Source organism: Anaerosporobacter sp. (assembly GCF_031551385.1).
GTDB lineage: Bacteria > Bacillota > Clostridia > Lachnospirales > Lachnospiraceae > Anaerosporobacter.
Map to the genome: position 1 here is coordinate 1 of NZ_JAVBNS010000161.1, position 50,404 is coordinate 50,404.

General features: G+C 34.8%; 40 protein-coding genes and 2 tRNA genes. 9 read left to right on the forward strand and 33 right to left on the reverse strand.

Annotated features, from left to right (window positions below; all coding sequences use genetic code 11):
* Nucleotides 1–111: 111 nt before the first annotated feature.
* Nucleotides 112–195, reverse strand: a tRNA-Leu gene (locus tag RMR19_RS13045).
* Between the two features lie 199 nt (nucleotides 196–394).
* On the opposite strand from RMR19_RS13045, the gene RMR19_RS13050 reads away from it, so the two are divergent.
* Both RMR19_RS13050 and RMR19_RS13055 read left to right on the forward strand, forming a co-directional pair.
* Complete coding sequence (locus RMR19_RS13050; RefSeq protein WP_310603931.1) at nucleotides 395–1,495, forward strand: PfkB family carbohydrate kinase; 1,101 nt, start codon at nucleotides 395–397, stop codon at nucleotides 1,493–1,495.
* 120 nt (nucleotides 1,496–1,615) lie between these two features.
* On the forward strand, nucleotides 1,616–2,536 hold the full coding sequence (locus RMR19_RS13055) for a pseudouridine-5'-phosphate glycosidase (protein ID WP_310603932.1): 921 nt from the start codon (nucleotides 1,616–1,618) through the stop codon (nucleotides 2,534–2,536).
* 508 nt (nucleotides 2,537–3,044) lie between these two features.
* Here the strand turns inward: RMR19_RS13055 and RMR19_RS13060 are convergent.
* Nucleotides 3,045–3,473, reverse strand: coding sequence for a DUF523 domain-containing protein (locus RMR19_RS13060; RefSeq protein ID WP_310603933.1), 429 nt, complete (start codon nucleotides 3,471–3,473; stop codon nucleotides 3,045–3,047).
* Between the two features lie 581 nt (nucleotides 3,474–4,054).
* Between RMR19_RS13060 and RMR19_RS13065 the strand changes: the two genes are divergently transcribed.
* Both RMR19_RS13065 and RMR19_RS13070 read left to right on the forward strand, forming a co-directional pair.
* A complete protein-coding gene (locus tag RMR19_RS13065) occupies nucleotides 4,055–6,133 on the forward strand; it encodes an LTA synthase family protein (RefSeq protein WP_310603934.1) in 2,079 nt (692 codons plus the stop codon).
* 430 nt (nucleotides 6,134–6,563) lie between these two features.
* Nucleotides 6,564–7,457 (forward strand): AraC family transcriptional regulator, encoded by an 894-nt coding sequence (locus RMR19_RS13070; protein ID WP_310603935.1) that lies wholly within the window; start codon nucleotides 6,564–6,566, stop codon nucleotides 7,455–7,457.
* Between the two features lie 61 nt (nucleotides 7,458–7,518).
* On the opposite strand, the gene RMR19_RS13075 is transcribed toward RMR19_RS13070, so the two are convergent.
* The 19 genes from RMR19_RS13075 to RMR19_RS13165 form a co-directional block, all read right to left on the reverse strand.
* Nucleotides 7,519–8,007, reverse strand: a complete 489-nt coding sequence (locus RMR19_RS13075; protein WP_310603936.1) for a restriction endonuclease — start codon at nucleotides 8,005–8,007, stop codon at nucleotides 7,519–7,521.
* Between the two features lie 43 nt (nucleotides 8,008–8,050).
* Nucleotides 8,051–10,345: a bifunctional glycosyltransferase/CDP-glycerol:glycerophosphate glycerophosphotransferase gene (locus RMR19_RS13080; RefSeq protein WP_310603937.1), complete on the reverse strand. Its 2,295-nt coding sequence runs from the start codon at nucleotides 10,343–10,345 to the stop codon at nucleotides 8,051–8,053.
* 38 nt (nucleotides 10,346–10,383) lie between these two features.
* Nucleotides 10,384–11,868, reverse strand: coding sequence for a TRM11 family SAM-dependent methyltransferase (locus tag RMR19_RS13085; RefSeq protein ID WP_310603938.1), 1,485 nt, complete (start codon nucleotides 11,866–11,868; stop codon nucleotides 10,384–10,386).
* 132 nt (nucleotides 11,869–12,000) lie between these two features.
* A complete protein-coding gene (locus RMR19_RS13090) occupies nucleotides 12,001–13,128 on the reverse strand; it encodes an aldo/keto reductase (RefSeq protein WP_310603939.1) in 1,128 nt (375 codons plus the stop codon).
* A gap of 221 nt (nucleotides 13,129–13,349) precedes the next feature.
* Nucleotides 13,350–13,550, reverse strand: coding sequence for a hypothetical protein (locus tag RMR19_RS13095; RefSeq protein WP_310603940.1), 201 nt, complete (start codon nucleotides 13,548–13,550; stop codon nucleotides 13,350–13,352).
* A gap of 333 nt (nucleotides 13,551–13,883) precedes the next feature.
* Complete coding sequence (locus tag RMR19_RS13100) at nucleotides 13,884–14,615, reverse strand: HAD family hydrolase (RefSeq protein ID WP_310603941.1); 732 nt, start codon at nucleotides 14,613–14,615, stop codon at nucleotides 13,884–13,886.
* Nucleotides 14,605–16,122, reverse strand: a complete 1,518-nt coding sequence (locus RMR19_RS13105) for a CehA/McbA family metallohydrolase (RefSeq protein WP_310603942.1) — start codon at nucleotides 16,120–16,122, stop codon at nucleotides 14,605–14,607. Before RMR19_RS13105 ends, RMR19_RS13100 begins: the two co-directional genes overlap by 11 nt.
* Before the next feature lies 1 nt (nucleotide 16,123).
* Nucleotides 16,124–17,443 carry an extracellular solute-binding protein gene (locus RMR19_RS13110; protein WP_310603943.1) on the reverse strand — a complete coding sequence of 440 codons (1,320 nt, stop codon included), beginning with the start codon at nucleotides 17,441–17,443 and terminating at the stop codon, nucleotides 16,124–16,126.
* Nucleotides 17,444–17,954: 511 nt separating this feature from the next.
* Nucleotides 17,955–18,806, reverse strand: coding sequence for a carbohydrate ABC transporter permease (locus RMR19_RS13115; protein WP_310603944.1), 852 nt, complete (start codon nucleotides 18,804–18,806; stop codon nucleotides 17,955–17,957).
* A gap of 16 nt (nucleotides 18,807–18,822) precedes the next feature.
* A complete protein-coding gene (locus RMR19_RS13120) occupies nucleotides 18,823–19,677 on the reverse strand; it encodes a carbohydrate ABC transporter permease (RefSeq protein WP_310603969.1) in 855 nt (284 codons plus the stop codon).
* 65 nt (nucleotides 19,678–19,742) lie between these two features.
* Complete coding sequence (locus tag RMR19_RS13125; protein ID WP_310603945.1) at nucleotides 19,743–21,011, reverse strand: MATE family efflux transporter; 1,269 nt, start codon at nucleotides 21,009–21,011, stop codon at nucleotides 19,743–19,745.
* A gap of 230 nt (nucleotides 21,012–21,241) precedes the next feature.
* Nucleotides 21,242–22,108 (reverse strand): MurR/RpiR family transcriptional regulator, encoded by an 867-nt coding sequence (locus RMR19_RS13130; RefSeq protein WP_310603946.1) that lies wholly within the window; start codon nucleotides 22,106–22,108, stop codon nucleotides 21,242–21,244.
* Between the two features lie 101 nt (nucleotides 22,109–22,209).
* A complete protein-coding gene (locus RMR19_RS13135) occupies nucleotides 22,210–23,583 on the reverse strand; it encodes an AraC family transcriptional regulator (protein ID WP_310603947.1) in 1,374 nt (457 codons plus the stop codon).
* Between the two features lie 80 nt (nucleotides 23,584–23,663).
* Nucleotides 23,664–24,314, reverse strand: coding sequence for a response regulator transcription factor (locus RMR19_RS13140; protein WP_310603948.1), 651 nt, complete (start codon nucleotides 24,312–24,314; stop codon nucleotides 23,664–23,666).
* A 40-nt stretch (nucleotides 24,315–24,354) separates the two neighbouring features.
* Nucleotides 24,355–25,485 (reverse strand): sensor histidine kinase, encoded by a 1,131-nt coding sequence (locus RMR19_RS13145; protein WP_310603949.1) that lies wholly within the window; start codon nucleotides 25,483–25,485, stop codon nucleotides 24,355–24,357.
* Between the two features lie 53 nt (nucleotides 25,486–25,538).
* Nucleotides 25,539–26,777 (reverse strand): ABC transporter permease, encoded by a 1,239-nt coding sequence (locus RMR19_RS13150; protein WP_310603950.1) that lies wholly within the window; start codon nucleotides 26,775–26,777, stop codon nucleotides 25,539–25,541.
* Nucleotides 26,778–26,800: 23 nt separating this feature from the next.
* Nucleotides 26,801–27,889: an ABC transporter permease gene (locus RMR19_RS13155; RefSeq protein WP_310603951.1), complete on the reverse strand. Its 1,089-nt coding sequence runs from the start codon at nucleotides 27,887–27,889 to the stop codon at nucleotides 26,801–26,803.
* Between the two features lie 128 nt (nucleotides 27,890–28,017).
* On the reverse strand, nucleotides 28,018–28,779 hold the full coding sequence (locus RMR19_RS13160) for an ABC transporter ATP-binding protein (RefSeq protein ID WP_310603952.1): 762 nt from the start codon (nucleotides 28,777–28,779) through the stop codon (nucleotides 28,018–28,020).
* A gap of 226 nt (nucleotides 28,780–29,005) precedes the next feature.
* Complete coding sequence (locus RMR19_RS13165) at nucleotides 29,006–29,323, reverse strand: DUF5684 domain-containing protein (protein WP_310603953.1); 318 nt, start codon at nucleotides 29,321–29,323, stop codon at nucleotides 29,006–29,008.
* Between the two features lie 147 nt (nucleotides 29,324–29,470).
* Between RMR19_RS13165 and RMR19_RS13170 the strand changes: the two genes are divergently transcribed.
* Both RMR19_RS13170 and RMR19_RS13175 read left to right on the forward strand, forming a co-directional pair.
* The gene (locus tag RMR19_RS13170; RefSeq protein ID WP_310603954.1) at nucleotides 29,471–29,806 is read left to right on the forward strand and encodes a PadR family transcriptional regulator; all 336 of its coding nucleotides are present in this window, start codon (nucleotides 29,471–29,473) and stop codon (nucleotides 29,804–29,806) included.
* A 1-nt stretch (nucleotide 29,807) separates the two neighbouring features.
* Nucleotides 29,808–30,368 (forward strand): DUF1700 domain-containing protein, encoded by a 561-nt coding sequence (locus tag RMR19_RS13175; protein ID WP_310603955.1) that lies wholly within the window; start codon nucleotides 29,808–29,810, stop codon nucleotides 30,366–30,368.
* 126 nt (nucleotides 30,369–30,494) lie between these two features.
* Here the strand turns inward: RMR19_RS13175 and RMR19_RS13180 are convergent, their stop codons facing one another.
* A complete protein-coding gene (locus tag RMR19_RS13180) occupies nucleotides 30,495–32,906 on the reverse strand; it encodes an Ig-like domain-containing protein (protein ID WP_310603956.1) in 2,412 nt (803 codons plus the stop codon).
* Nucleotides 32,907–33,198: 292 nt separating this feature from the next.
* On the reverse strand, nucleotides 33,199–35,670 hold the full coding sequence (locus RMR19_RS13185; protein WP_310603957.1) for a methyl-accepting chemotaxis protein: 2,472 nt from the start codon (nucleotides 35,668–35,670) through the stop codon (nucleotides 33,199–33,201).
* Nucleotides 35,671–35,986: 316 nt separating this feature from the next.
* Between RMR19_RS13185 and RMR19_RS13190 the strand changes: the two genes are divergently transcribed.
* Nucleotides 35,987–36,068, forward strand: a tRNA-Leu gene (locus RMR19_RS13190).
* Nucleotides 36,069–36,199: 131 nt separating this feature from the next.
* On the opposite strand, the gene RMR19_RS13195 is transcribed toward RMR19_RS13190, so the two are convergent.
* The 3 genes from RMR19_RS13195 to RMR19_RS13205 form a co-directional block, all read right to left on the reverse strand.
* On the reverse strand, nucleotides 36,200–38,551 hold the full coding sequence (locus tag RMR19_RS13195; protein WP_310603958.1) for a SpoIID/LytB domain-containing protein: 2,352 nt from the start codon (nucleotides 38,549–38,551) through the stop codon (nucleotides 36,200–36,202).
* A gap of 262 nt (nucleotides 38,552–38,813) precedes the next feature.
* Nucleotides 38,814–39,305 (reverse strand): cob(I)yrinic acid a,c-diamide adenosyltransferase, encoded by a 492-nt coding sequence (locus RMR19_RS13200; RefSeq protein ID WP_310603959.1) that lies wholly within the window; start codon nucleotides 39,303–39,305, stop codon nucleotides 38,814–38,816.
* Nucleotides 39,306–39,483: 178 nt separating this feature from the next.
* Entirely contained in the window at nucleotides 39,484–40,116 is a 633-nt protein-coding gene (locus RMR19_RS13205) for a single-stranded DNA-binding protein (protein ID WP_310603960.1), read from the reverse strand.
* A gap of 552 nt (nucleotides 40,117–40,668) precedes the next feature.
* Between RMR19_RS13205 and typA the strand changes: the two genes are divergently transcribed.
* Nucleotides 40,669–42,501 (forward strand): translational GTPase TypA, encoded by a 1,833-nt coding sequence (gene typA / locus RMR19_RS13210; RefSeq protein ID WP_310603961.1) that lies wholly within the window; start codon nucleotides 40,669–40,671, stop codon nucleotides 42,499–42,501.
* Between the two features lie 75 nt (nucleotides 42,502–42,576).
* Here typA and RMR19_RS13215 read toward each other — a convergent pair whose 3' ends face one another.
* The 7 genes from RMR19_RS13215 to clpX all read right to left on the reverse strand — a co-directional run bounded on the left by RMR19_RS13215 (nucleotide 42,577) and on the right by clpX (nucleotide 49,833).
* Nucleotides 42,577–43,377 carry a type II toxin-antitoxin system antitoxin SocA domain-containing protein gene (locus RMR19_RS13215; RefSeq protein WP_310603962.1) on the reverse strand — a complete coding sequence of 267 codons (801 nt, stop codon included), beginning with the start codon at nucleotides 43,375–43,377 and terminating at the stop codon, nucleotides 42,577–42,579.
* Nucleotides 43,378–43,566: 189 nt separating this feature from the next.
* A complete protein-coding gene (gene ytvI, locus RMR19_RS13220) occupies nucleotides 43,567–44,715 on the reverse strand; it encodes a sporulation integral membrane protein YtvI (protein ID WP_310603963.1) in 1,149 nt (382 codons plus the stop codon).
* A 90-nt stretch (nucleotides 44,716–44,805) separates the two neighbouring features.
* The gene (gene hisC / locus RMR19_RS13225) at nucleotides 44,806–45,864 is read right to left on the reverse strand and encodes a histidinol-phosphate transaminase (protein WP_310603964.1); all 1,059 of its coding nucleotides are present in this window, start codon (nucleotides 45,862–45,864) and stop codon (nucleotides 44,806–44,808) included.
* 13 nt (nucleotides 45,865–45,877) lie between these two features.
* Nucleotides 45,878–47,062: a pyridoxal phosphate-dependent aminotransferase gene (locus tag RMR19_RS13230; RefSeq protein WP_310603965.1), complete on the reverse strand. Its 1,185-nt coding sequence runs from the start codon at nucleotides 47,060–47,062 to the stop codon at nucleotides 45,878–45,880.
* Nucleotides 47,063–47,250: 188 nt separating this feature from the next.
* A complete protein-coding gene (locus tag RMR19_RS13235; protein WP_310603966.1) occupies nucleotides 47,251–47,514 on the reverse strand; it encodes a hypothetical protein in 264 nt (87 codons plus the stop codon).
* Nucleotides 47,515–47,540: 26 nt separating this feature from the next.
* Complete coding sequence (locus tag RMR19_RS13240; protein ID WP_310603967.1) at nucleotides 47,541–48,218, reverse strand: hydrolase; 678 nt, start codon at nucleotides 48,216–48,218, stop codon at nucleotides 47,541–47,543.
* 172 nt (nucleotides 48,219–48,390) lie between these two features.
* On the reverse strand, nucleotides 48,391–49,833 hold the full coding sequence (gene clpX, locus RMR19_RS13245) for an ATP-dependent Clp protease ATP-binding subunit ClpX (protein WP_310603970.1): 1,443 nt from the start codon (nucleotides 49,831–49,833) through the stop codon (nucleotides 48,391–48,393).
* 332 nt (nucleotides 49,834–50,165) lie between these two features.
* Here clpX and RMR19_RS13250 point away from each other — a divergent pair.
* Nucleotides 50,166–50,404, forward strand: a 239-nt coding sequence (locus tag RMR19_RS13250; protein ID WP_310603968.1) for a MarR family transcriptional regulator, incomplete at its 3' end; no start/stop codon positions are given.

Genomic DNA, 50,404 nt, shown 5'->3' on the forward strand with positions numbered 1-50,404 from the left:
ATTTCATATGAATAATTTTCCTTTCAATAAAAAAAAGCGTGAAGAGAGTACATCATCTCTTCTCACTTTTTTTACTTATACTAAATAATTGCGAAACTCTCAATATACTTATGCAGTTGATGGGACTTGAACCCACACTCAGTAACCTGAACTAGAATCTGAATCTAGCGCGTATGCCAATTCCGCCACAGCTGCAAACTAGAACAATACTATTATAGCATACCAAATGCAAAAATCAATATTTTACCTTTCTTTTTTTCACATTTATTGCTATTTCCACGGAAATTGGTTATAATTATTTTTTGGGAATTTTTATTGACAATTGGATAAACGAGCCTTATAATATAAACATAAGATTATCCGAATAAACATTTATTTAGGAGGTATTACTTACATGACTCGCAGAGAGAAACAATTATTAGAATGGATCGAAGAAAACCCCTTAATCTCCCAGCAAGAACTAGCTACTCGCGCAGGTATCACTCGCTCTTCCGTTGCCGTTCATATATCAAATCTAATGAAAAAGGGTATGATACTTGGTAAAGGATATATTGTTCATAAAAGTAATTATGTCGTTGTTATTGGCGGCGTTAACATGGACATATTTGGACGACCTTATAATCCACTTATAAAAAATGATTCCAATCCCGGACAAGTACGAATGACCTTTGGTGGAGTTGCTAGAAATATCGCGCACAACTTACGTTTACTTGGGGTCAACATCAAGTTAATCACTGCATTTGGTGAAGATGTAAATGCTCAAAAGATAATTAAAAATTGTGCTGATTTAGGAATCGATACGACTAGCTCTTTAGTCGTTCCAAGTGGAGTAACTTCTAGTTATCTCTTCATAACTTCAAGCGAAGGTGATATGGAATTAGCCGTATCTGACATGGAGATATATCGTTACTTAACTCCTGACTATATTGCTAGTAAAATGGACATTATAAACAATGCATCTCTTTGTATCATAGATGCCAACTTATCCGAAGGAACGATTAACTACTTAGCAGAACATTGTACTGTTCCAATATTCGCAGACCCAGTTTCTTCAACAAAGGCTAAAAAGCTAATCCCTTCTTTGTCTCGAATTCATTCCTTTAAGCCAAATCTTATTGAAGCTGAGCTATTAACAGGAATTAAAATAACAGATGAAGAAAGCATGAAACAATCTGCTAAATATTTCTTAGATCAGGGTGTAAAGCAAATATATCTATCACTTGGTAAAGATGGCGTATACTGTGCCAGCAAACATGAATCTGCTCACCTTCCTTGCTTAAAGACCAATCTTATCAATGCTACAGGTGGTGGTGATAGTTTTATGGCTGCTATCGTATGGGCTTATCTAAATGGTCTTTCATTAATCGAAAGCACCAAGTTAGGCCTCGCTGCTTCTAGTATATGCTGCGAAGGAAAGGGTACTATTAATGATGCCCTTACAATCGATGCAGCTCTTAAAAGAGCTAGACTTGACATTACAACATCAGAATTGTAAAAACTAGTATTCTCACAGAACCATTATCCAGCTTAATGCTGAAATAACGCTACTGTTCACATAAAACGTTCACAGTAACGAAATAACACATAATCAGATAAAAATTAGGAGGTTATTCACATGAATCAATTAAATAAATATCTTGACGTTGCACCAGAAGTTCAACAAGCACTTGCAGAGGGTAAACCAGTTGTTGCCCTTGAATCTACAATTATTTCTCATGGTATGCCATATCCTCAAAACGTAGAAACTGCACTTGCCGTAGAACAAATTGTTCGTGACAATGGTGCAATCCCGGCCACAACAGCTATTATCAAAGGACGATTAAAAGTTGGTATCTCGAAAGAAGAAATTGATTACCTAGGTAAAAAAGGACTAGCTGTTAATAAAACTAGTAGACGTGATATCCCTATTCTTGTAGCACGAGGTGAAGACGGTGCTTCTACTGTAGCCACTACTATGATTCTTGCTTCTTTAGCAGGCGTTAAAATCTTCGCTACAGGTGGTGTTGGTGGTGTTCACCGTGGTGCGGAAACTACAATGGATATCTCTGCTGACCTTGAAGAGCTTGGCATGACTGATGTTATGGTTGTTTGTGCTGGTGCTAAATCGATCCTAGACCTTGGTCTTACACTAGAGTACTTAGAAACAAAAGGTGTTCCTGTTCTTGGATACCAAACAGAAGAACTACCTGCTTTCTACACTAGAAAGAGTGGCTTCAAAGTTGATTACCAAATGGATACACCAAAAGAATTAGCTGATGCATTCACAGCTAAATTAGACTTAGGATTACGCGGTGGTATGTTAGTAGCAAATCCAATTCCAGAAGAGTACGCAATGGACTCTGATGTAATCAACAAAGCAATTAATGATGCCATTGATAAGATGAATTCATTGGGCATTAAAGGAAAAGAAACTACTCCTTTCCTACTAAATGAAATCCAATTAATCACTGGTGGTAACAGTCTACAATCTAATATCCAACTTGTATACAACAATGCTAAACTTGCTGCACAAGTTGCTTGTGAGATGTGTAAATAAACTATAACTTGAGCGTCAAAAGGTTTCTCGTTTTTCAGATGAATACTAGAAAATATTTATTCCTTTGAACAGAATCGATGTACTTGTGTAATATATATCTAATGCAAAACTTTGATACTTTATTCAAAATGTATTTGCTGGTGTTCTCTAACCAAAAACACGCTTCACCCCTAAGTACTTCTAAGTGTGTACAGGTCGATATTGAAAAGTTGCGGAAACGCCTTCGATTCGGCATCCTGCCTCAGCTCAGGCTGGCTCGGCGTCCATGCCGAGCCTTCCTAGGTTACGAATGTACACACTAAGAAGTACTATAGGGGTTTCGCTATCGTTTTTTTGTTAGAGTACACCAGCAAATACACATGGATAGGTAACGAAGTTTTGCATTACTACTTTATTGATACACAAGTACAGATAACGTTCATAATGAATAAATATTATCTAGTATTCATTATGAACGTTTTTCTTAACCTTTTGACGCTCAAATTCAATCAATTCTACAAAATGGTTTTTACAAACCTTCCGCATAATTATCTTCATTCAATACAAGCACCCCATGTTGACTTAGCAATTCTGCAGCAACTCCATCTCCTGACACTTTATTCCCTGTGAATGTACCATCATAGATTATTCCAAATCCACATGATGGACTGTTTTTCTTGAGAATTGCGGTTTCACATTCGTATAATTGACATAGATACAGTGCCTGCTCTGCTCCTTTTTGGAATTCTTCTGTCACATCTGTTCCATCTTTACCAACCACAAGTTCCCCCTTTCTCTCTGAAGGAACTCTAGGTGTAGGCAATCCCCCTAATTGCTCTGGACATACGGGAATCAAATTATGTTTATCCTTTAAGTTCAAAATCCCTTCATTCCTACAGCTATCTCCACAATATCTACAATCTACCCCAAGTAAACATGCACTCACTAAAATATTCATTCTTATTATTCCTCCTTTTAATTTTCACATAACTAAACCAATTTCATATCTAAAGTATAGTAATGATTATTCTGCTTGTCAATTTTATCAACTTCTCTCACTTTTTCTGATAAATGTCCATTACTTTTTACACACAATGTTCAAAGCAACGAATTTCTACCCTCCTCTATTGTTAAGCTCCAACGTGCTTATTTTAAGGTTTTTAATCAATTTCCTCTTTATTAACTCCATCTTCATTAAATGGATATATTTCATTTTTTAGCTTTACTTATTTTATCAACAACATAAACCATGCAAAACTTCATAACCTTCCCTGCTTCTTCGTTGCTGTCATAGAATTAAGAAACGGTAGCGAAGTACTTAGGTGCGTAGCGTGTTTCGTATTATATGACAGCAACAAAGAAGCCTCGAAAACCTCCCAAGTTTTGCATCTCAATAAAGATGCCAATAAACATGCCAAAAAAGGGCCAAAATTTACGAAAAGTTTATCTGTTTTTTACATTGAAAAACATTCCAAAATGTTATATTATAAAACGGCGAAAACTTTGATTTATAACTTAGATTACTGGAGGAGGATAATAATGTTAAAAAAATTAAAGAATCTGTTTTCAAAAGAAGATATTAAGAGTCTCCTTCAATTCGTTTATTTGTCCTTAATTATAAACCTATTGATAGAAATTCTAAACAGGAGCTCTCTGTTAGAAGCATTAAAACATGTATTTACGAATCCACTTGTATTTTTATATAACACATTAATCGTATTACTAACATTTTCAGTTGCCTTTCTAGTAAAACGAAGATTTTTTGTTACAATTATTGTATCCATTGTTTGGATTGGATTTGCAATAACGAATGCAGTTCTACTTGTTTTCCGAGTAACACCATTTACAGCGGTTGATCTATCACTTATGGATGAAGCAATACCGATGATTAATTTATATTTAGCAAAATGGCAAATTGTACTTATTTTTGTGGCTGTCATTGTAGTAGTTATTGCTGTTGTATTATTGTTTCTATTTGCTCCAAAATTCAAGCAACGTGTAGCACGTATTCGTAATGCCGTTCTTATCGCACTATTGTTTGGTTCAATCTTACTTTTCACTAGCCTTGGTATTAGTACTAACGTATTAGCCAAAAACTTTGGTAACCTTGCAGATGCCTATAAAGATTATGGATTTGTATATTGCTTTACAAACAGTCTTGTTAATACAGGTATTGATAAACCAAAAGATTACTCAGAACAAAAGATGGAAGAACTTGCAGAAGAAACATTAACTACGCCACCAGAAATCGAAGAAGACAATAAGCAAACACCTAATATTATTATGATTCAGCTTGAATCTTTATATGATGTAACGCTTATGAATGACTATACGTATTCGGAAGATCCTTTACCAAACTATCATGCACTACAAGAAAAATACAGTCATGGATTCCTTGATGTTCCTTCTGTAGGAGCTGGTACTGCTAATACAGAATTCGAGATCATATCTGGTATGAACCTTGATTTCTTCGGTCCTGGCGAATATCCATATAAAACAATACTAAAAGAAAAAACTTGCGAAAGTATCGCATTCGATTTAAAGGAACTTGATTATTCTACTCATGCAATTCATAATAATGATGGTACATTCTATGGACGTAATCAAGTATTTAGCAATCTAGGCTTTGATACATTTACTTCTATTGAATATATGCACAATGTTGAGCTAAATCCAATGGGTTGGGCAAAAGATAATGTTTTAATTGAAGAAATCATGAAAACATTGCGTTCTACGAAAGAACAGGATTTTATATATACAATCTCCGTTCAAGGACATGGTAAATATCCTGGTAGCGAGAATGATTTTTCTGTTCAAGACAGTACAACACTTTCAAGTTCAAGTCAAACTTTGGGTGCAGCGGAACTTGCACAACGCGAATATACATTAACAGAAGGTTACACACCATCTGCAGGTGCTATTACTGTTGATGGTATCGCAGAAGACAAACGCTGTGCCTTCGAATATTATGTAAACCAAATTCATGAGATGGATACTTTCATTGGTAATTTAATTGATGAATTAGAAAAAATAGATGAAGATGTTGTATTAGTATTCTATGGCGATCATCTACCTAGTTTAGGCATTAATGCCACTGACTTAGCAAATGGGAACATCTATCAGAATTCCTATGTAATTTGGGATAATATGAACTTACCTAAGATTGATATGGATATGGAAGCATATCAAATTACTGCTTCTATTCTAAAACGTCTTAACATCGACAATGGATATGTTACAAAGCTTCACCAAAACAAGATAAACGCAGATAATTATCTTGAAGAACTTAATTTACTTCAATATGATATGCTGTATGGCGATCAAGCTATCTTTAATGGAACAAGTCCATATATTGCAACTAATCTTCACATGGGTATTGACGAAATTGAAATTAACGGTATCCGATCTGCTAGTGATGGTATGTATATCAAAGGTGAAAACTTCACAGAATACAGTAAGGTTTTCTTAAATGATACAGAAATAGAGACAACATACGTGGATGAAAAGACATTACTAATCAGTACTACCACCCTAAACTCTGGTGATTCCATTAAAGTTGGCCAAAAGGGTGACGATAAAGCAATATTAAGTTATACTGAACCATATACATTTCAATAAAATGATACAAATTTCAAAAGGTCATACGCTTCATGCAAGCATGGAACGTATGACCTTTTGACTCGTAAAACACGAGCAATCCTTGTATCAGTTAATATATAACAAGAGAGGAAGCCTAGTAACATTCGTCACTAGGCTTTTTTGGGGATTAATTACTTTGGTATGAAGATATATCTGCAGTGCAAATGTCAGGGATACACTTGCAATTTCAAATGATATCTTTATAATAAATATAGAGGCTATTCCGCTTCATTTTTGTAGTGACATCAGGGAATATCACTAACGGAATAACCATATTATAACGCCGCAAAAGAACAAATTCTTCAATCAAAAAGGCTTTTTCTAATAGAATACTGCTCTGTTGTTTTGCGAGAAAGGGAAAAATAAGTAGTATCACAATTTTTTATTTATGATACTACAATGGGGCACAATGAATTTACAAGAATATCTAAATTTACATGAAAACAAAAACCATGGTAATCATTTATTACCAATTATACTATATCAGATCAAAGTACCAGATTACTTTACTGATGTTCATATGCATTGGCATGAGGAGCTTGAAATAGTATTTGTAAAAAAAGGAAGAGGAATTTTTCACATAGATTTAAAACCATATATTGTTAATGAAGGTGATTTTGTAATATTAAACCCTTATGTACTACATTCTTGCTCACAGTACAAGCAAGAGGAACATGAAGCGGATACTTTCGTTCTCAATTTATCTATGTTAAATACAAGCCATGATAGCTGCTCTATCAAATTTATTACTCCTATTGCTGAAAACAAAGTAGTCTTTCCGTTCATAATCAAACCAGATACTCCCGGTTATGCTCAACTAAAAGAATATTTTATACGCGCACGAGATTCCTACTTAAGTAAAAACAAAGCATTTGAACTAGAGTTAAAGGCATATCTCTACCTTTTTTTACACACTCTTTTTGCAAATATTCCTGTTGAGACACCCGATCCTATTGCTGTTGATGATGCCGTCACAGATAAAATCAAGATTATAGTAAAATATATCGAGGACAATTACACGGAGCAAATAACTGTGAAGGATATGGCAGAGCAATTAAACTTTAGTGAATATCATTTTATGCGTTTCTTTAAGAAGCATCTAAGTGTTACTTGTATTGAGTATATTAATAACTATCGACTTGATATCGCTGCCAAAAGGCTATGTATGACAAACCATTCCATAATGGAAGTTGCACTAGAAACAGGATTTAATAACATCTCTTATTTTAACAAATTATTTAAAGAGAAATTCAAGTTAACACCAAAAGAATTTCGTAATTCTACTACAAAAGCTACAAATTAGAAAACACTCCTTATATGGTAAAAGTAACATCATGTACTCTTATCCCTATAAGGAGTGTTTTTTACGGTAATAGTACCGTATCTTCATTAATCATACGTATCAATGCATTTCGTCCAATTAACGTAATTCCATTGGATTTTGCAAGCACGTATGCACTTTGCGTATAGTAACTGTTCGTTATAACCATTCCTTGTTTTGCCTTGTAGTATGCCATAGAACCTATCACTTCTTGAACTGCCTTAATTCCAACTCTTTCTTTATAACGCTTTGCTTGTACTACAATTCGCTTACCATGAGCTTTAATAACCAAATCTGCTCCAAAATCATGTGTCAGCGGAGTTAACTTTACTCGATATCCATGTTTCCTATAATAATAAAAAAGAAATAATTCAAAATCCTCTCCTGAAAGCATATCGATATCGTAAATGTTACTTCGTAGCAATCTCTTTTTCTTACGATACTTCATTATAACTTTCAGCAAGAAGATTATTACAACAGCAGTTACTAACAACAAAATAAATTGTTCCACTTGTTGTATATCAAACTGCATTCTACACTACTAATTCCTTTCTAAACCACTTGTTCACACTTGATTAATTCACATCAGACTCACTAAGTCCAAACACTTTCTCAACAATTCTCTTTGAAGCATATCCGTCACCAACATGACAGAAACGATTATAGAATTCATCATATTTGTCTTGATACTCTACTTCTACATTCTTGATATCCTTAATTGCCGTTATCACTTCTTCCTCTGTAAATAGTAATGGGCCAGGCATCTCTTTCTCTATATCAAGATAGAAACCACGTAACATATCTCGGTACTTCTCTAGGTCATATGTGAAAAAGAGAATTGGTCGTCTAAGATTTCCATAATCAAAAAATACAGAAGAATAATCCGTAATAAGCAAGTCCGATATGAGATACAATTCTGATATATCATTGTATTTGCTTACGTTAAATGCAAAGTCTTCAATTCCTGTTATATCAATGGAATCTGCGATATAGTAATGAGTTCTAAGCAACAGTACATATTCATTACCTAACTGTCTCTTTAACTCATGTAAATTAAGCTTCAATGCGAATTTATATTCGCCCTTACCATAATACTCATCATCTCTCCATGTTGGCGCATAGAGGATTGTTTTCTTATCTTTTGGTATTCCTAGCTTATCCTTTAAACGATCCATTCTAGCGTCTTTATCTGGCGCATAGAGGATATCATTTCTTGGGTAACCACACTCTACAATCTCATTATGGAAAAGGAATGCCCTCTTAAATGTCTCTGTTGAAAATCCGTTGTCAGATACCAAGTAATCCCAATCTCTAGATTGACGATAAAATTGTTGTTTGTGAAGTGGTGATGCACCACATACTTCTTCTTGGTCAAAAACCAATCGTTTGAGTGGTGTTCCATGCCAAGTCTCAAGAAATACATTTCCTTTACGCTTACGTATCCAATTTGGCTGTCTAACATTCAGTACATCGTATTTGCAGCGCGCAAAATAATATGCATATCGAATGCTAAAACGCTTTACCTTAATTGCTCCGTATGGAATCTGTGTTTTCTTATCGTTGATAACCCAGATACATTTGAATTGATTTGGATATGCTTTATTAAGATATTCATAGATATACTTTGGACTATCTGAATAACTCTTTCCAAAGAAACTCTCAAACAATACCCAGTTATCCTTCATCTTCATCTTTGTAAACAGATGAAAATACAGATAGCACGCAAATGCTCTTGGATTAGATTTAATCTTTCGAACTTTCTTAAATCCAAGATGTAGATTAACAGCACGCTTTGTTGCTGACAAATCACCCTTTTGTAATCGTTTCACTAACTTCTTCTTATAGCTCGATAAGTTATTAGTAATCTCCGTAGGAAGTTTCATCGCTAACTTTTGAACAGAAGTAAACCGTTCTCCTCGCCAGTATGACTTCTCACTTCTTCTAATTTTCGTTGCATGATAATTCGTATAGTAATTAACTAACTTAAACGCCAACAGATAAGAGATAACATCTTGTTCTCCCATTGTATTCACTGTTACTTCATAGGCATGAAGCATATGAGCAAACTTGTCTTCTGCCTTTATCTGAATTAGTGCTGGATAATGAATTGGATCATTATGCTTACGCTTCACATATTTAGCCATCTCAACAGAAACGGTATTCTTTACCTGCTTCAATACATTCGCTACAAACGATATATCCGCATAGAACAAAATCCGTTCATCAAATGTAATAGCATTTTCTATCAACAAATCTCGTTTAATCAAAAGATTCAGTGCAGATATCGCTACAAAACCACGTTTCTTTCCAATCAAATCTACTACAGCTTCTGAAGGTTTCTGCATCTGAATAATCTCTTTACGATAATCCTCTTCATCATCACCTTCTGCTGCATTCATAGCCGCTTCCTCTGATGTTGTATTCACTTGCTGTGTTTCCTCATAGGAATCAAAGAATACAAGCCGCTTAAACCATGTATCAACAATCGTTCCATAGGTTACGTCAACTTGTCCCTCATCTGCTGCCGTCACTAATTTCGCTAATGTATCATGAAACAGATAGTCATCCGAATCCAAGAAATAGATATACTCACCCGTAGCATGTTCAATTCCAATATTACGGGCTGCACTTACGCCCTGTACATCTGTTGTTGAATATACACGGATAGGGAAAAAATCTTTGTAGTTATCCACAACCTTCGTAGAATCTTCCACTTCATTCACATTCTCTATTTCCGTTAGATACTTACTTGGTTTATCTTGTATCAACAATACCTCGAAATCTTTCCATGTTTGATCCTTCAAGCTTTCCATACAATCCTCTAGAAAATGTGGACCATTAACATAAGGTATTACTACACTTACCTTCACGATACTCTACCTCACTTCATAATTTACTGTTTTATCACCTAATTCGATAAAACCATAACATACGTTCCTTCTTTTCTTGATATCTCGAAATGCTCTCGAATCTGGTATCTTGCTGCCTTACCGTATTTCAAAACATGTTCACGATTATGTGTAAATAAAATGATTACCCCATCCTCTTTTAAATGTTCTCCCACTTTTCTAAAGAAACTCTGATACAACTCTTCTATTTCCTGTTCACGATTTGTTGAATTCGAAAATGGCATATTCGTTATAACTTCATCGAATAGATATTCATGTTTAAAGTCAAAGAAATTACGATTAATATAATGTATTACTTGTCTTGCCGCTTGTGTATTCTCTCTTGCTAATTCAATCGCATCTGCGAAGATATCAATACCATATGTGGAATATGCTTTCACTTGCTTATGACGCTCAATTAACATCGTTCCAACTCCACAGAATGGATCAAGAACTTGTGCATCTTCCTTCATATACTCTTTCGCTAACGCTACAGTAAGTGCTGCATTCACAGGACGAATACTAGAGGCAACGACATTCTTTCTATACGTAAATCGACTGTCCTTTATCGTATATAGTTTTAATAATATATTAAAGTTTTGATCTTTATTCTCTATAAAACGAATCTCAAATTCATAGTGATTTGTTGAATTAATCACCTGTCTCTTTGTTAATCGCTCCAGTTCACTAGAGAACTTCTTAGCAAATTCACTCTTCTTACTTAGTTCCATCTTACTCTTAACTTCTACTCTAAAGTAAAATGGTGCATCGCCACCATGTCTTTCACTAAAAAATCCAATTAAATCACCTGCGCACAGTAATTTCGCTGCTTGTATTGGATTCATGTTACAAACTTGTGCTCCATCAAGTGCAAACAAAAGCTCCTGATAAGTTCTTATTGGAAGAATCTCATCCAATGCCTCTGTTCTTACCATAACACCTGCATTGAATTCCTTCGCTGTTGGTGTAATCATCTGCACTTGCTTTAATGTCACAGGAATATGATTACGATTTGTTAATAACAATACTTTCGATGATTTATGAAAACCAGTAAATGTGTGCTTCTTAACACCTTCCATCGAAACAATCAATGCTGTCAATTCTCTGATTTCTTCTTCGGTATGCTTCTTATTCTCCTCTGTTAGTGTTGCTGCTAACAGCGTATCCAAACATTCCTTTAAAAATGAGAGGTGTTCACGATAATCAAAGTTTTTAAGTGCTACTAAATAAGAGCTTTTAACAAACCGTTGCTCTTCCTTTTCATAACCATTTATGATAGAAGGAAGATATTCCTCTAAAGCAAGATCACCCATTAATAGTGCCGCATTCTTTCTTGTCTTTGCATCTTCACTTTCTAATAATAGAGGAATTATGTTTTTCTTCTCTCCCATATAGTATAGCAATGCATACTTATTCGATTCTTCTTTAATCTCTTGCCTTAATTTACTAAGATTTTGTCTAACATCGATATTATTGACAATCGCATCAAATGTATCACGTACCATTCTATTCTCCTATAAGCACCAGCTCAAATAGACGCTGGTGCTTCTTCTTGTTACTTATAATATTTTTTAATTATAACTTTTTCTTCCACAAAAGTAAATAAACATACTATTTATTTAATCGTATTAAAAGGGTTATTTTATATGATCCATATCAGATGCAACACGAGCTAAATCCTCGCGAATTGCGATTTTTTGTGGACAGACTTTTTCACACTTTCCACATTTGATACAATTATTTGCATGTTCTTTTTCATTAAAGTTAGAAAAGTAATCCCATCTCGCATGTCCATCATTCTCATACATTGCATGTTGGTTCCATATAGAAAAGCATCTAGGTATATCAACACCTGCTGGACATGGCATACAATATCTGCAACCAGTACAGCCATTCTTAACTCGACTTTTAATCGTCTCTGCCACTTTCTCTATAACAACCTCTTCCTCTGCTGTTAATGGCTTAAATTCTGCGAATGTATCTAAATTATCCAGTACTTGCTCATAAGTTGACATACCACTAAGTATTGTTTTAACATTCTTATGATTTGCCACGAAACGAAGTGCCCAAGATGCTACAGAAGCATTCGAATCTGATTCTTTGAATATTGCTGTGATATCATCTGGAAGTACTGCTAACGAACCACCCTTAATTGGCTCCATAACAATAACCGGAATACCAAGCTTTTCTGTTAATTCATATCCCTTGTCTCCTGCTTGCTCTTCTGTATCCATATAGTTATATTGAATCTGGCAGAAATCCCAATCCCTATCTGTAACAATTTCTTCGAATGCGTCATAATCATCATGGAATGAGAAACCAAAATAGCGAATCTTTCCTTCCTCTTTTAACTGCTCACAGAATTCAACAATCCCTAAATCCTTCATTTCATGAAAACGTTCTTTATTAAGTGCATGTAATAGATAGAAATCAACATACTCTTGTCCTAAACGCTCTAACTGCGCTTCAAAGATACGTTTCGCATCTGCTACTGATTTAATCTCCCAGCAAGGAAGTTTTGTTGCAAGATAATACTTTGAACGATCATACTTGTTTAAAACTTTCCCTACAAATGGTTCACTATCTCCATTATGATATGGATAAGCAGTGTCTATATAATTCACACCTTCTGCCATTGCTTTATCAATCATCTTCTCAGCTTCTACTTCATCAATACTACCATTCTCTAGAAGCGGAAATCTCATACAACCAAATCCAAGTAAAGAAACATCGATTCCTAGTTTATCCAATTTTCTATATTCCATAATCATAACCTTACCTTTCTTATAGCCTACTCTTTCGTTTCTTCTTTTTATTCCTATAAATATATACTATCAGTTCTATCCTTTAAGTCAAGAAAAAAATGTGTATCCAAAGTTACTGTGAACGTTTTGTGTGAACAGTAACTATAACAAAAGAAACTGCTACACTCAGACAATTTCTTCAAATGTCTTAATGTAACAGTTTCTACAGCCCAACGCTATAATTATACATCATAAAAATCTATATCCCTCTCATAATTGTTAATTTGATTTTCCAAACTCTTCTTACAGGATACAAGAAACTTCATCGAATCAAAATCAACAATTCCTTTCTCTGATAGTGATTGAATTGAATTTAATACATCATTGTACTCTCCGATAAGATTTTTCTTCCATTCATCTAGTTGTCTTGCTGATATACCCATACTACCACTCCTACTCTAGTCAGATAATTCTTATTGATTTCTACTAATATTATAACACAATTCTCAAGAAAATCAAACATATTTCCGAATATTCTACTTCTTTTTCTTCTGTTATTGAATAATTGTTAGATAACTTGCACAATTACCCAATTTATTGGCAGATAATTCACACACAATACATTTAATGATTCATTTTCTTACCTATTGTTTTATTATTCATTCCCTTCTTCTCGTATTATTAGTTTTCTCACCCTGCTTTAACGAAATCTATCTATTAGAAAAAGGGATCATGTCATCTATACCAACATTATCCCTTTTGCTCTCTATTTTATTCTATATTGTGTGAAGTAATGATAACAATTCATCTACAGAGGATATAATATAATCCCCATTCTCCATTAAATCCTCTTTGTTACTTACACCACTTAGCACACCTATCGCAATTGCTCCACATTGCTTTGCAAATAGCATATCATTTGGTGTATCTCCCACAATTGCAACTTCCTCTGGCTGCAATTTATATCTCTGTGTAAACAAATCAAACATCTCTGGATGAGGCTTCGGCTGCATGATGCCATCATCTCCTCCTACAAAGTCAAACATCTCTAAGATATCAAGTTTCTCTAGGCAAACTCTAGCAGAATGTAAGGTATCGGCTGTTGCAAGTCCAACATAGATTCCTTCCCTCTTTAAACTAGTTAACATCTCTTTCATTGGAGTAAATGTTTGAAATTGTACGTTTTCACCCGTTGCAAATTCCTCAAACAACTTCACTAACAATTTATGTGTCCTAGAGACATCTACATAAACGTCTTTTTCCGCTAAAGCCTCCTTAATATCTTCCGCAATTTCACCATATGACTTATAGCTTAATCCACCATTTGGATCAACTGCCCCATCTCTAACTCCAATTGTATTAAGTAAATATTCTTTCATCTCCGGCATACTGTCAATACTTAGTTCCTTCATTAACTTTGGAATCACTTCCGTTGCCGCCTTTAGCCATAGGGAAAAGAAATCGATTAGAGTACCATCTTTATCAAATAAAACTCCCTTAATTCGCATCTACTTCCTCCATAGCGGACAATGCATCTTTGTAAGTAATAAAACGAGATTCCATCTTACCTCGATAGACTGGATTACTATATGCCAAAAATGCTCCCTCTTTACTTCGAACTTCCATACGAATCCATTGCCATTCCTGTCCTTCATATGAAATAGACGCATTTGCGTAGTATGTTCCATCTTCACTTTGTCTCACTGTTAATTCTGTTTTCTTTCCATTGCAAACAACATACACAATTGGTAACTGCTCACACTGTTTTATTACAATATGATAGCGAATATCCTCTGAAGACATAATCTCACTACCAGGAAGATAACTCTGTTCTCCTACGATAATTTCTGGTATTATCTCTATGTATCTTGTCACGAGTACATTTCCTTGTTTAACGTGATTTAACAGCTTTCTTGGTGTTAATGTATCACAATAAACATACGTGGCTGGATCACCTATAATAGAAGGCTCTGTTGCCCCTGTATAGCGTTCCTCTGTCAAGTTATGTGCATCGCTTCCCCCAACACCAAAGATTTTATGTCCGTCTTGCCATAGAAAATCTAAGAAAGCAATTGCTTTATCATTCGATTCCTTTGCATAGTCATACGTAGGGTCATTGATAATCTCCATACAATCAATTAGTGTAAGAGGAATCTCTCCCCCAAGCCACTTCCATATATGTAGAAACGGATGATTAATACTAATAATTGCCCCCTGTTGTCTAGCCTCTTTCATAATCTGAATACAGCACTCTTGTATGATTTCATTATCGCTAGAGAGTAGCAATGTTGCTAACGCTATTGGTTGGTCTTTGATTCCAAATATATTAAAATGTCCTACTACCGTCGTAATCTCAATTCCAGGAAGAATCAACAGTTTCGTATCACACCAGCCAGTATGCATTACATTGTGTTCTGTTGGTACATAGAAATCTAGTCCTTGTTTGACTGCCTTTTCCATTGCATGTCTTACGGTATCTTTTCCATCAGACAATGTCGTATGCGTATGAAAATCTCCTTTATACCATTTGCTCTCTGTCTGGATACATTTATCATACGAATAGTTCTCTTCTGCAATTTGAAGTCCATGCATTCCATCAACAAAACACCATTTACCAATCGCTTCTGTACATTCCGTTGGCTCATCAGTAATCGTAATACGAATCGTTGCTGTCTGTTCTCCTAACTTTTGTTCCAGATATTCTGTGAATATACCAAATATGATTTCCCATTCACCAGCATAAATCTCTCCGGGAACTCCACCAATACTTGTTGTCTCACTTGACTTTGTAATACTAATTACCTGCTCTCCATATCCTAATAATTTCTGCATACGGATTTGCTTTTTACTATCAATAATAATTAGGAATCCCATATAGCGGCATATCTCATCCATCTCTACAATACAATGAAGCCCACTATTTATGTTTTGCTCTTGTGAAGAAGGAATCGTAATGACTTCCCTCTTCCTACTATCCATTTGCTTACTTATGATATACTCAAATTCTTCTCTCATACTACTTCACGTTATCAAGTGCTGCTTGTGCAGTTTCTTGTGCTTCATCTAATGCTTCCTGTGCAGATATTCCTTCAATCTCAACTTTATCAGCTGCAATTGTTAATGCATCTAAAATCTTTCCACCTGTTGGGTCTTCTGGAATAATAGAACCATGAGATGCTTGTTGTAATGGAACTAATGCCTGTGGATTCTCTTCTACATATTTCTTAAAATCTGCATCTTCACTTGTATTACTGTTTACTGCAACATACCCCGTTGCCATAGACCATTTTGCTTGATTCTTTGCGTTCGTAAAGAACTTCATGAATTCATATACACCTTGTTTTTCTGCATCACTAGAACTGTCTAACATAACTAATTGAAGTGCTGACGCTGCTGGTGCAGATGGATTGCTACCAAACCCTGGTTGTTCCATTGCTGCAACAATTGAGAAATCTAAATCTGCTTGATCCCCTGAAGAACCTGTGTATCCACCTGCTTTATTTTGAAGAACATCATCAATTGTTTTGTACCAGTATTCCCAACCTTGACCACCATAGTTAATCTTCATTGTCTTATCTTCATGAATCCATCTTCTAAAGCATTCGAATACTTCTACCCATTCCGTTGAATTAATGGTTACTGTCTTTCCATCTTCACTAAATAAGCTTGCACCATTGCTAAGAGCTGCATCAACCATATTCCCTGACCCCCACATAGGTTCCCAACCATAGAATGAACCATCTGCTCTTGCCATCTTAGCTGCTGCCGCCTCAAGGTCTTGCCATGTTTTGATATCTTCTGCATTGATACCAGCCTCTGCAAATGCAGCGATATTATAATACATTACTTGCGTTGTTCCGTATGCTGGAAAAGCAAATAACTTACCATCTTTGTCATACCCTTGATTAAAGAAAACTTCCAAATAATCCTCTGCCTTATATTCTGAATCACTCTCAATAAATGTTCTTAAATCTGCAACTAGATTCTTGTTAGATAAATTTCTAGCTTTATCCACATCTAATAGCGCCATATCAGGAGCATTCTTTCCCGCAATACCAGCCTGTAACTTCTCATAAGTTTCCGTATAATCCGCCTGTGTCACCGCATTAATATGATAACGACTTTGAGAAGCATTAAAGTCCTCTACGATATCTCCAAAAACACCAACCGCCGTCTTACCACCAGAGTACCAAAAATCAATTTCTGTAACGGTAGCTTCAACAGCTTTTGCATTACTTACTGTTTTATCATCTTTCTTATTGCTACTACAACCACTCACTAACGAAGCCATCATTGTTACTGCTAATCCTAGTTCTACTACTCTTTTCTTTTTCATATATTGCTCCTTGTTGTTGTCGCATTCAGGTTTCAAAAGGTTATCGATAACCTTAATCATGAATACTTGAAACTATTTATTCATTCAGTTATTCACTTGTGCTTGTGTTCTAAAATTGGCTATGCAAAACTTAATTATCTAAAACTGCTTCTTCGTTGCTGTACTATAACTAAGAAACGATAGCGAAACACCTTAGTACTTCTTAGTGTGTACATTCACAACCTAGGAAGACGAGGCATGGACGCCGAGTCAGCCTGAGCTGAGGCAGGATGCCGAATCGAAGGCGTTTCCGTATCATTTCCAATCTCTCCCGTACACACTTAGAAGTACTTAGGTGTGCAGCGTGTTTTGTGTTATAGTACAGCAGCGAAGAAGCTTTGAAAGCGTACCAAGTTTTGTATCAAAACCTATCTTACACAAGTACCTCAACCACTTTCAAATGAATAAATAGTTTCAAGTATTCATTCGAAAGAATAAATAAACCTTTTGAAACCTGAATCATGCGAAATAACTACCCTTTCATTCCTGTGTCTCCACCGATTCCATTGATAAACCATTTCTGTGTAAACATAAAAACAAGTAACAATGGTAAAACAATCAGTGCACTTCCTGCCATTACAAGAGACCACTCTGTTCCATAAGCTCCTCCCTCAATAAAGAAACGTCTAAGACCTTGCGATACTAAACTCTTCTCAGGGGAATCTGTGATTAATGAAGGCCACATATAACTGTTATACGTTGATATAAAACTCATTAATCCAAATGTTATAAACGAGGATTTGGTCATTGGTGCAATCATATAGATTAAAATCTTGGCATGATTCGCTCCATCTATTCTAGCTGCTTCAACAAGCCCTTGCGGAACTTGCATAAATGCTTGTCTAAGCAAGAAGATTCCAAAAATACTTACTGCATTTGATACAATTAAACCAGTATAACTATCTAATAATTTCATATCCGCTAGGATAATATAACTTGGAATATATGTTGCTGCCGTTGGAAGCATATACGTTCCCATAATAATTGCAAATAGAAGTTTCCTTCCACGAAATCTCATAAATACTAGTGCATATGCAATCATAGCTCCCGACACAATCTGTATGATTAGTGTTACGATAGAAACAAATAAACTGTTTCCTATGTAACGTATCAATGGCGAATGAAATATTACTTCTATAAAATTATTCCACTGAGGATCACTTGGAAAGAAAATTGTTGCATTCATAATTTCCACTTTTGTCTTTAACGCACTCACTATCATCCATATAAACGGGAATGCTGTAAAAATACTTACTGCTGTAAGAATTATAATTTTTATACTCTTTCGAATGACTTCCACATAGGTATTACCTCTCACTTGCATTTGCTATTCTCCTTCTTTAATAGTGAACCCATTTCTTTGATGCAATAAATTGAATTAAGGATAAGACTATCGTAATCATAATTATTACAATCGCTACTGCTGATGCCTGCCCCATATTGAATTCTTTGAAACCTAACTGGTAATACATATATAGTAACGTTCTTGTACTTCCCGAAGGTCCGCCCTGCGTAAGTATTTGAATCTGGTCATATGCTTGCAGAGAATTAACCATAGTAATAATCACAAGGAAAAATGTAGTTGGTGATATTGAGGGAAGTGTTACATAACAGAACTGCTTCCATCTATTTGCCCCATCTAACCCTGAGGCTTCATATAATTCACTTGGTACTTTCTCAAGTGCTGATAGGTAAAATACCATTGCATATCCGATACTCTTCCAAACCGTAACAATTACCACGGATAGCATCGCTGTATTGGAACTTGATATCCATTTCATACTTGGGAGATTCAAAAAATTCAATACCATATTGGCAATTCCCGAATCAGGCTCGTATATCCAAGTCCATACAATACTAACGGCAACGGTAGGTGTTATCCACGGCGAAAACAGAATAAACTTGAATATTCCACTGCCCCGAAATTGTTTTTGTAGTAACAATGCTAAGAACAAACCACCGATTACTGTTGGTATCACAGTCCCTAATGCAAACACGACTGTATTTTTCAGTGCCTCATAAAATCTGCTATCTTTTAGTAACATACGAAAGTTATCAAACCATACAATATTATAATCAGTACTCATATAATCCCAATCTGTAATACTAATAAACATCGAACGCAGAATTGGATAAATCCAAAATACTACTAATGGAATAAGGGCTGGTATAATAAACAACATAACTGCACCCATATTACGAATTGCTGCTTTTCTTTTCACTTATTTCAACTCCTATCTTTTTTATGTAACGTTTTCTTTCACATATCACCTATCTTCCTAGATACGATGAACATAACTACCCCTGTCATCGGAAGTGATATCCATATCCCATCTAGCCCCAAGCACAACGGTAATAGCCATAGTAGAATCGGACTAACGAGCAAGCTTTCTCCATAGATTACTAGCATCGCTTCTTTTACCCTTAGCGTTGCATTCCTATAAGCAATTCTGAATTTCGTAAATCCTACGGCAAAGAAAGAAAGCATACTGATGGACATTCCTCTGTTAAAATACATTGCTGCTTGACTCGATATTCCAAACCATTTTGGTAAGTAGACTTTTACTAGTAAGACTGCCACAAACAGCAAGGTAGATAACATTACAATAAAGGAATATGCTATCTTCTTTACTTCCTGCAACCGCTTTTGATCTCCTGCTCCCGAATAGAAGCTTATGAGTGGCTGGCTTCCATCTCCGATTCCTGTCAACATTGAATATACAGGAAACACAATATAGGAAATCACTGCATAACATGCCACTGCCTCTTCTCCGCCATAAAATAAACATTGTTTATTCGTAATCATTAATGCAACCGATGGTGCAATAGATACTCCAAACGCTGATAAACCACTCTTAGCAATCTTCCTAATTCGCTTATAGGAAAGAATCCATTTCGGACGGTATCCTCTCTTTCTCACGATTATGACAATACAGATAATCGAAACCAATACTTGTGATATGACTGTTCCATATGCAGCTCCTTGTATTCCTAATCTAAGTACCACAATTAGATAGTAGTTAATACCAAGATTAGTCAACATACCAGCAATCATGCTAAACATTGCTTGTATCGGTAAATCCATATTTCTCAAAATCGGAATAAAGCCAGCTCCGAATATCTGAAATGCAGAACCAAGAATAATGATTTCACTGTACTTCTTAGCCTGTATCCAAACCTCTCCTGTAGAACCAAGTACTCTTAATATAGATGGATACGTTATACCTAGTAAAACAGTTACTAGTAATCCACTTATCAACAAACAAGTTATTCCACTATGTAATGTAAGTTCACTCTCCTGCTCCAATGATTCTCCTCGTTGATGAGAATATAAAACACTGCAGCCTGATCCGATTCCTACTCCAATTGCTGTTATTAACGCAGGTATTGGCCACGCAATATTAATTGCGGCAAGTCCCACATCTCCTGTCACTCTTCCAACAAACAAACCATCAATTATGGAATACATTCCGATTAGTAGCAAGGAAATAATTGTCGGTATACATAACTTCGTCATCTGACGAACCATCTTTCACACCCTCTCTGATAGGACGATGCCTGTTTGACACCGTTGTCCTTGCTCTGTTGTCTTGTGTATCATACCGAGCATTTTTAAACTTTTTATGTGCTTCATGTTAAATCCATGTAAACGCAATTTATGTTAAGTCCCAAAAAAAATAACCTAATGGAGCATTGCTCCACTAAGTTATTTTTTTGATTTATTCAACGAGGTCTCAAGGTCATACTTTTTCCTTTGTATCATTCTCTGTATTTTTCAATCAGATCTTCTTGAAATCCTAATGTTGACTTATTAAGTTGTTTCCCGAACCGTTCTGGATCACTCGTTAATATACTTGCACATAGTAAATCGATAAATGCAATTTGTGATATACGAGATGAAATCCACTTACTCACTTCATTTCGACATATTGTCGGCGTATAGAAAACATAATCACTTACTCTTGCCGCAGTAGATGATAGATTCCCTGTTACTGCAATTGTCTTCGCTCCACACGACTTTGCCGCCACAAGTGCATCAACAACCGCTTTCGTCTCCCCTGCAATTGAAAATGCAATCGCCACATCCTTATGTCCAAGATGCCCTGCTGATATCTTCTGAAAAAACAAATCCGTATAGTTTCGGCAAGTAAGCCCTAGATGCAGTAGCTTTCCCGACAATTCACCTGCTGCATTTGCAGAATTATCCGTCCCATAGATATCAATAATATTTGCCTTCTTCAATAAAGAAACGATTTCCTTTAACTTCTCTCGATCAATCGCTTTCACCATATCTAGTATCATCTGAATATCGTCTTGTATTACTTCTATCTCCATTTGATGCCTAGAGGTTTTCTTGTTTGTTGTCTTTATCTCTAACTGCCTTTTCTCTCTTTCGCTTATTGCTATCCATATATCCCTACGAAAACTCTTAAAACTCTCATATCCACAGGCATGTACCATTCGAACAACCGTAGGTTGTCCGACCTCACACTCTGCTGCTAACTGGCGCAACGTCATCTCTGCCACTTGATTATCATTTTCTAATATATAGTCTGCTACCTTTTTCTCTAACTTGCTTAACAATTGATAGTTTGTCATAATATTAGAATTCCATGTCTCTAGCATATTGCCCTCCCAAAAATGTAGCAATGCTACGGTTTTTAAATGATTTTTTCTCTCGTATTATATCACAGAAAAAGGGCGTACTAACGAAGTTTACATACAATTTACATGGAGATTTCTTTTGTAACAGGCATATGTTGAATAATTTCTGTCTCACTATCAATGATTGTTTTCGTAATCAGATATTCTTCCATAAAAGGCTGTAATCCAAATGAATAGATTTTACTTTGCTCAATGCTTTGTATAAAGTTAAACCATGATGGCCCGTTGACTTTATATTTCACATGGTTTTTTAGATACATTCCACCTTGAAAAACTTCTTTCTCTATCTTACTATCCGTTATGTCCATATCTTCTGCTATCTTTATATATAACTTATAGAAATAACCCGGTTTATTAATCTGCTCAAAATTATAAAACGCAAATATCCTAACATTCTCATCTGCCAAATCAATTCCCTGCTCCATCAACCATTTGAACATATATTTTCTTGCTTTCTCTTCCGCACCACGACCTGTTGCTGTGTATGTCGCTACTGTAAATGGTTCTATCTCTTCCTCTATCATTTCAATTTCTTCTAATTTCGGTTTTACTGCAATTGGCATATACAAATCAACTCCGCCAAGGTGTTCAAAATCATCTCCAAATCCTAAGTGTTCCTCTAGCCATTGTGCTTCCCCGTATACATACTTACTACCTTCAAGCCATTTAGAGAATCGCTTCCAGCCTAGCATAATCTCTTCTCCTAAATCTTCCTTAGGCTCTATAGAAACTACTGCATATAATCCACCATGTAATGTCTTTGTTTTTATCTTTTCATCCGTTACTTCCATATCTTCCGGAATGGTAACGCATACCTCATAACCATACTCCTCTGCTGAAGCATCTGTATCTGGTGCATTGTAACCAAATATACGGTAATTTTCATTTCTATAATCTACTCCATTAGCTTGTACCCACTTCTTCATCTCCGAAAAAGCTCCACTCTCTGGGTCTTTACCATAGAAGCAATAATATGCAACTCTCATTTGTGGTAAATTTTTTAGTACTTTGATATCAGGATATTGTTCAAGCATTCCTTGTTCGTCCATTTCAAAATAATTTTCCATCACATTCATCCTTTCAAATTTATACTGATACATTCCTTTTGCACAAGAACTTGGAGTATGCCCAGTTACTTTCTTAAAGATTCTCGAAAATGCATCCACGCTGTCATATGCATATTTCATAGCAATATCAATTACTTTTGTCTGATTCATTTTTAGTTCCTCAGAGGATTTTCCTATTCTGCGATTAATCAGATATTCCTTTACCCGATATCCTGTAATCGCAAAGAAGATTCGATGAAAGCTTGAGACAGACATATATGCTTCTTTCGCTATTTCTTCTACTTTAATATCATACTCCAGATTATCTTCCATATAATCTATTGATTTTTGAATTCTCTCATAATAGTTCACTGCTGCATCTCCATTCATTCCTTGATGTACTTATGGTAACAGTTTTTATTTGGATAAACCCGACTTTTTCTCTAAATGTTTTATTTTTGAATGTAATTTCAATTTGGCTTTTTCCCTGTCAGATAATATACCGCAAGAGCAGTTCGATGCGACAAATCTTCCTTTGCCAAAATCGTTGTAATATAATTCTTTACCGTTCCTTCACTAATATATAATTTACTTGCGATTTCTTTATTCGATAATCCTTCTGCAACTGCTTTAATAATGTCTATCTCTCTTGGAGTATAGCCTTCCTCTTGAAATCGTGATATCTGTATCTCTGAATTCTTGGTAAGAGTTTCAAGAATGCTCTCCTCCATAACTCCAGTTCCATAATAAACAGACTTAATCATCTGTTTTAAATGCTCCGGAGTATGGTTTTTAATAAGATAACCTTTTGCGCCACTTCGCAGAGCATTCTGTACCAAGTCATCATCATCAAAAGTTGTTAAAATCAATACTTTTCCTAGATTATTTTCTACTATATGCTTCGTAGCTTCAATGCCATCCATTTCGGGCATCTGAATGTCCATTAAAATGACATCTGGTGGTATCTGCTTTGCAATCTCTATCGCTTCTCTTCCATTACTAGCACATCCAATTACATCAAAATCGTCATCTATCTGTAATATAATGCGCATTCCATCTCGCACAAAATCACTATCATCTGCAATGATTACTCTGATTTTTTCTTTCATCTCTATACTCATACATGACTCCTTTAATCCGTGAAGAATGCGTCCTTCACACTTACCTCGGCAATAATATATTTATAGTAAATCCTACCTCTGTTTCAAAATTTAGAATTCCATTCACTTCACGTACTCTCTTGCGCATTCCTGTGATTCCCATGCCTTCTTCTATCATATCACAGCCAACTCCATTATCAGAAATACTACAGCGAATCAATTGATTCAATACATAAATGGTAATCTCTATTTTACTACATTTCGCATACTTTAAGGAATTCGAAACAGCTTCAAATGCATTATCTAAAATAATCTCAATGTATTTTTCTGAAACCTCTCCCAGTTCCCCTTCTACCACAAGCTCTGCCTCAACACCTTTTTGATTACACTCGTCACAAAGCTGCTGAAGTTGCAGTAAAGCTAATCTATATTTCTTTGGTCGTTCCTTCCTTAAAATAGCACGAATCTCATCCATTCCCATTCGTAACTGCTCAATTACAGCCTGTGTCATTTTCTTTGCTGTTTCTGGCTCTTTTTCCATAATTAATTTAACTGCCTCTAACTGATAGATAGAACCATTGATATTGTGTCCTAGCTTATCATGCAGCGTTTGTGACAATCTTGCTCTTTCCTCTAAGAGCTGGTTTTCTGCCATCAACAAACTACGTTTCATCTCTTCCCTATATTCATGCTCTTGCTGATGTATATTTTGTTTCAAGCGTTGCTCCACCATGGTATCTTCCTGTGTTTGTTTCAGGTAGGAAGCAACTACAAAGTCATGTTGTATATAGATAATCCCTATTAACATTGTGAATACGAGTTGCACATAAATTCCTATTTCACTAGGCACACACGCTAAGACAAATGGCATGCAGTACCAAATCAAGGACGGTTTCACTATAGAAAATATTTCATAGACAAGAAATATTCCAAGCAACATAAATTCTTTCCCAAGTGTTACAATCATAATGCCACATAACAAAATTGCGATACCTAGCAAGAACCACTTCCTCATTCTCGTTTTTACCAATTCCTTGCCCGCCATAGCACCAACAAACAACGCCAAAAGCAGGAGCACCCAACTGGACGCCCCTGTTAAAACAGACTTTGTTAACACAATATATACTTCTAATACTAGTAACAGACACGTTCTGATTGCAAGGAAATATGTCTCCCTAAAATGTTCTGCCATATTAATAACCATGCCTTTCCCATCGCCTGCAAACTTTGAATCACAGGCACAAATTACACATTGCCTCGTTTGATTTTTAGTCCAATACCTCCGATGCTCATAATCACAATAAGATATGCTACTGTAATACATAGTATCATAGAATAGACACTGTTGTCTCCTACAAACAACATTTCTGCGGCTTTCATAAACCAGCGCTGTGGCATTAGATTTGATAGGGCTTTTATTGTTACTGAGCTACTATCTATTGGAAAGTACATCCCCGAAAGCAATGCCGAGATCGTCCAAACAGAAAACACTGCATAATTCGAACTCATAACATCTCCCAGAAGAACGCCTATTACAAAACTAAGTGTACTGAAAATTAATCCCAAGAAAAAAATTATTACCAAAAAGTTTAACTTACTAATTCCAAAATTCATATCCTTTACAACAAACATATAGATTCCTAAAATCAAAGTCTGCATAATGGAAATGATGACAGACATAGCAAGTTTCGAACACAAATATTCTGACTGGCTTAATTTCGATAACATAAGTCTTGTATAAACCTTATTATCCTGTTCTTCTATCACAGTATGTGCTACGCAAACACCGCAGAAAAGAAAACCTAGTGTAATAATAGCAAACGCATATCCTATCGGTGATTTATATGCCCTCTGCTCATTTGTTAATGCAATCTCTTCTTTCCCACTTAGGCTAACCACTTCTTTTTCTGGCATCTCTTCTGCTAAAGAACGAAGTACTCTTAGCACTGTATCTGTATCCATTCCCGTATTAGCTGACACTTGATGAATCTTAGATAGCAGGGATGAAATCTCTGTTTCAAACAGCACCCATCTTTCGTCATCAGATACATCATAAATCTGAAGTGCATTGGCATAATCACCAGCTAATACGCATGTATCAAAATCTTCTTTTAGATATAGTAATGTACCAGCTCTATCATCAAAAGCATCACTTTTTGCCTGTTTGAGCACCTCTTCCTCTGTCATCTTACTTGTATCACTACGACATATAGAAAACATTCCTGAGTATGCAAGCTGCTCTAATACATACTCTGACAATTCTGTTTGGGAAGAATCATATACTTTAACTACGAAAGCAGATGTATCACTAACATATACAGCTCTATCGCTACAATCATCAAGCTCTATAATATGAATTTCTTCTGCTTCTTCTGTATACAATTTGAAATCTGCTTTTATTCCCAAAATGAGTGCAGATACAAGTGGTGTTAGGCAAAGAAAAAACAAAAATGCCTTATTTCTCAGTAACAGTTTTATATTCATTTTCAGTAATGATAAAAAATGGCTCATGCTCTTCCTCTCTTTCTAATCCCATCGGCAATAAGTGCAATTACAGAGCATACTACCGTAATCCCAAGCATATATAGGATGCAACTATTTGTATAGGTGCTTTCTCCCATACAGGAATATTCAACCAATGCACGATTTATATGATAAATTGGTGAAACATTCTTCAACATATCTGAAGTGCTTGAAAACATATAGGTTTCAAAACTTCCACCCAAAAAGCCCATAAACCAAACCGAAGTAAATAATAAAATAATCGTCACAGCAAGATTATCACACAGATTATAAATCATGAATCCAAATGATGTACTTGCCATAATAGACAATACAATTATTAAAGCTGACAGTAAAGGATTACCCCATTGAATATCAAATATAAGAATCGTTGCAATCATGGTAATTGCGGTCTCTACAAGAACAGCAAGCACTAAAGGAATCCATTTTCCCAAATACAACGAAATATCTGATAATCCACTAACTTGATACTTTCTTCCAATCCCATTTTTCTTCTCACTTGCAAGTATATTGGTTGCGCCGACAATACCACACCAAATAAAATACACAATATACACAATTCCATAATAATTATTTGAATCTATAGCCGGCATATAAGTAAGCTGTATTACAGGAAGATCTATTTCCTCCTTCTGTATAGCTGGAACTATCTGTTGTAATGCTTGGTTTTCTCCTTCCTTCATAACCTGATTCATAAAATACTCTAGTGTAATTCCTTCTACTACATAGTCCTCACTTTCATACACCGTATATGACTTAGCACCCATTTCCACAAAGCCTGCAAGTTCATTGTTTTCTATTAATGCCTTAATCTCACCTTCTGGATACTTCTCAAAGATGATACCTGCCTCTTTACCTGCTTGCTTCATTTGCTCCATATAGCCTTGTTGAACATCTTCCTCTACTCGATATCCCACCTTGAATTCATCCACACCTTCATATGACTTCATTAATTCCCCAAAAGCACTTGATATAATACTTATAATCAGAATCGGACCTAAAATCATAACAGCTATTACCCATTTATTCCGAAGCATTAGCTTCAAATTGTTTTTTACAATATATCGAATCATTTTACCTCTCTGACTCCTTCCAATGTAATTTAATATAATTGTTTATGAAACTTCTTAGTATAATCTTCACGCATTACAAAAAGGTTCACAATTGACCACAACTCAATATCTTTAACTTGCTTTTTTTCTTATCCGATAGAGTCTCTTAAACTTTTTCCTGTCAACGTTAAGAATACTTCCTCTAAAGTAATATCCTCCTCACCATTCGATACAAGCTCTTTTAATTCCTTACTCGTTCCACACGCAATAATCTTTCCATTGTCCATAATCGCAATTCTGGTACAAATAGCTTCTACCTCTTCCATATAATGACTTGTATAGATAACTGTTGTATCCTTCTTGTTCGACTCCTTAATTTTCTCCAAAATAAAGTTTCTTGACTGTGGGTCAATTCCTACCGTTGGTTCATCAAAGATAAGTAAATCAGGCTGGTGTCCAATTGCACACGCAATATTCAATCTTCTCTTCATACCACCAGAGAAGTTCTTGGCGAACTCATTCTTCTTTTCCAATAGTCCTACATATTCTAACGATTCCTCTACTGTTCGTTTTAACTCCTCACCCTTTATTCCGTAAAGAGAAGTAAATAACTCTACATTCTCCCACGCCTTTAACTTCCCGTGAATCGCTAAATCCTGTGGAATATAGCCGATTCGATGAATCACTTCTCTCTTCTGTTTCCAAGGATTCTTCCCTAACAGTTCAATGGAGCCTGCTGTAGGTTTTACAATAGAGCAAATCATATTCATGGTTGTGCTCTTTCCTGCCCCATTCGGCCCAAGTAGACCGAATATCTCTCCCCTTTTAATTTCTATATTCAACCCATCTACTACTGCTTTGTTTTGGTATTTCTTTGTTAAATCCATTGTTTTTAAAATAATATCCGACATAGATGCATTTTCCTTTCTTGCATTTTCTTCTTTATGTTTATATCATATCAATTTATAAATTCTTTCGGTAGTGAAAAAAGAACTTTTCTTATGTGACTAAAGTCATGTTGTAAAGAATTTTTCGCATGAAAAAAGCTCAGCCCCTTTCCACTTTTGGCAAAGAGTTGAGCTTTTTCATTTTCATTCTATTATTAAGTACTACGTGATTATCATAATACTACGACAACTATATTCCCACATATTCTGCATTAGAAAATGCAAGTAGTATCACAAATATTGGATTAAGTAAAATCAATCCAATAGCAAAGCCTGTTCCTTGGTCAAATGCATTCGCTAATTTTACCATTGTAATAATAACCATCACTATATTAACACCAGGAATCAGGGTAGCCAAGAAATACCAGCCATTTCCCCACGTAATTTTATAAAGCATATACACATTGTATATTGGCACAATGCTCTTCCATCCTTTTTCACCCGCTTTTGTAAAGATTGTCCACATTGCTACTATCTCTAATATCGCAATTACAAATCCAATTAACATTGTTTTCCCTCCTATTTAGTAAATCTTAGCATTTATCATAGCATATTTTTCTCCATTATTCAACAAATAATTTAGCATATTTTCCCTGATGCACTATTGACAACACAGGTACTGTGTAGTACGATGTATCTAAAGGAGGCGATGTACTTGAATGTAGATGATTGGAAATCGCAAATAAAGCGTGGTACTCTTGAATTTTGCATAATGTTATTGATAAACCAAAAGTCATATTATGGCTATGAGATTATTAGTGAACTTGAAAAGTGGCCTATCGTGACTGCAACAGAAAGTACGATTTACCCACTTTTAAGAAGACTATTGAAAGAGGATTATTTAACCTCCTTTTGGCAAGAAACAACCGAGGGACTACCACCTAGAAAATACTACTCCATCACGGATAAAGGGAAAGAATATTTAGAAGCAATGTCATGTGAATGGGCGAATTTATTGAATGCAATTTCAGAAATAAAGGGAGGACTATAGAATGGATAAGTTAATGAATGAATATTTGGAAAAAGTAGATAGGCATTTAAAATCAATGCCCGCTTCTGAACGAGTAGATATTGTTAAAGAAATCAAAAGTTCTATGCTAGAATTAGAGGCAAACGGACTTTCCTCTGAAGAAGTAATTAATCGATTAGGTGATGCGAAAAGCCTTGCAAAAGCATATCTTGGAGAAAGTATTACAGAAAACACTTCCTTTAGCTTGAAGAAATTCGGTGCTGTTGTTCGTTTTTACAGCTATGTCAGTATTGGTGGAATGTTTATCCTTCCCTGCCTTAGTATTACTGCGGTTACTTGTATGCTATGTGCTATCCTTTGCCCTATTAGTGGCGTAATCAAATTGATTGCCTTTTCAATGGGAATTGAAATTCCACAAATTCAGTTCGAAATGGGCTCATTCTCTGCTGGAGCAGTTCCTTACTTCTTTATCTCCATTGCAATGGGTATTATCCTCTTTTGTCTTGGTCATAAACTTTGGAAACTTACTATCAAGTTTATTAAGTCTGTCAGTAAACAAAGAGGTAATCTGAATATTGGCTGATGAAGTGGAATCATACTATACAAACAAGAAAAAAATGATTTAAGTCGTACATGCAAAAAACAACAGGTGACAAAGATTAAAATCTCAGTCACCTGTTGTTTTGAAAAATATTTTTATACTCAACTATTAATCAATAGTTTTTACACCTAATTCTTGATATAAAAACTGCACACTTGTTATTTGTCTTGCAATTTCTATATTATCTACGGTATATTTTACTCGCTTGTCCTTATAATTCAAATAGTATTCACCCAGCTTCAAATCATAAATATCTTCATCTGCATATATTGTAGTAGGCATTATTCTATTGCCATCACTATCAGTCATATATATTTCATTGTCATACTCTTTTGAACTTTCATTATAATATTCGCACTTAGGTACTTTAACCCTTACATATGCATCAGCAGGAACTGGATCGTATATCGCATATATCACTGTATCCTCAGTTATTGTTATCTCAGTAACTTTTTCACCTTGTGTTCCGCCATATTGACCAATTTTTTCTCGTGTAGCTTCGCGCTCTACATTCCAATATAAAAGTTCACTTCCCTCGATTTTAACATCTGGCAATTTATCAAGAGAAAGTGTTGAACCTGATGCAACATAGAATTTTTCAACAATGCTATCTGCTCTCACTGTAACACCAACTGTACCTCTTTGACGTAAATAGCACGTCCAGCCACGTTCTAGATTTGCATCTTCATATGTAATACTTAAGCAATAATCCTCACAATTTTCTGCCACTATTTTATAATCACCCGGTAATAAATCGTAACGACCTTCTCCATTTGGTATAATTAATGTATTATCCAGTGTATTAATCATACTAACATTTGTATCTTCAAGTATGCCACTCAAGAAAATACATGCTTTATATGTTGTATTTCCTTTATACACTGCTATTAAAGTCACTCTTCCACTTAATTTGTAACCTAGATTTTCATTCGGATCCAACTTAAAATAATCAGAATTTACATAACCAGTTGTTTTATCTTCATAATAACTTAAACCAAACCAATATAGGAATTCACAGCCATCACCTAGCACTTTATTAATCTCTTCACTTGAAAGCAAGTCAGCATTCGTTAACATATCACCTTTATTCTTCGTTATTGACTTTGACCAAGTGTTTTCATATCCATCTTCACTATTCGCTTTTATAACAAAACGTACTTCAACTTCCGTCTTGTCTTCTTCCTCGTTACCTTTATCCTCATCATCTTTTTTACCATCATCACTATCAGAAGGCTTATTCTCCGAAGGATCATTCTTTGCAGGTTCTGATGGCGTACTTGGGATAATTATGTTTGTTTCTGTGTCATCCTTTGGTACTTCAATCTTTTCTATTGTTCCATCCGCTTTTTTTATAATAATTGTAGCACCTGTTTCGTTATTAATGTTAATCTTGACTGTATCGTTTCCTTTATTAACACTCGTTCCCTCAGCGCCTGCAGTTAATTCAACATTTGCACTTGCATTCAATGTAATCATCATCTTAACTGATGACGACAACTTACTATCTTCTGCGTTAATGACAACATATATTTCCGTTGTTTTACCACTAAGATTCAATGTAGATGTTCTGTTCACTACTACAGAATTAACTTTTCCATTTGCTTCAACATTTACATTTCCTGTCGTTTCACTCTTAATACTATTTACAACTGCATTTTCAGAAACTACTACTCTTGCATTCGGTGCAGTAACTGTTATATCATTGTTCATCGCATTCTCTACCCATGTAGATGGTGCAATGTTCTTAATAATAACCTCTTTAAATACAGCATTGTTTATTACTTCACCTTTTGGCGCATCTACTGTAAATGTTATATTCTCATGATTGCCTTCTGGAATTGTTACATTAATTTCAGCTTGTGTTGCTAATGTTAAGTTTGTTACCTTCGCATTTGCTAATGCCAATACTAAATCATTTTCATTATCAACTACCATTTTTTTATCTGCCACCAAGATTCTGCATGTATCTGTCTTACCACTTTCTGTCTTTGCTGTGATAATTGCTACACCAGATTTTTTAGCCTTAATCGTACCTTTGCTATCTACTTGAGCAATTGCCTTATCACTTGTACACCATGATACAATGTCATTCGTGCTCTTTGGTGCTAATGAACTTTTTAACGCATAACTCTCACCAACATTCATCATCTCTGTCTTATTGGAAATAGAAACTTTCGTTGATGGCTTAATTACCGTTACTTTACACTCCAATTTGTAATTCTTCTTCTTTGCGCTAATCGTACAAGTTATTGTTGTATTTCCTTTCGCTTTACCTTGTACTACCCCTGCATTCGTTACTGTAGCTATTTTTTTATTACTACTTTTCCAATTATATGTAGATCCACTAATTTTATTATTAACCTTTAATGTATACTTTTTATTCACTAATAAGTTAATTGTCTTTTTGTTAAGTGACGGTTTTGTTGCCGCTTGAATTTGGTTACCATTCACCAATATACTTCCTACCAACATTGCTGCAATAAGAAGCCATGATCCTAATTTTTTCGTATTTTTCTTCATGTCTTTCCCCTTTCGATTGTGTAAGTTTTCCCTGCCCAATGGTTACTAATTGATTCACTCCTTCATTTATTTTTATTCATATTCCTTGGTAAATTACAACATATTTATTATAATTCAACTGGATTACATTGTCAATTAACGTCACATTTTATTGATATATTTACAGTTTCTTCATCATACTGCTCTATATCATGAGTTACATCTATATATGAGAATCTATATATAACTAGCAGTCAAAAAGGACTTCAACACCTCCCTCTTGAAATGTTAAAGTCCTTTTTTGTCTCTATCTCTATAAATTAAAGAATTTCAAATCATTCTTCATCTCTTCTGCAGATTCCATTAATAATTTGGCTTCTTCCGCAAGATTCTTAATCGTTACATTAAGTTCTGACATAGAAACCATAGTTTCCTCTGTTGAAGCTGCATTTTCCTCAGAAATAGCAGAAAGATTCTGAATAACACCTTCTACCTTAATACGGGCAGTATCACAATCTGATGTGAATTTCTTAATTTCATTCGTTCCTTTACTTGCGTCTTGTACACGATGTTCAAGATTCACAAATTGCTTCTGTGTAGAGTTTAGCTTATCTTGCTGTTCATTTACTGTCCCAGAAACTGTATCAATAATATCAACAGTCTTAGTTGCTTCTACCGATAACTCTCTAATAATCGTTTCGATATTCGTAGCAGATGAGTTGGATTGTTCCGAAAGTTTCTGAATCTCAGAAGCTACAACTGCAAATCCTTTACCTGCCTCTCCTGCTCTTGCAGCTTCTATACTTGCATTAAGAGATAATAGACTTGTCTGGCTTGCGATTGATGTAATGAAATCTGCTGCTTCATGTATCTTTTGTACCGATTCATTTGTAATATGTATCTGCTGTGCTACTTGGTCAAACGCATCAGCGGTACGCTTATTCGATACAGCAAGCTCTGTCATGAAGTTTGAAGACTCCACAGCCATTTCACGCATTTCCTCTGTTATTGAATTCAAACGTTCTACATTTGTAACGATTTTTTCAAAGGATGTTGCCATATCAAACATAGTTCCTGCTGCTTCTTCGATTTCTGATGCTTGTGAAACTGCTCCATTGGAAATATCATTAACAGCTCTCTCTACTTCATATGAACTTTCACTACCTACTGTAGATATCTCACTCAATCCTTCACCAGAATTGGCTACTTTCTGTGATATTGCTTGTGTATTATGTAGAATTCCTACAAGCTTATCCAAGAATACATTTAATGATTTTCCAAAAATAGAAAACTCATCCTTTCCCGTTGCAACTGCTCTAACGGTAAGGTTACCTGCTGTAATCTGTTCCAATGTTTCTTTGAATTTACGAATACTGCGATTAATCACTTGATTAATGAAAAGAGTAATTATAACTAATAAGATTGTACTTGCAAGCAAAATGCCAACAATCATAGCCGTTAAACTGTTCTTTGCTGTAGCAGTAGATTTTGCAATGTTATCTTGCATCAACTCATTTTGCGTTGTTAGCTCCTGTGAAAGTTGAATATTCGCTTTCTTCAACGCAAATATTTGCTCATCTTCCTTGCTGATTTGCGTAAATGCACTCTTCTTCGCATTCAACCCTTCAAGAGCAGCATTTTTTTGCCCCTCATCTTTCGCATAGTTGGAAACTGCTCCTATTAGTTCATCTAAGATTGCAACTACAGAAAGAGATTCTTCTGCTATATCCTTTCCTTCTACGACATGTTTGCTGTAAGTTCCAAATGCAGCATTCAATTCAGCAAGTTTGCCACCAAAATTATACATTCCATCTAAGGTATTGGCAGCGGCAGCACCTGCTGGATATGTATCCTCAAAATACAATTCAAAATATACATGGGAATAATCCATATTGTTTAACTCTTTAAAAGGAATCTTTACAGCGATTTCTTCCCAACTACCATCAGTACTAGTATAGTTTGCATTAATTTTTAGTGCAGGTGCTCCAAAAATATCTTCATATTCAATACCAGCAAATGCACTACCATATGAATAATCTCCTATAGATGAGATATTCATTGTTTCCTTGTTTCCGCCTGAGAGCACAATATTACTAATGTAAATGGTTCCTTTATATTTCATGCCACTTCCACCAATACGTACAAGAAAGTAATCACGTTTTCCTGGCTGAGGTAAAGCATTGTCATAAACCATCTTCGTATAGTTTTTTCCACCTATTTTTACAGTGTCAGCTGTATAGGCATTCGTCCAATTCCCCTCTACCCATGTACTACTAGAGATGCTGTCAAATTGTGAAGTTATTGCTGCATCATTCTGTAAGAAATTCACATAAGAGCCTGTATCCTGTGTAAAGCCTCTCTCTGTACAAAGAGAACGAATCTTCTCTTGATTTTGCAAAATCTCTGATATACTTGTTTGAATATTACTGACATCTTTCTTTTGATCACCTGAGGAAAAATCTACTGCTTGCGTAGCCTTCTCCTCCATTGTATGTAGATTGTTTATGATATCTCCAAGATAGGAATCATCAAGTGCATAGAGATATGATGTCTCTAGACTCTGATTCTCATATTGCAAAAGACTGATATCATTAATCCTAGAAAGAAGATTATTATTGTTATCATTCTTGCTTAGAGAACTTAAACCTACCATTCCAAGGATTACAGATACCAGTATAGAAAGCGCACCCATAAGAAGTACTTTTCCTTTAATACTTCCTAAAAAGCTTATTTTTTCGGTCGTTGTACTTTTACTATTTCCATTAGTCGTTTTCTGTTTGTTCATTGTAATGACCTCCCTTTTTTATAAGCATTATACCTTCGCATATGTACAAATTATTATACCATATTTTTCAATCCCACACAATAAATAGTAACAATCTTTTCCTTAATCCAATAATATTCTGTAGTAATGTTTGTATAATTATTTTAAAGGATTATTGTCATTTTCACTTCCTAATCATTGCCCATGATTTATCAATTCTTGCTAAGTAATAAAAAAGCCCTTACCAAAATCAGTATTCAAAAACCACTTGACAAAGACAATTAAAAATCATATAATATTTATCGTACTGATGAGCTATTATGATGAATCTGTATATGCGGAAGTGCTGGAATGGCAGACAGGCAGCACTAAGGATGCTGTGTTCTACGAACGTGTGGGTTCAAGTCCCATCTTCCGCAGTAAAAAAAGAATCAATCTTTTGTGATTGGTTTTTTTTTATTTGGTAAAATACTAAAATAAATTAAAACAGTTTCTAAGCAGTGTAAATCCCCACTACTTAGAAACTATTTTTTATAAGTAATTCAATTTTCTAATATATCGAAGCAATACTAACCCCCGTATAGTAATGCTCTAGTATATCCTCATATTTATAACCATCTTCCACCATTGCTTTCACACCATTCTGGCTCATACCAACACCGTGACCATATCCACCACCGCGAATCTTATAACCAGTTAGCTTATCGTCTTTTTTAATTTCATCGATAATAATAAAGGCACTTGGTAGTAAACTCATATTAGAAATCTTACTATCATCCTGACGAACTACGTCGTTACCACTTGGCGATAATAGAATTCGAATGTTATATTCAGAGATTACTTTTACTGTATTCTTCGAACCTTTGATAATAACTTCGGTTGCGACACCTCCCGTTGCACGTTTCGTAATTGTAATACTCTTGATATTACCTACTGTCTCAACTGGAGTGCTAATATATTTACCATTTACAAGTGTTAATATCAGCCTACTGTTTGCGTTATATCGTGATTTTAGCTTTGCATCAATTGTCTTCTTCAAATCTGCTAACGACACTTTCGTTTGCCAACGATACCATGCAAAGTCACTATCGTATGTATCATAGCTTTCCTTTGTAAGAAACTCTCTGAATTTCTTTTCCTCTGTCAAGTCTAACTCTTTTACTTTCTCATCATCAACTTGTAATTTTCCTGTTAGATATTCTAATGGTGTATTGCTCATCCATACTTCATTCGCACTTGATGTATATCCACATGAAGTTGAGAAATAGTATGCTGTAATCACTTCATTATCATAGTTTAATACCTTGCCATATGTATCCTTAACCGCTTCGATAGAAGAGGCATTTTCTTCTACATTATTATATACTTGGAATGAAGTACTATCGTCTACATGTGCTCCATATTCGCCATACTGGTTACTTAGTAGTTGATTATAAGCATAGCTTCTTGCACAAACTGCCTGTACTTTAAGTGCTTCCTTTCCATATGATGTTGGCATCTCACTTGGCACTACACTATAGAGATATTCTTCTAATGGCAATTCATTCACAAGCGTTAAGCCTTGATCACACGATGCAATCTCAAGTGTACCTCGATAACTTGGTGTACCATATGCTCTCTCTATAGAAGAGATTGTTATCTTTCCCTCCTTTGTAGTCTCCACTCGTAATCTACCAGACTCTAACATCTTACTTGTTGGCTTTATCGTTACCTTCTCTTTCGCAGCGTATTTCTTTGTTTTCTTTCCATATGTTATTGTAAATGCTTCATCAGAGGTCAACACGACCTTACTATGGAACATGTCTTTAAAGCCCGTTGTCTTTAATAACACACGAATGTTTTCTGCCTTTGGACTTTCCGTAATTAAAGCTGCACTAATCTTATCATTTGATATAACAAAATCTGTTATTGTATAACCTACAAGGACTGCACTACTAACTTTTGACTCCACATCACCATAGATTTTATAGATTCGATAGTCATCTTCCAGATATATCTTACCGTAATCTTCAATTTCAATATATTCCTTTGTAGCAGATAATACCTTTCCAGAGATTTTATTTGGTTTAACAGAAACCTTCGTAATCTTTTGATTACTTATTATTAAGTCACCAATAACATTTGTGATTTCTTCTGCTAACACATTCTCTGTTTGAAATGTTCTTTCCACTCCATTGATAAAAACAGTTACACTTTGTTTCTTACCATCTATAATCCACACATTTTCAAGTGATATCGTATCATTCTTAACCTGTTTAACTGCCAAGATTTCATCTCCCTTAACAATCGCAGTCACTGTCTGGTTTAAACAAGCTTCTAGGGAGATTCCATCACTTTGATAGATTGCATCCTCTCCTACTACTTTCCACTTATCTTCCATCTTATCACCACCAGCCATTACAATGAAGATATCCTTCTCAGTTGGAACATAGTTATAAATCTCAGTACAGATATATTCATAGACTGACAACCAATTCGTAAAGCTTATGTTTTTATCGAGAATATCGGATGTCAGCTCAAAACGAAGACGCTTGTAATCCGTTAATTGCAGTTTCTCTAATATTTCTTTTGCCTCTTTATATGTCAGTTCATCATTTGGACGAAAGTTCTTATCTTCCTGCATTAGCTCCAATACGGTAACTGCATTAACGTATTTATCATACCATTTACTTTCATCGGTGTCTTTATATACTGCAATGCGCTCTAACTGCTCACATTCCTCTCTCGTATATGCCGCATAACTAATCATCTTGGCAACTTGAGCACGCGTTATTGTTTCCTCTAATGTATTCTGAACTCCCTCCTGCACACTTGTATCCGTATTATTGGAATTTCCATTTCTTAAAAAAATACAGCAGATTATAATGATACAAACTATAATCAACACTAATTTGCGCTTCATACAACTACTCCTTTCAAAGTCTTGAGACCTTGTGCAAAGCACAAATCTCTGTGTGAACAATCTTTATTCATAAACTGAAACATTTATTCACACGAATACCAATACTTTCTATTTTATACTGCACGTCCACATATGTAAATATATTATAAGTCCTATTTGTTTATGATAACGTATTGTATTTATTTTATTAGTCAAAAAAAGAGGTGCACACCAATCATATAGTGCAGCACCTCCCATTTACATATCTTATTCTTTGTAAAAACTAGCATCCTTTAATTTGCTCTATCTTCGATATCATATCAACATGTTCCATTAGTTCTTCTGGCATATTAACACCAGTTAATACTAATTTACAATAATCATCTCTTAGATCAATTAATTTCACAATGTCTTCCATCGTTATCAAACCTAGATCAATCAAACCAAGGATTTCATCTAATACCAAAACATCACATTCTCCAGTTTCTATTACTTTTCTCGCAAAATTCACACCGTTTAATATGTTCTTTTTCTCTTCTAGCTGCTCTTCCTCTGTGAGGTCAATGTACGATTCTTTTGCTTTCTCAAAACGGAATAGTTTAATGTCTGGTTCTAATTTACCTAGGAAAGAGAATTCTTCTGCATCTCTTCCTTTTAAAAATTGTATTATAATAACTTCATAGCCTAGACTTGCTGCTCGTATACACTGGCCAACTGCTGCGGTCGTTTTTCCTTTACCATTGCCATAATATATTTGAACAATCTTTTTCTCCATCTTGCCCATGTCCTTTCTTAATAACAAAACTGTCCAGTTTATGCACATTAAATGAAGTAAAAAACGTTCATCTTGGCACTGGCTAACTCAAAAAGCACACTTTATAAAATATTGCTTTTTGATATACCATAATACAACATTATTATTCAAAAGTAAATAGGTATTGATTAATTCTCGTCTATGCTTCTTCTATACATTCAAGTTTGCTAACCGAAACTTCGTAAGCAACTCTCTTTTCAAAATCCTCTTCTCCAACTTTCTTTTGGTACTCTCTACTTTGGATACGTCCAAATACTTGAATATGTCCACCAACAGTAAAACTCTCAGCAAATCTTGCATTTCTTCCCCAACAGATGCAAGGGATATAATCCGATTTTCCATATGGTCTGTTTACTGCTAATAGAATGTCTGCGATTTCTCTTCCTAATGGAGTTTTTCTATAAATTGGCTGTTTACATACATAGCCATCTAAAAAGATATAATTTGGTTTAGGGCTATCATATCCCTCTTCACAAATTTTAACCTCTCTTACAAATACAGAAAGAACTAAACGATTTCTACTTTCCTCATGTCTATTGTATGATCGAAATTGTCCAAGAATTTCAATATACTCTCCTATATAGCTCTTTTTAACATCCATGAGACGTTCGGAAATCATTAGTGGTATTACATCAGATGAATTGCTTAATCTTCCAACCGATACATCAACGGTATAGAATCCTTCTCCAAATACGTCGTGGCTAAACTTAAATTCACTGATTACCTCTCCTGCAATACTTACTTGATTATTATCAAATACTTTATCTGTCATATGGTACGACTCCTCTCTTAATCCTGCTCTAAAAATAGCAACACTGTATATTAATTGCTTCACTAATATATCTATGCTTGATTTTTTATTTTTAGAAGTAAAAAATTGTAATTACTAAAGTATTTCCAATTTTAGTACATTTTAGTCCAAATGTAAACCTCTAATTTAACATTTTTTGAAACTTAACAATTCCTTAATATTTTCTGTTGTTTTTTGTAGCTTTCTATACTATTTTACCATATATTTTTCAAGAATCCCTCCTACTTTAGTCCCATTATATAGAAGATAAACAAGTTAATTTTATTTTTACTTCTATCACTACTTATTTGCTTGAGTAAAAATATCTTGCTTTGGGATAATATTGATAAGAATATAATACATTTTTCCCAAAATTTTTTGCTTTTCTTATAAGTGCTTGTAAAATGCAAGATTTATGATAAAATATATAAGTTGTAAGTCAACATCACAAATACTTGATATGCGTGTGAAATAATTTCTTTCACACTGGGGTTCGTATACAGACAAAACAGTCTGGTGCAGATTGGAGAAACAATGAGAACAAAGAGAGAAGATATCAGAAATATAGCTATTATTGCACACGTTGACCACGGAAAAACTACTTTGGTTGATGTATTATTAAAACAAAGCGGTGTATTCCGTTCCAATCAAACGGTGGAAGAAAGAGTCATGGACTCTAATGATATCGAAAAAGAACGTGGAATAACAATTCTATCTAAAAATACAGCTGTATATTATGGAGATACAAAAATAAATATTATTGATACACCTGGACATGCTGACTTCGGTGGTGAAGTTGAACGTGTTCTTAAAATGGTTAATGGTGTTGTTCTTGTAGTAGATGCTTACGAAGGTGCTATGCCTCAGACTAAATTCGTACTTAAGAAAGCATTAGAACTTGAATTACCTGTTATCGTATGTATCAATAAAATCGATAGACCAGAAGCTAGAGCTACAGAAGTAATTGATGAGGTTCTTGATTTATTTATCGAATTAGATGCTTCTGAAGAACAACTTGATTGTCCTTTCGTATATGCTTCTGCAAAACAAGGTGTTGCTATTCTTGAATTAGATGATTCACCTGAAAACATGAAACCATTATTCGAAACTATTATTGACTATATCCCAGCTCCAGAAGGTGATTCTGAAGCGGATACACAAGTTCTAATTAGTACAATTGATTATAACGAATATGTTGGTCGTATTGGTGTTGGTAAGGTTGATAACGGATCTCTTTCTTTAAATCAAGAAGTTATGCTTGTAAATGCTCATGAGCCAGATAAACGTAAAAAAGTTAAGATTGGTAAATTATACGAATTTGATGGCCTTGGAAAAGTTGAAGTTGAAAAAGCAGATATCGGTGCTATCGTTGCTATTTCCGGTATCTCTGATATTCATATCGGTGATACACTTTGCTCCTTAGAAAATCCAGTTCCAATTCCATTCCAAAAGATTTCTGAACCAACAATTGGTATGCAATTTATCGTTAATGATAGCCCATTTGCTGGACAAGAAGGTAAATTTGTAACTTCAAGACATCTTAGAGAACGTCTATTTAAAGAATTGAACACAGATGTAAGTTTACGTGTTGAAGAAACAGACTCAACAGAAGTTTTCAAAGTATCTGGACGTGGTGAATTGCACCTTTCTGTATTAATTGAAAATATGCGTCGTGAGGGTTATGAATTTGCAGTAAGTAAAGCAGAAGTTCTTTATCGTACAGATGAGAACGGAAAGCTTCTTGAGCCAATGGAAACAGCTATTATTGATGTTCCTGAAGAATACACAGGTACTGTAATTGAAAAATTAAGCCAACGTAAAGGTGAATTACAAGGTATGTCTAATGCAAATGGTGGCTATGCTAGATTAGAGTTCTCCATTCCTGCTAGAGGTCTAATTGGCTACCGTGGTGAATTCATGACTGATACAAGAGGTAATGGTATTATTAATACTGTATTTGACGATTACGGCCCATACAAAGGCGATATTCAATATAGAAAGCAAGGTTCTCTAATTGCTTTTGAGACTGGTGAATCTATTACTTATGGTTTGTTTAATGCACAAGAACGTGGTACTCTATTCATCGGTGCAGGTGAGAAGATATATGCTGGTATGGTAATTGGACAAAACGGTAAAACTGATGATATCGAAGTTAATATCTGTAAGAAGAAACAATTAACAAATACTCGTTCTTCAGGTGCCGATGATGCTCTTAAATTATCACCTCCACGTGTATTAAGCTTAGAGCAATCATTAGAATTCATTGATACTGATGAATTACTAGAAGTAACTCCAGAAAATCTTCGTATTCGTAAGAAAATCTTAGATCCTACACAAAGAATGCGTGCAAAGAGAAACAGCAAATAAATATAGATACAAAAAAGACAAGCATCGACTGCTTGTCTTTTTTGTATTCCCCGTTTCGTTTACTTTGCACATACCTTAAACGATTTGCATCATATCTCTTCGTATCTCTGTTAATGTAATATCTGGGTATCTACCAATTTCTGAAATACTACCAATATTATATTGAATCAATGCTTCTTTATAATAATTCTTCAATACTTCTTTTGTTAGATATCTACCAGTCTGACCTTCAACAGACTCGTTTAATATCCTGCTCTCTCTTTCAAGTAAAGCAAACAATGCTTTTGGTCCATACCAAGTAAAACCATCGATAACTGCATGAATTAACTCTTTCTCATCTTCCTCCAGCATGGAGTCTTCCATTTCAAGCTTAACCATACCATACTTCTTCATGTTCTTATAAACATTGGGATAAGGTGATGAGTTTCCAAGCGTAAAACATTCATCATCAAACATCTCTCTGCCATAGAATGCAAGTGAGAAAACTTGTATGTAAAACAGTAGTACTTGTATGTATCCAGCACTTACTTCTGAATCTTTAAGATTAATTATATATTGAGCTACAACATCAATCTTAGATTTCATAACACGTTCCAATACGGCTTTCTTACTTTTTCTAAATGCTACATTTGTTAGATTTTCCTTATTTCTCATAAGGATACTGTAGTAATACGTTGGATTTTGTAGTATCGCCTGTAGTTTGTCCGAATACTCTGTAGTTGGCGTGTCCCCTTCAAGATAACGTATAATGGTTGTTTCCCCCCAACCAAGTAATCTTGCAAGTGGTTTCTTCCCAATATTATAGTTCACTATAATTTGCTGAATTTCGTCAACAGATACAATAGCATTCCCTTCTGGTAAAAGTTCATTCTCCATACTTTCTTTTTCCTTCCCTTCATCAAAAAAGTGGCGCTCTCAAAAATATTACACTTCATTAATATGATATATAATATTTCACATTTGGTCAAGTTGCAAATTAATATGTGCTAATATATTTTATAGTATCTATTATAACACAATATTTTAATTAGTCATTAAAATAACCAAAACTTAGCAACTCCTTAATTATTTGTTGCCCTCTTCCACATTTTCTCTGTTCTTTCGTAAATTAATAATATCATTTGTAATATACTGAACATCTTCTATTATACCATCAAATGCTCCTGATTTATAGAAGTTAACAAGTATCATTCCTATTGGTATACCAATAATAATCCCTAAAAATCCTTTTACCTTATATCCCACATACATGAATATCAATGTCTCCATTGGGCTTATGCCAATGCTATCCCCTACTAATTTAGGTTGAAGAATCTGTCTTACAACTTGACATATAAGATAAATAATCATTAAGCCTATGGCTCTAATATAATTTCCTGTTACTAATTCCGCTACTGCCCAAGGCCATAGTACTGCACCCGTTCCAAAGAACGGCAGAAAATCCAAGAATGCAATTCCTAATGCTAATAAAATTGAATATCCTACCCCTAAAATCTCGAAGCCGACAAACAATATGATTGTAATAATTATCATAATCTTAAATTGTGCTTTAAAATATCCACCGAATGCTAATTTGAAGTTATCTGTTATCATTCGAACCTTATCTGACCATGATTCTGGAAGAATCTTCTTCATCTGTACTGACATCTTCTCGCGTTCAGCAACAAAGAAGTATGCAGACATAATTGTAATAAGCATCATAAATAAGAAATCAGCTGCATTTTTAACAAATACACTAGCATCACTTATGGATGGTAATTCTATCTTCTGTACGAATGTATTCACGTAGGAGCCTATATTATCTCCTAGATTATCAATAAATATCTGCATTCCCTCTGGCAATGCTTTATATACTACTTGAAGATTGTCCTGAATCTCTTTAACCTGAAGATTAAATGTGTCATATAGCGTAGGTAAATCCGTTATGAACGAAATACATTCTCTCACGATTGCACCAATAATAAAGTACATTGCTCCAACAATTAATACTAAAACAACGACAATAACAATTGCAGAACCATGCTTTCTAACTATTTTTAAACGTTTCTCTAAAAACTTAACTACAGGATTGGCTATTAGTGCAATTATATATCCTATTACAAACGGCCAGAAAAATGCAATTAGCTTTGGTGCTACAAATATCAATAAAAGCCCACATACTATTGTAAGCATTAAATCAATTGCTATTCTCTTATAAACAGTAGTATTCTTCATCTTCCCACTCCCCTGTCTCTAGGTTGATGCTGAACCTAGGTCATATCTTAATTATTATGCTTCATAACTATACTATCCACCTTGTATTGTTTATTCTATATATTCTTTTAGTGCTGCAAATAAAGAATCCATCTCTTCTTTTGTTCCAATTGAGATACGAAGGTAATTGCTAATACGAGGACTATTTGCAAAACGTCTTACAAATATATTCTTTTCTCTTAGCATTGCCAATAAATCTCCCGCTGAAACAGTACTATGTTTTACGAATAAAAAGTTTGTTTTTGAATCTGTACAAGTAAATCCTAACTTTTCAAGCTCTACAACAGTACGTTCTCTTTCTTCTACAATTTTCGCAAGATTTTCTCTAAAGTATGCATCATCTTTGACAGCCTCAACACCATAATATAATGATGTCTGATTCATTGTATAGGAATTATAAGAATATTTTACATCATTAATAATCTTAATCAATTCCTTGTTTCCAATCGCATATCCAATACGCATACCGGCCATAGATCTAGCTTTTGAGAATGTCTGTACTACAAGAAGATTCTCGTATCTATCAATCAATTCAAGTGCAGATTTTCCACCAAAATCGATATAAGCTTCATCAACAATTACAATAACATCTTGATTGTGTTGCAAGATATCTTCGATAAATGTTAAATCTTCGCAAATACCTGTTGGTGCATTCGGATTTGCTAGAATGATTCCACCATTCTCTTTGTAATAATCCTCTTTCTTTATACGGAAATCCTCATCAAGAGCAGGCATCTCATATGGAATCTTATATAGATTCGCCCAAACCTCATAGAATGAATATGTGATATCAGGGAATAGAATTGGTTTATCTGAATTAAAGAAACTTAAAAATGCCATTCCTAGTACATCATCAGAGCCAACACCAACAAATACTTGCTCTTTATCCACTTTATAATATTCTGCTAAAGATTCTACTAACATAGTCGATTTATCATCTGGGTAAAGACGTAATTTATCCACATTAAAATCTTGTATCGCTTGTAATACACCCGGTGCTGGTGGATATGGATTCTCGTTCGTATTCAACTTAATCATACCCTCTATATTTGGTTGCTCTCCTGGTACATATGGCTCAACTCTTCTACAATTTTTCTCCCATGCTCGCATTCGCTTTTCCTCCTTATTGATACTCTTTTGCTAGTTTTTCAAATCCGTCTAAAGCTCCAACCACTTTGCTATGGTCTACACAATATGCGATTCGACAATATCCTGGACAACCAAATGATGTTCCTGGCACAATTAATATATTATACTTCTTAGCTGCATTGGCAAACGCAATATCATCACCGCCAAATGCTTTAACGAATAGATAAAATGTTCCTTGTGGTTTAATGCAGTCGTATCCAAATTCCATTAACTTATTATATAACACTTCTCTATTGCGATTATAACTCTCTACATCAACTTTAGCGTCGACACATCTGGCAATTACTCTTTGCATCAATGATGGCGCATTCACATATCCAAGGATACGATTCGCTACATTAACTGCTGCTACTATATTCGCAAAGTCGTCCATCTCTTTTGGTAACACAAGGTAACCAATTCTTTCACCAGGCAATGACAACGATTTACTATAGGAATAACCTACAACCGTATTCTTATAATATTTTGTTAAGTATGGTACTTCAATTCCATCATATACAAGTTCTCTATATGGTTCATCCGAAATTAAGTATATACTTGTCCCAAATTCCTTCTGCTTATCTTCTAATATCATTGCAAGTTTACAAATTGTTTCTTCACTATATACAACACCTGTTGGATTGTTTGGTGTATTTACAATTACCGCCTTTGTCTTTGCTGTAATCTTTTCTTTAAACTCATCTAAATTAGGTTGGAAATCTACTGTATTAGGTGATATCTCCACTAACACTCCGTCATAGTTATTCACATAACTTCGATATTCTCCAAAGTAAGGAGCAAATACCATTACTTCATCACCTTTATTAAGAAGTGCTTTGAAGATTACATTAAGTCCTCCAGCAGCACCTACTGTCATAACAATATTCTCTGTTGCAAATGCTGTTCCCTGTGTCTTATTAATATGTTTTGCAACAACATCTCTAACATCTTCATAACCAGAATTATTCATATAACCATGTACTAAATTAGGGCTTTCATTTGTAATAATATCAATAATCGCCTCTTTCACTTCTACTGGCGGTTCAACACTTGGATTTCCAATGCTAAAATCAAATACATTCTCTTCCCCGTAGATATCTGCCATTTTCTTACCTTCTTCAAACATAGCACGAATAATTGAACTATTTTGTACAAGTCCTACCATCTTTTCTGAAATCATTGTCTTCCTCTTTTCTATATTAATGTCATCTCTTATACGCTACTTAGAGTTTAGTATAGCACAGTAGCTATGTAATAATCAATATTTCTATCCAATAAAAGCCATCATTACAAAACCAAAAGGTTATCAAAGTTTGAAGTTTCCTTCACTTTGATAACCCTCTATACTTTTCTGCTTCAATGCATCGATTACTCACCCATATCGTAAAGTTCTCCACCACATTTATCACAGAAATCAAGTCCCTCAAGAGTGATTCCTCCACAATCAGGACAGATCACTTTCTCTGGGTAAATTGTACATTCTACAATCTCATATTCTTCTGTTTCTTCCTTACCATCTTTCGTACTACGACTATCTTTTACCTCTATTGTTTTTGCAAACGTAGGCTCTAATACTTTTCTTTCCTCTAACCTAGTTGCTTTATCTTTTTTCTTTCTTCCAAAAAACCTCATACTGTCCCCCGTACTGCCTCTCTTAACTAAATAATGTACTTTTCTTCACGATAGTTATTCATCATCTTCTTAAAGATCTCACCATTGCTTGGCGGTGTAAATGTAATCGCATTCGCCCCCGCATCAATCGTTCTTAAGATGCTTTCTTCTGTTGGTCCTCCTGTTGCAATAATTGGTACATCCGGAAAATCCTTTCGAATATCGGCAACAATTTTCGTTGTGTTTGCCGCTCCTGATATATTCAAAATCGATGCACCACTTTCTAAGCGTCTCTCAATATCTGTCTTTTCAGAAACTACTGTTATTACAATGGGAATATCTATTTTACGACTTAGATATTCTAGTGTTTCATTCGGTGTTGGTGCATTCACTACAACGCCCATTGCACCTTGAAATTCTGCATCTTCTGCAAGATTACTTACTCTCTTTCCTGTCGTTGTTCCTCCACCTACTCCACAAAACACAGGGACATCGGAACAATTAATAAGAGAATGTGTAATTATTGGTTGTGGAGTAAATGGATAAACTGCAATTACTGCATTGGCATTACAGTTTCTTATAATTGCGACATCCGTTGTAAATACTAACGATTTAATTAATTTTCCAAAGATTCGTATACCACTCACTTGATCAATAACTTGTGGTACTCGAATCATATGTTTTCGAAGGTTTCCATCTATCTCAGGAATATTACGTTTCTCCATAGTTACTTTCCTTCCTCTGTCCAAGTTTGTAACTCTATTATATTCCTTTTTCCGATTACTTGCAATTTAATCCTTATGTCATTTTGTAAATTTATCGTGAACTATATTCTCAATTCTAATGATTCGAAAAAAGCAACTTCACCTAAGTAAAATTGCCTTTTCCTATAACATTTTATTCTGATAATAACGGTGTTATGCAGCCTCTCATCTCTATCACAGGCCCACCTTTTTTCTCTATATAATCTCTTGTAATTGTAACTCGTCCAATGTTCTCGTCTTTTGGAATTTCATACATAATATCTAGCATGAATTCTTCTATTATTGCACGTAATGCTCTTGCTCCAGTCTTTTTCTCTAAGGCTTTCTCTGCAATTGCTTCTAGTGCACCATCATCAAATACTAAATCTACGGAATCCAATTCAAGTAACTTCTTGTATTGTTTCAAAATAGCATTCTTAGGCTCTTTTAAAACTTCAACTAACATTTCTTTTGTTAGCCCTTCTAGGGAATAGATAACTGGAAGACGTCCAATAAACTCTGGTATCATACCAAATTCTCTAAGGTCATCTACAGTAACCTGTTGCAAAAGATTTTCCTCTGCATCGTATTTGTCTTTCAGCTCTGCACCAAAACCAATTGATGATTTCTTATTCAATCTTGCCTTAATAATCTTCTCAAGGTCTGGGAATGCACCTCCGCAGATAAATAATATGTTTCGTGTATTCACTGTTGTAAGTGGAACCATTGCATTCTTGTTTGTTGCTCCAACAGGTACTTCAACTTCTGCACCTTCTAGTAACTTTAACATACCTTGCTGTACGCTTTCACCACTTACATCACGATTTGTTGTACTTTTCTTTTTCGCAATTTTATCAATTTCATCAATGAAAACAATACCACGTTCCGCTTTCTCTACATCATTATCTGCTGCTGCCAATAATTTAGAGATTACACTCTCTACATCATCGCCGATGTATCCTGCTTCTGTCAATGCTGTTGCATCTGTAATAGCTAACGGTACATTCAATAATCGTGCCAATGTCTTAACTAGATATGTCTTACCACAACCAGTCGGCCCAATCATAAGCATATTAGACTTTTCGATTTCAATATCGTCCATTGCGTTCGCCGCTACACGTTTGTAGTGGTTATAAACTGCTACCGATATTACTTTCTTTGCATGTTCTTGACCTATAACATAGTCATCTAATTTTCCCTTTATAACATGAGGTGCAGGAATATTCTTTAAATCGATTTCCTTTGCTTGCTCTTTCTTCTCTTCTTTTTTCTTTTTCAATTTTTGACTTTTAGGAATATCGTTTTGAATCCCACTAAAATTCATCATTGGTCCAAGATTCATCATATCCATATAAGGCATATTACCTGAATTAATCGAATCAAATGTCTTTTGCATACAATCAGAACAGATACAGATATTGTTTGGTATATGAATCATCTTACCAACTTTACTTTCTGGTCTACGACAGATATAGCAAATATCTTCATAATCTTCTTTGTATTCTTTTTCTTTATCTTTTTCAGAATTTTTCAATTCTTTTTTCTCCGAATCCATTGATTCTTTATATTCTATATCTTTATTCATATCATCTGACATAAATATCTTCTCCTCTATCTTGTTACTTCTATAATATTTCATGCAACTTTCTCCATGCACTTAACTATTATATCCGTTGCTTTATAGTACCTCTATAACCATTTTACTCTTTTTATCAGCTATGTACATGTTATTATAACGTACAGATTCTTATAGTACAAGGTTATATTTATTAAATTTTATTAAAATAATACAATGGTAAAAAGCTCATATGTTTTAGAATTGGGAGTGAATTAACTGTATCACACATAGCAAAATACCTTTTCTGTATTCTTATGTGACAAATTGAGTAAATTATGCTACACTAATATACAAACAACTTGGAGGTTTTTATGATTACAGGAAGTAAAGAATTAATTCGTGATATAAACAGTAACCTTGTCCTAACTCAGATTGTTAACTTTAGCCCTATATCAAGATCTGCCATTGCTAAAAAATTAGGACTTACCAAAGCAACGATATCCGCTATTGTTGCTGATTTACTATCTAAAAAACTTGTTCTTGAGATAGGTAGTGATGATACAAGTCTAGGGCGAAAACCTATTCTTTTAAGCTTTAACCGTAAAGCTGG

Coding starts and splice junctions, on each gene's coding strand:
- RMR19_RS13050 (WP_310603931.1), top strand. CDS start 395: ATGACTCGCAGAGAGAAACAATTATTAGAATGGATCGAAGAAAACCCC.
- RMR19_RS13055 (WP_310603932.1), top strand. CDS start 1,616: ATGAATCAATTAAATAAATATCTTGACGTTGCACCAGAAGTTCAACAA.
- RMR19_RS13060 (WP_310603933.1), bottom strand. CDS start 3,473: ATGAATATTTTAGTGAGTGCATGTTTACTTGGGGTAGATTGTAGATAT.
- RMR19_RS13065 (WP_310603934.1), top strand. CDS start 4,055: ATGTTAAAAAAATTAAAGAATCTGTTTTCAAAAGAAGATATTAAGAGT.
- RMR19_RS13070 (WP_310603935.1), top strand. CDS start 6,564: ATGAATTTACAAGAATATCTAAATTTACATGAAAACAAAAACCATGGT.
- RMR19_RS13075 (WP_310603936.1), bottom strand. CDS start 8,007: ATGCAGTTTGATATACAACAAGTGGAACAATTTATTTTGTTGTTAGTA.
- RMR19_RS13085 (WP_310603938.1), bottom strand. CDS start 11,868: ATGGTACGTGATACATTTGATGCGATTGTCAATAATATCGATGTTAGA.
- RMR19_RS13090 (WP_310603939.1), bottom strand. CDS start 13,128: ATGGAATATAGAAAATTGGATAAACTAGGAATCGATGTTTCTTTACTT.
- RMR19_RS13095 (WP_310603940.1), bottom strand. CDS start 13,550: ATGGGTATATCAGCAAGACAACTAGATGAATGGAAGAAAAATCTTATC.
- RMR19_RS13100 (WP_310603941.1), bottom strand. CDS start 14,615: ATGCGAATTAAGGGAGTTTTATTTGATAAAGATGGTACTCTAATCGAT.
- RMR19_RS13105 (WP_310603942.1), bottom strand. CDS start 16,122: ATGAGAGAAGAATTTGAGTATATCATAAGTAAGCAAATGGATAGTAGG.
- RMR19_RS13110 (WP_310603943.1), bottom strand. CDS start 17,443: ATGAAAAAGAAAAGAGTAGTAGAACTAGGATTAGCAGTAACAATGATG.
- RMR19_RS13115 (WP_310603944.1), bottom strand. CDS start 18,806: ATGCAAGTGAGAGGTAATACCTATGTGGAAGTCATTCGAAAGAGTATA.
- RMR19_RS13120 (WP_310603969.1), bottom strand. CDS start 19,677: ATGGGTGCAGTTATGTTGTTTATTATACCAGCCCTTATTCCATTAGTA.
- RMR19_RS13125 (WP_310603945.1), bottom strand. CDS start 21,011: ATGGTTCGTCAGATGACGAAGTTATGTATACCGACAATTATTTCCTTG.
- RMR19_RS13130 (WP_310603946.1), bottom strand. CDS start 22,108: ATGCTAGAGACATGGAATTCTAATATTATGACAAACTATCAATTGTTA.
- RMR19_RS13135 (WP_310603947.1), bottom strand. CDS start 23,583: ATGAATGGAGATGCAGCAGTGAACTATTATGAGAGAATTCAAAAATCA.
- RMR19_RS13140 (WP_310603948.1), bottom strand. CDS start 24,314: ATGAGTATAGAGATGAAAGAAAAAATCAGAGTAATCATTGCAGATGAT.
- RMR19_RS13145 (WP_310603949.1), bottom strand. CDS start 25,485: ATGGCAGAACATTTTAGGGAGACATATTTCCTTGCAATCAGAACGTGT.
- RMR19_RS13150 (WP_310603950.1), bottom strand. CDS start 26,777: ATGAATATAAAACTGTTACTGAGAAATAAGGCATTTTTGTTTTTTCTT.
- RMR19_RS13155 (WP_310603951.1), bottom strand. CDS start 27,889: ATGATTCGATATATTGTAAAAAACAATTTGAAGCTAATGCTTCGGAAT.
- RMR19_RS13160 (WP_310603952.1), bottom strand. CDS start 28,779: ATGTCGGATATTATTTTAAAAACAATGGATTTAACAAAGAAATACCAA.
- RMR19_RS13165 (WP_310603953.1), bottom strand. CDS start 29,323: ATGTTAATTGGATTTGTAATTGCGATATTAGAGATAGTAGCAATGTGG.
- RMR19_RS13175 (WP_310603955.1), top strand. CDS start 29,808: ATGGATAAGTTAATGAATGAATATTTGGAAAAAGTAGATAGGCATTTA.
- RMR19_RS13180 (WP_310603956.1), bottom strand. CDS start 32,906: ATGAAGAAAAATACGAAAAAATTAGGATCATGGCTTCTTATTGCAGCA.
- RMR19_RS13185 (WP_310603957.1), bottom strand. CDS start 35,670: ATGAACAAACAGAAAACGACTAATGGAAATAGTAAAAGTACAACGACC.
- RMR19_RS13195 (WP_310603958.1), bottom strand. CDS start 38,551: ATGAAGCGCAAATTAGTGTTGATTATAGTTTGTATCATTATAATCTGC.
- RMR19_RS13200 (WP_310603959.1), bottom strand. CDS start 39,305: ATGGAGAAAAAGATTGTTCAAATATATTATGGCAATGGTAAAGGAAAA.
- RMR19_RS13205 (WP_310603960.1), bottom strand. CDS start 40,116: ATGACAGATAAAGTATTTGATAATAATCAAGTAAGTATTGCAGGAGAG.
- typA (WP_310603961.1), top strand. CDS start 40,669: ATGAGAACAAAGAGAGAAGATATCAGAAATATAGCTATTATTGCACAC.
- RMR19_RS13215 (WP_310603962.1), bottom strand. CDS start 43,377: ATGGAGAATGAACTTTTACCAGAAGGGAATGCTATTGTATCTGTTGAC.
- ytvI (WP_310603963.1), bottom strand. CDS start 44,715: ATGAAGAATACTACTGTTTATAAGAGAATAGCAATTGATTTAATGCTT.
- hisC (WP_310603964.1), bottom strand. CDS start 45,864: ATGCGAGCATGGGAGAAAAATTGTAGAAGAGTTGAGCCATATGTACCA.
- RMR19_RS13230 (WP_310603965.1), bottom strand. CDS start 47,062: ATGATTTCAGAAAAGATGGTAGGACTTGTACAAAATAGTTCAATTATT.
- RMR19_RS13235 (WP_310603966.1), bottom strand. CDS start 47,514: ATGAGGTTTTTTGGAAGAAAGAAAAAAGATAAAGCAACTAGGTTAGAG.
- RMR19_RS13240 (WP_310603967.1), bottom strand. CDS start 48,218: ATGGAGAAACGTAATATTCCTGAGATAGATGGAAACCTTCGAAAACAT.
- clpX (WP_310603970.1), bottom strand. CDS start 49,833: ATGTCAGATGATATGAATAAAGATATAGAATATAAAGAATCAATGGAT.